At 71.6% G+C, this 51,620-nt stretch carries 35 protein-coding genes, 1 tRNA gene and 1 riboswitch; of the genes, 12 read left to right on the forward strand and 24 right to left on the reverse strand.

The window, feature by feature from the left end:
• Positions 1–828 precede the first annotated feature (828 nt).
• Entirely contained in the window at positions 829–2,007 is a 1,179-nt protein-coding gene (locus tag CcI49_RS30200) for a glycosyl hydrolase (RefSeq protein WP_198955677.1), read from the forward strand.
• A 64-nt stretch (positions 2,008–2,071) separates the two neighbouring features.
• On the opposite strand, the gene CcI49_RS30205 is transcribed toward CcI49_RS30200, so the two are convergent.
• The 5 genes from CcI49_RS30205 to CcI49_RS30225 form a co-directional block, all read right to left on the reverse strand.
• Entirely contained in the window at positions 2,072–2,755 is a 684-nt protein-coding gene (locus CcI49_RS30205) for a TIGR03085 family metal-binding protein (protein ID WP_076832146.1), read from the reverse strand.
• Between the two features lie 26 nt (positions 2,756–2,781).
• Positions 2,782–3,228, reverse strand: a complete 447-nt coding sequence (locus CcI49_RS30210; RefSeq protein WP_054568265.1) for a response regulator — start codon at positions 3,226–3,228, stop codon at positions 2,782–2,784.
• Positions 3,225–4,865, reverse strand: a complete 1,641-nt coding sequence (locus CcI49_RS30215; RefSeq protein WP_054568589.1) for a sensor histidine kinase — start codon at positions 4,863–4,865, stop codon at positions 3,225–3,227. The genes CcI49_RS30210 and CcI49_RS30215 overlap by 4 nt, the downstream gene beginning before the upstream one ends.
• Positions 4,866–4,876: 11 nt before the next feature.
• Positions 4,877–6,067 carry a SpoIIE family protein phosphatase gene (locus tag CcI49_RS30220; RefSeq protein ID WP_076832149.1) on the reverse strand — a complete coding sequence of 397 codons (1,191 nt, stop codon included), beginning with the start codon at positions 6,065–6,067 and terminating at the stop codon, positions 4,877–4,879.
• A 157-nt stretch (positions 6,068–6,224) separates the two neighbouring features.
• Positions 6,225–7,043 carry a hemerythrin domain-containing protein gene (locus CcI49_RS30225; protein WP_076832181.1) on the reverse strand — a complete coding sequence of 273 codons (819 nt, stop codon included), beginning with the start codon at positions 7,041–7,043 and terminating at the stop codon, positions 6,225–6,227.
• Between the two features lie 159 nt (positions 7,044–7,202).
• Between CcI49_RS30225 and CcI49_RS30230 the strand changes: the two genes are divergently transcribed.
• Entirely contained in the window at positions 7,203–7,718 is a 516-nt protein-coding gene (locus CcI49_RS30230) for a hypothetical protein (RefSeq protein WP_241840326.1), read from the forward strand.
• Here CcI49_RS30230 and CcI49_RS30235 read toward each other — a convergent pair.
• A complete protein-coding gene (locus CcI49_RS30235; protein WP_076832152.1) occupies positions 7,667–9,427 on the reverse strand; it encodes a DUF4139 domain-containing protein in 1,761 nt (586 codons plus the stop codon). The two genes, CcI49_RS30230 and CcI49_RS30235, sit on opposite strands and share 52 nt — an antisense overlap.
• Before the next feature lie 1,988 nt (positions 9,428–11,415).
• Here CcI49_RS30235 and CcI49_RS30240 point away from each other — a divergent pair.
• Positions 11,416–11,805, forward strand: a complete 390-nt coding sequence (locus CcI49_RS30240; RefSeq protein ID WP_006541059.1) for a hypothetical protein — start codon at positions 11,416–11,418, stop codon at positions 11,803–11,805.
• Positions 11,806–12,200: 395 nt separating this feature from the next.
• Positions 12,201–12,368, forward strand: a riboswitch (cyclic di-AMP (ydaO/yuaA leader).
• A gap of 125 nt (positions 12,369–12,493) precedes the next feature.
• Positions 12,494–13,480, forward strand: a complete 987-nt coding sequence (locus CcI49_RS30245; protein ID WP_054568267.1) for a C40 family peptidase — start codon at positions 12,494–12,496, stop codon at positions 13,478–13,480.
• 1,057 nt (positions 13,481–14,537) lie between these two features.
• On the opposite strand, the gene CcI49_RS30250 is transcribed toward CcI49_RS30245, so the two are convergent.
• From CcI49_RS30250 to CcI49_RS30260, 3 genes are all read right to left on the reverse strand, one after another.
• The gene (locus CcI49_RS30250; protein ID WP_311984147.1) at positions 14,538–15,140 is read right to left on the reverse strand and encodes a PHB depolymerase family esterase; all 603 of its coding nucleotides are present in this window, start codon (positions 15,138–15,140) and stop codon (positions 14,538–14,540) included.
• A gap of 221 nt (positions 15,141–15,361) precedes the next feature.
• Complete coding sequence (locus tag CcI49_RS30255; RefSeq protein WP_054568268.1) at positions 15,362–16,114, reverse strand: glutamine amidotransferase; 753 nt, start codon at positions 16,112–16,114, stop codon at positions 15,362–15,364.
• Complete coding sequence (locus CcI49_RS30260) at positions 16,111–17,361, reverse strand: MurT ligase domain-containing protein (RefSeq protein WP_054568269.1); 1,251 nt, start codon at positions 17,359–17,361, stop codon at positions 16,111–16,113. The genes CcI49_RS30255 and CcI49_RS30260 overlap by 4 nt, the downstream gene beginning before the upstream one ends.
• A 386-nt stretch (positions 17,362–17,747) precedes the next feature.
• On the opposite strand from CcI49_RS30260, the gene CcI49_RS30265 reads away from it, so the two are divergent.
• The 3 genes from CcI49_RS30265 to CcI49_RS30275 all read left to right on the forward strand — a co-directional run bounded on the left by CcI49_RS30265 (position 17,748) and on the right by CcI49_RS30275 (position 19,039).
• Positions 17,748–18,239 carry a tRNA adenosine deaminase-associated protein gene (locus CcI49_RS30265; RefSeq protein WP_054568270.1) on the forward strand — a complete coding sequence of 164 codons (492 nt, stop codon included), beginning with the start codon at positions 17,748–17,750 and terminating at the stop codon, positions 18,237–18,239.
• A 94-nt stretch (positions 18,240–18,333) separates the two neighbouring features.
• Positions 18,334–18,804 (forward strand): tRNA adenosine(34) deaminase TadA, encoded by a 471-nt coding sequence (gene tadA, locus CcI49_RS30270; RefSeq protein ID WP_076832184.1) that lies wholly within the window; start codon positions 18,334–18,336, stop codon positions 18,802–18,804.
• Between the two features lie 148 nt (positions 18,805–18,952).
• Positions 18,953–19,039, forward strand: a tRNA-Ser gene (locus CcI49_RS30275).
• Between the two features lie 293 nt (positions 19,040–19,332).
• Here the strand turns inward: CcI49_RS30275 and CcI49_RS30280 are convergent.
• Positions 19,333–21,567 carry an MMPL family transporter gene (locus CcI49_RS30280; protein ID WP_076832155.1) on the reverse strand — a complete coding sequence of 745 codons (2,235 nt, stop codon included), beginning with the start codon at positions 21,565–21,567 and terminating at the stop codon, positions 19,333–19,335.
• A 335-nt stretch (positions 21,568–21,902) separates the two neighbouring features.
• Between CcI49_RS30280 and CcI49_RS30285 the strand changes: the two genes are divergently transcribed.
• The gene (locus CcI49_RS30285) at positions 21,903–22,508 is read left to right on the forward strand and encodes a TetR/AcrR family transcriptional regulator (RefSeq protein ID WP_054568271.1); all 606 of its coding nucleotides are present in this window, start codon (positions 21,903–21,905) and stop codon (positions 22,506–22,508) included.
• Between the two features lie 297 nt (positions 22,509–22,805).
• Positions 22,806–23,450 (forward strand): NAD(P)H-binding protein, encoded by a 645-nt coding sequence (locus CcI49_RS30290; RefSeq protein ID WP_054568272.1) that lies wholly within the window; start codon positions 22,806–22,808, stop codon positions 23,448–23,450.
• A gap of 250 nt (positions 23,451–23,700) precedes the next feature.
• On the opposite strand, the gene CcI49_RS30295 is transcribed toward CcI49_RS30290, so the two are convergent.
• On the reverse strand, positions 23,701–25,368 hold the full coding sequence (locus tag CcI49_RS30295; RefSeq protein WP_198955678.1) for a pyridoxal-dependent decarboxylase: 1,668 nt from the start codon (positions 25,366–25,368) through the stop codon (positions 23,701–23,703).
• A 603-nt stretch (positions 25,369–25,971) separates the two neighbouring features.
• Here CcI49_RS30295 and CcI49_RS30300 point away from each other — a divergent pair.
• Complete coding sequence (locus CcI49_RS30300) at positions 25,972–27,057, forward strand: LLM class F420-dependent oxidoreductase (RefSeq protein ID WP_054568274.1); 1,086 nt, start codon at positions 25,972–25,974, stop codon at positions 27,055–27,057.
• Here CcI49_RS30300 and CcI49_RS30305 read toward each other — a convergent pair.
• The 8 genes from CcI49_RS30305 to CcI49_RS40025 all read right to left on the reverse strand — a co-directional run bounded on the left by CcI49_RS30305 (position 27,047) and on the right by CcI49_RS40025 (position 41,944).
• On the reverse strand, positions 27,047–28,234 hold the full coding sequence (locus tag CcI49_RS30305; protein ID WP_076832189.1) for a cytochrome P450: 1,188 nt from the start codon (positions 28,232–28,234) through the stop codon (positions 27,047–27,049). The two genes, CcI49_RS30300 and CcI49_RS30305, sit on opposite strands and share 11 nt — an antisense overlap.
• Positions 28,235–28,566: 332 nt before the next feature.
• Positions 28,567–28,755: a ferredoxin gene (locus CcI49_RS30310; RefSeq protein WP_054568275.1), complete on the reverse strand. Its 189-nt coding sequence runs from the start codon at positions 28,753–28,755 to the stop codon at positions 28,567–28,569.
• 183 nt (positions 28,756–28,938) lie between these two features.
• On the reverse strand, positions 28,939–30,585 hold the full coding sequence (locus tag CcI49_RS30315) for a GntR family transcriptional regulator (protein ID WP_076832158.1): 1,647 nt from the start codon (positions 30,583–30,585) through the stop codon (positions 28,939–28,941).
• Positions 30,586–30,814: 229 nt separating this feature from the next.
• Complete coding sequence (locus tag CcI49_RS30320) at positions 30,815–31,474, reverse strand: enoyl-CoA hydratase-related protein (protein WP_054568277.1); 660 nt, start codon at positions 31,472–31,474, stop codon at positions 30,815–30,817.
• Positions 31,475–31,678: 204 nt separating this feature from the next.
• Positions 31,679–38,617, reverse strand: a complete 6,939-nt coding sequence (locus CcI49_RS30325) for a type I polyketide synthase (protein ID WP_347280151.1) — start codon at positions 38,615–38,617, stop codon at positions 31,679–31,681.
• 159 nt (positions 38,618–38,776) lie between these two features.
• Positions 38,777–40,117, reverse strand: a complete 1,341-nt coding sequence (locus CcI49_RS30330; protein WP_116437544.1) for a beta-ketoacyl synthase N-terminal-like domain-containing protein — start codon at positions 40,115–40,117, stop codon at positions 38,777–38,779.
• A 51-nt stretch (positions 40,118–40,168) separates the two neighbouring features.
• Positions 40,169–40,918, reverse strand: a complete 750-nt coding sequence (locus tag CcI49_RS30335; protein WP_054568278.1) for a response regulator — start codon at positions 40,916–40,918, stop codon at positions 40,169–40,171.
• 6 nt (positions 40,919–40,924) lie between these two features.
• On the reverse strand, positions 40,925–41,944 hold the full coding sequence (locus CcI49_RS40025; protein ID WP_158230838.1) for an ATP-binding protein: 1,020 nt from the start codon (positions 41,942–41,944) through the stop codon (positions 40,925–40,927).
• A 914-nt stretch (positions 41,945–42,858) separates the two neighbouring features.
• Between CcI49_RS40025 and CcI49_RS30350 the strand changes: the two genes are divergently transcribed.
• A complete protein-coding gene (locus CcI49_RS30350; RefSeq protein ID WP_054568281.1) occupies positions 42,859–43,743 on the forward strand; it encodes a universal stress protein in 885 nt (294 codons plus the stop codon).
• Positions 43,744–43,821: 78 nt separating this feature from the next.
• Here CcI49_RS30350 and CcI49_RS30355 read toward each other — a convergent pair whose 3' ends face one another.
• The 5 genes from CcI49_RS30355 to CcI49_RS30375 all read right to left on the reverse strand — a co-directional run bounded on the left by CcI49_RS30355 (position 43,822) and on the right by CcI49_RS30375 (position 50,998).
• Positions 43,822–45,129 (reverse strand): VCBS repeat-containing protein, encoded by a 1,308-nt coding sequence (locus CcI49_RS30355; protein WP_076832170.1) that lies wholly within the window; start codon positions 45,127–45,129, stop codon positions 43,822–43,824.
• Positions 45,130–45,289: 160 nt separating this feature from the next.
• Positions 45,290–46,120 carry a polyphosphate kinase 2 gene (ppk2, locus tag CcI49_RS30360; RefSeq protein ID WP_076832173.1) on the reverse strand — a complete coding sequence of 277 codons (831 nt, stop codon included), beginning with the start codon at positions 46,118–46,120 and terminating at the stop codon, positions 45,290–45,292.
• A gap of 111 nt (positions 46,121–46,231) precedes the next feature.
• Positions 46,232–47,155, reverse strand: coding sequence for a universal stress protein (locus CcI49_RS30365; protein WP_076832176.1), 924 nt, complete (start codon positions 47,153–47,155; stop codon positions 46,232–46,234).
• 182 nt (positions 47,156–47,337) lie between these two features.
• Entirely contained in the window at positions 47,338–49,167 is a 1,830-nt protein-coding gene (locus CcI49_RS30370; protein WP_076832192.1) for a GAF domain-containing protein, read from the reverse strand.
• A gap of 199 nt (positions 49,168–49,366) precedes the next feature.
• Positions 49,367–50,998: an AAA family ATPase gene (locus CcI49_RS30375; protein ID WP_076832178.1), complete on the reverse strand. Its 1,632-nt coding sequence runs from the start codon at positions 50,996–50,998 to the stop codon at positions 49,367–49,369.
• Positions 50,999–51,337: 339 nt separating this feature from the next.
• Between CcI49_RS30375 and CcI49_RS30380 the strand changes: the two genes are divergently transcribed.
• The coding region (locus tag CcI49_RS30380) for a response regulator transcription factor (RefSeq protein ID WP_198955679.1) at positions 51,338–51,620 on the forward strand (283 nt) is incomplete at its 3' end.

Consider the following 51,620-nt stretch of genomic DNA (forward strand, 5'->3'; position numbering starts at 1 on the left):
TGCCGCTGCCGCTGCCGCTGCCGCTGCCGCTGCCGCTGCCGCTGCCGCTGCCGCTGCCGCTGCCGCTGCCGCTGCCGCTGCCGCTGCCGCTGCCGAGCAGGATACGAAGATCGGGGTTGCCAAAACGACCATAATCCTCAGATCTTCGAGCCGCAGCTACAGGTACCGAGCAAGATCTGAGGATCGGGGTCGCCGAGCCGGAGCCCGGCGGCCCGGCGGTCCGGCGGTCCGGCGGTCGTCAGACCAGGGGTCGCCGGGTCGGGGCTCGCCGCTGTTACGCGCATGCGCATCGTCACCCCACAGGCGTATGTGCGGCGACAGCGGAAACGGGGCCGGGGTGGGGGCCAGGCCCTCCGCACCTGTCCGGTTGCGGCATCACCACCACCCGACCGCGAAGCAAGTTCAATTAACAAATTGGGCGCTAAATCAACGCCGGAATCACCGCAAGGTGTCGGTCAGACGACAAGGTGCGGCCCGAAACAACCATCGCTCACGCAGAGCGACAGTCCGTGCGGGATAGCTCCCCCCGCCTACGTGGCCACCCACCTCCGTGTACGCTGCCGTCACAACTGTCTAGTCACGTCAGGGTGACCAGAAGGAGTTTCGTCAGACCAAGCCCTGTGGAGGGTCGTCCGCTCAGGAGTAGGCGGGTGGGATCGGGGGGTCCACAACGACACCGCCCGGCACGTCACGGCCGGGCACGGAGGGATGTCCGCGGTGAGACATCGTGCGGAGGGCCAGCCCAGCCCGCGCAGAAAACCGTCCGGATTGCGCCGTCGATGGCGCGGTCCGGTCAGAAATCCCGCCTGGATAGCTTCGCTGAGCATCATGGCATTCGTTGCGGTGGCGGTCGGATGGACGCTGGCCCCGGAGCGGGACAGTGATTCCTCGGCCGTCGTCGAGGCATCGGCCATCGACCCCAAGGACCTCCGGGAAGCCCGCCCGGACGTCAACACCGGCGACGGCCAGGACACGTCCCCGTCGCCGAGCCCGAGCCCGAGCCTGAGCCCCTCCCCCGTCGCGACGACGGCGGCGGCGACCACACCACCCGCGGCGACCACACCGCCGACCACCCCCGCGCGCACAGCCCTCGGCGCGGCCGGCTCCAACACCCCCTCCGGTGGTGGCGGCGGCAGGGTGCCCGGTGGCATGAGCGGCGTCTACGCGAACAACCTGACCACGGTGCGCGACTGGGAGGCGCTGCGCGGATCGGCGGTGAACGTCGTCCTGACCTTCGCCGACAGGGGAAGCTGGGAGACGATCACGCATCCGTGGGTCGGCGGCAGCACGGAGAAGTTCGCCGGCTTCGCCGGCACCTGGGTGATCTCGCAGCCCTTCTTCCCCACCGGTCAGGGCAGCATCTCCGCGTGCGCGTCCGGTGCCTACAACAGCCACTGGGCCGAGTTCGGCCGCTGGCTGGTCAGCAAGGGCCGGCCGGCGACCATCATCCGGCTGGCCTGGGAGTTCAACGGCACCTGGTTCGAATGGTCGGTGCGCGGCAATCCGAGTGCCTGGGCGAGCTGCTACCGCCAGGTCGTGTCCGCGGTCCGCTCGACGGACCCGCAGGCCCGTTTCGACTGGGCGATGAACGCGCACAGCTCCAGCCCCTGGGACGCCTACCCGGGTGACGACTACGTCGACATCATCGGCATCGACTCCTACGACCAGTGGCCCGCCAGCACCACCGCGGAGATCTTCGACAAGCAGTGCAACCAGGCGGTGGGGCTGTGTGCGGCCATCGCGTTCGCCCGGGCGCACGGCAAGCAGTTCTCCGTCCCCGAATGGGGCCTGGTCGCCAGTTCGGGCACCGAGGCGGGCCGGTCCGGGCAGGCCGGCGGCGACAACCCGGTCTACATCCAGCAGATGTACGAAACCTTCCGCGCGAACGCGGATGTGCTGGCCTATGAGACCTACTTCAAGGACTCCCGCGCCGGGAACGTGCACTCGTCGCTGATCAACCCCAACGAGAATCCCAAGAGCTCAGCCGTCTACGCCTCGCTCTGGTAGCAGCGGGCGACCGCACTGGTTCCTCCTGCCGCCGATCCGCGCGGCAGGAGGTTCAGCGGGCGGCCTACCGGCCGGCGCCAGCCGGCGTCGCGGCACCTCGTGCCGCGACGGCCGCGACGGCCTCGGGTGTGCCCCGCAGCTCGACCTGGGCCGCGGCGTACCGCCCGAACGCGAAGAGCAGGAGCTCCTCCGGCGGGCCCACGATCTCGACGACCGGCTCCCGGCGGCGCAGGGTGAGCCGCCCGGGCGCGTCGGTCCGTTCCGCGACCACACCGACCGCACTGTGCCGGAACTCGGCGAGCCCGATCAGCCGCAGCGCGGCCCAGATGGCGTCCCGATCGACAGCCGCGTCGCCCGCACCGGCCGGGACGTCCGCGGCGGCTGGGAGACGTCCGGGCGCGGCGCGGCGCAGGTCCTCGGTGTGGACGAAGAACTCGACCAGGTTGGCCGCGTCGTCCAGGGGTGCGAACCGGGTCGGATGCCACCATGGCGGGCCGGCGCGGAACATCTCGACCAGCTCGGGGTAGTTGTGCGCACGCATCGTCGCCCGCTCGGCACGTTCCGTCAGGCCGTGCAGCGCGCCGACGACCAGACCGGGGCCGGCCCACGGCACCCGCTCCCGGGTGACCAGGTGGGCGGCGAGGTCGTGCGCGGTCCAGCCCGCGCACAGCGTGGGGCTGGCCGGCCCGAGGTCACGAAGCAGGTCCGCGAGAATCTCCCGTCGCACTCCTGCGCGCCCAGCAGCCATGCGGTGACTTTAGGCAGACGAGGCGACTACTGAGTGGGAAGCCGGGCGACCGTGATGAAGAAGTCGTCGATCTGGCGGACCACCGACACGAACCTCTCGAAGTCGACCGGCTTGGTGATGTACGCGTTGGCGTGCAGGTCGTAGCTGCGCAGGATGTCCTCCTCCGCCTCGGAGGTGGTGAGCACGACAATCGGGATGCGCCGCAGCCGCTCGTCGGACTTGACCTCCGCCAGCACCTCCCGGCCGTCCCGGCGCGGGAGGTTCAGGTCGAGCAGGATGAGATCAGGCCGCGTCGCACCCGCGTACACGCCCTCGCCCCGCAGGTAGGCCAGTGCCTCGACACCGTCGCTGACCACGTTGAGGTTGTTCTTGAGCTTGTGGTCCTCGAACGCCTCACGGGTCATCAGCACATCGCCCGGGTCGTCCTCGACCAGCAGGACCTCGACCGGGACGACAGGCTCGGGCTGGGTCACGACGGACCTCCTGGTTTCGGCAGAGCGGGCGGCGAGGACTGCGCGGGTGGCGAGGACTGCGGGAGGAGCGACGCGGGCGACGGCTCCGTCGAGTTACCGTGCGGGACCAGATCGGTGGGCAACACCACGGTGCGGCGCTTCGGCAACGTCCAGCGGAAGGTGGTGCCGGACTCCACCGTATTGTCCAGCCAGATCAGCCCTCCGTGGAACTCCACGATCTTGCGGCACAGCGCGAGGCCGATCCCGGTTCCCTCGTAGGCCTCCCGCGCGTGCAGGCGCTGGAAGATGACGAAGATCTTCTCCGCGTACTCGGGCTCGATGCCGATGCCGTTGTCGGCGCAGAACAGCTCCCACTCGTCCGGGCGCTCCACCGCCCCGATCCGCACCCGCGGCGGCTGCTCGCCATGGAACTTCAACGCGTTCCCGATCAGGTTCTGGAACAGCTGGGTGAGCAGTACGGGGTCGCCGGGAACCGTCGGAAGCCCGGTCGCGGTCACCTCCCCGCCGCTGCCCTCCAGCGCGATCGACAGCGTCACCCGGGCCCGCTCGACGACGTCGGTGAGATCGACGTCCACGAAGCTCTCGGTGCTGCGGCCGACCCGGGAGAACGCGAGCAGGTCGTTGATGAGCTGCTGCATGCGCTTGGCGCCGTCCACAGCGAAGTGGATGTACTGGCTCCCCCGCTCGTCGAACTGGTCGCCGTAGCGGCGGGACAGCAGCTGGCAGAAGCTCGCCACCTTGCGCAGCGGTTCCTGCAGGTCATGCGACGCGACGTAGGCGAACTGCTCCAGGTCGCGGTTGGAGCGGCGCAGGATCTCCGCCTGCGCCTCGACGGAGGCCCTGGCCTCCCGCGCCGTCTCCAGCTCGCCGATGAGCTGCAGCCGCATCAGCTCGACGTCGCGGGCCAGCGACTCGATGTCGGGTGGGCCGGTGGGCCCGATCTGGTGCTCCAGGCTGCCGGCGGCGACCCGGCGCACATCCGCCCCGACGGTCTCCAGCGGCCGGGTCACCCACAGCCGCAGCGCACGGAAGATGAACGTCAGCAGCACGATGAGCGCCACCGCCGCGACCACAAGCGAGATCACCAGGGTGCGCACCGCGTCGCTCACGTTGTCACGGGCCTGCAGCGCCGCGGACCGCACCGCGTCGTCCAGCGCGGTGCCGGCGGCCCGGACCGCGTCGAACCGGGCCTTCCCGATTGTGGGGTCGAGACGGTTCGCGGCGTCGACGCCACCGGCGCGCACCGCGGCTATCGCCGGGTCGGCATAGGCGCTGTGCCACTCGTTGACGCGCTGCTCCAGCGTCGCCAGCCCACGTTGCAGGTCAGGGCGGCTGGCCACCCTGGCGGCGAGGCTGGCACGCAGCTCGTTCTCGGTCTCGCGCCCCTGCGTGTACGGATCGAGATACTGGTCGTCGCCCTCCAGCACGTAGCCGCGGACGCCGGTCTCCTGGTCGACCAGGCTCGAGATCAGCCGGACGGTGCCGACCTGCACCGGGGCGAGGATGTCGCTGCGGACGTGAATGGCGTCGTCCAGGCGCGCCACCGACCAGCCGATCATGCCCGCGGAGAGCAGGAGGATGACGGCCACCGCGCCGTAGACCGCGCCCAGCCGCCGGCGCAGCCGCCAGCCCCGCATCGCCGCGGCGCTCACGCGGGCGGCACCCGCTGGAGCAGCAGCAGAGCCACGTCATCGGTCAACGGGCCGCCGTTACGTTCCTCCACCCGGTCGATCAGCGCGTCGAGCAGATCGTCGGGACCGGACTCGGGCCACAGGTCGGCCACCTCCGGCAGCACCCCCTCCCAGCCGAGTGGTTCGCCGCCCGGGCCGTCGCGCCCCTCCAGCAGACCGTCCGTCGCGAGCAGCAGGGCCCACTGCTCCCCGAGCTCGACCGTCACCTCGCCGCTCACCAGCTCGTCGAGGATGCCCAGGGCGGGGCCGACCACCTCGCCCGGCAGAGCGGCGACCCGCGGGGACAGCAACGCCGGCGGCGGATGCCCGGCCAGGGTCATCCGCAGGCTGCGCCGGTCCGGCGCGATCGCCAGGGCGCAGACCGTCGCGAAGATCTCGTCGTGCTCCCGCTCGCTCACCAGCACCTCCTGCAGGAAGCCGAGGCGATCGGCGTCCGGGACGCCGGCCAGCACCAGGGTGCGCCAGGCGATGCGCAGGCTGACCCCCAGCGCGGCCTCGTCCGGGCCATGCCCGCAGACGTCGCCGAGCAGCACGTGGACGGTGCCGTCCCTGGTGGAGACCATGTCGTAGAAGTCTCCGCCGAGCAGCGCCTGCCGGTGGCCGGGCCGGTAGCGGGTCCGGTGCTCCAGCGTCGCGTCGTCCATCAGCGGCCTGGGCAGCAGGCCGCGCTCCAGCCGGGCCTTCTCGTCCGCTCGCAGCTCGGACTCACGCAGCGCCCGCGCCGCGGTGTCGGCCCGCTCACGCTCGATCGCGTAGCGCACGGCACGGACCAGGTCCCGCCCGTCCACCTGGCCTTTCACCAGATAGTCCTGCGCGCCCGCGGCGACGGCCTCGGCACCCCGGTGCTCGTCCACCAGACCGGTGAGCACGACGACGGGCGCCCCGCCGTCGATCGACAACAGCCTGTCCAGCGCGGACAGGCCCTCGCTGTCGGGCAGGCCGAGGTCCAGCAGGACGCAGGCGGTGTTCTGGGTTCGTAGAACGGCCTCCGCGACCGTCCGCACCCGGGTGACCTCGACTGGGGCGGAGACCTCGTCGAGCAGGGCCGACACCAGGAACGCGTCGCCGTCGTCGTCCTCGACGAGCAGCAGTGGCCAGCTCACGCCCGCCAGGCGTGCMGCCTCGCCCTCGGCCGCGGATGGCCGCATGGCAGGGATCTCGCTTGCCGTCACTTCTCTCCAGGCAGGGGCGACGCCACGCTGATCGGCGGGCACCAACAAATACTGACAGGTAACAAGTAATGGTTGTAGCAGCTGACTAGGAGAAGGTAGCGCCGGCCGCGCGGCGGAACGTGTGCTTACGGCCTCAATCTCCGGAAGTTCCGGTGCCCGGGTGCGCCTGGTCACCGGTCGGGCGCCCCAGCTGGTCACTGGTCGGACGCCCCAGCAGGTACCAGCCCCACAGACCGGCCGGTGCCGGCGCGCGGACCGGACGGCCCGCCACCGCCCGGGCGTCCATCGTGTCCAGCAGATGGTCCCAGTGGCCGGCCAGCCGGGCGGCGAGACGGCTCGCCAGGCCCGCCCGATGCCCAAGATGCGGGTGCGGGCGGGTCGGTGCGCGCCGCATCGCCTGCTGGACGTCCTCGCGCAGCCGCAGCAGCTGTGCACCGGCCAGCCGCTCCTCGAGATCGCTCAGCAGCCGTTCCTCCACCCGGGCGTGCGCCTGCCCGAGCTCCACCAGGTTGGCGCGGAGCTCGGACACCCCGCTGCCGGGCTGGTACCGGTCGCCCTGCACATACTGCTCTATCCCGCGCATCATGCCGGCCGCCTCGCGGGCGGTCTCGCGCAGCGCAGCGGTTCGGGCCGGCCCGTCCGGAACCGCCGTGGCGGCTGTCGGGTACACGACGCCCTCCATGACGCTCAGGTGCGCGCTGAACGCGGCGACGGCGGCGTCGATCGCATGCATGGCCAGCCGTGGATCCGCCGACGGGCTCTGGGGGCTGCCGGTGTTCTTCGCGAGCTCCTGCCTGGCCAGCTCGAAAAGATCAGCCGCATCGCGGTGCGTCTCATGCACCAGGCCCGAGAGCGTCGACACATCCGCACCACCGGCGGTGCCGCCACTGCCGGTGCCGACTCCCGCACCGGTGCCGGTGCTGGCGCTGGTCGCCTCATCCTGGTGAGCCATGACCGCCTCCCGTACGTCCAAGCTACGCCGGCCGCCCCCCGCACGCATTCACACCGGACGAACACCATGCGCACCCAACTTCGCCGGAAATGCTGGTTCTTCCCCGATCAACGCCGGAGGATGCCTACGGACCGGATGGAGTCAGCTACTGTTCAGTACATGCTTGGCAGCGTCGCACCGGCCACCCTGAACGAGGCGATAACCGTCGCCCGTTCGCGACTCGGCCACGCCCGCCGACGCCTGACCCACGGGGAGCTCCCACCGCTCGGCCATCTGATCATCAGGCACCAGCTTCCCGTGCCCGACGGGGTCGAGGCGTTGTGGGCCATCGTGTCGACCTGGCCGGATCCGCGGACGATCCACGGCCGCAGCCTCAACGACGGCGCGCACCCGGCCCTGGTCCACATCCGGATGGGCAGCCCCGTGGTCGTCCCGGCCAGCTCCGTGATCGACTGGGCGGTGATCGACGGCACCGCGGAGATCGAGGAGGGCGGGTGGACACGGGGCCTCACGGCCAGCCAGTCACCCCGAACGGCCSGCCAGCCGTCCCGAACCGCCGGTCAGCCGTCCCGAACCGCCGGTCAGACTCCTCGGACGGGCGGTCAGCCGCCCCGGGCGACCGGTCAGTCGCCCCAGCCGGTGATCTCCGCCCCGCGGGGATGCTCAAGGCGGTAGGAGAGCCCGATCTCCCGGCTCGCGCCCGGATCAAGCTCCAGGTTCCAGGTCAGCAGCCCCAGCTCGGTGTGCTCGGCCGCCGCCGGCTCGGCTGACACGTCCCGCACGGTGATGCTCTCGTGCCGCGGCACCGGCACCTGATCGCGGACCGTCACCCGGGCCCGCATGGACGCGTAGTTGGTCACCAGGATGGTGTAGGCGACGTCCGTCCGGCGGACGTTGCCTACCATGCGCCGGCCGGTGCTCCGGCGAGCCAGCCTGCGCTCGACCTTCACTCTGTCGTCCACCCCGAGCTGCAGCTCCAGCTCGCCGCCGGGCGGGATGAGGTCCAGCCTGCTGGTGCCGACGAACTCCCGCTCGTGGAAGACCGACACCCGCCCGGCCGGGAGCGTGTGCGCGGAGGTGTTCACGACCGCCGCCCGCAGATGGGCCTCCGCGGCCAGCTTCGGGACGGTCAGGTGGTCGAGAACCGCGTCGAGCTCGATCACGGCCACCGTCGCACGATGCGGGTCGCCGTCAGCGGGCACGGCCACCGGGCGCGGGGGACGGTAGGTGGACGCCGCGCCCGCCGACTCCAGCACCGCCGTGGCGGCGGCCATCGGCGGCGCCGGTACGGGCGCCCGCCGAGGCGCCGCGGCGAGTGGCATCGCGGCGCCCGCCTCGGTGGGCATGCCGCCGACCAGCACCGGGCCCCCGCCCGGCGCCGCGAGCGCCCCCCGGATGTGTACGGACTCCGGCGTACGCCGGATGTCGACGAACTGCGGGTCCAGTTCGGGAAGCCTGAATCCGCTGGCGGGACGGGCGGTCGACAGTCGAAGATCGGTCGCGGGCCAGTCCTCACCCGTGCGCTGGCTGATCATCGCGAACCAGGTCAGCGTCACCCGCTCGCCTTCCAGCCGCGCGTCGTAGCCGGACACCCACGAGGCCGACCCGACCAGGTAGGAGACCTCCATCTCCGCCATCTCCGCGGCGGTGTCGCTGTCCGCCGGCAGCTCCAGATCGGCGGGCAGCTCCAGATCGACGAGGACCGCGCGGGTGTCGGGCACCGGCTTCGCCCCGCGGGACTCGATCAGCCGGCCGATCATCGTCAGTTCCTTCTCCGCCTCCTCCCGCCGCCTGGCCAGCTCCCGCCGACGCGCGTGCACACCGGCGATCTGTGCCGCGAACGCATCGCCGACGGAGACCAGCTGGCCGGCGGCATCGACGTCCCCTGGGCCGGCCGGACGTCCGCTGCCGGCAGCCCAGCCGCGGGCCAGCGCGCCCGCCCCCACCCGCGCGGCGACGTCGAGGAAGGTGCGGCGGGCCCGCTCGGTCTCGTCCTCGTCGCCGATCTCGGCCAGCAGCGCGCGCAGCTCGTCCTGACGGGCACGCAGGTCTGCCAGGGCACCGGCATCCGTTGTCGCCCGCGCCTGGGACACCACCCGCACACCCAGTACCCGGGCCGGGCCCGTCCCGCCCACCCGCACCGAGTTCTCGTCGAGGCCGATGGGCAGGCCGCCCACGACCGCCTCGACCCGGGTCACGCCCTCCGGCAGCGCGGAAAGATCGAGTGGGCCTCGACGGGTCACCCTGGCGGCGGTGGGGTAGACGACAACAGCTGTGATCGGCGCGTCCAGCGCCACCGCGGCGGTTCCAGCAACCGCGGCGGCCTCGGTGACCGCGTCAGCCTCGTTCGGGGTGTCCGATGTGTCGTCCGCCACGGCAGCCATGCGGTCACCCTACGGGCAAAACGATCCTTGATCGCCGGTGGCCCGCAGACCCTGGCCAGCCCTGGTCGGCCCTGGCCAGCCCTGGTCGGCCCTGGACGGGTCAGGACGGGCTCGGTCGGGCCCACCCGTCGGGGCAGCCCCGTCGCCGCGCCGTGCCCCCGGTCGGGTTCGCCGGCACGGCCCCGCCGGCCGTGCCGGCTCCGCCGGGACGTCGTCGACCGCCGGGTCGGTCGACCGGCGCGCAGCGTCACCTGTCTCGATCATCGAGCCGCGAGTCGCGATTACCCTGCGACACGACGAGGGTGGCCGTACGGCCACCGGAGGCCCTCGGCCTGATCCATCCGCCGGCGGCGACCATGGGGCAGGTCGACATCACGGCCACGCGGCGCCCGTCCGGTTCCCTCCCGCCGATCTCCCGCCCGGCGGCACAATCCCCCCAACTCGACCATCTCATCGCGCGCCCAAGAACCCAACCGCCGTGGCCGGTACCGATGATCAGATCCGACACCGACCATCGCAGCACGGACAATCCGCCGGGACGGGTCTTCCGTCCGTGCCGGTGCGAAGTCGCGCGCCGAACCGCCGCGCCGAACTGCCGCAACGGGCAGGTGGACCGACCGACGAAAGCCTTACCTCCCAGCGGCGGGCCGATCTCTTTCCCCGCCGGGAAGAGCAGCGTCGAGCAGGTCACCCGACAGCCGCGGGCCGCCGTGGCGCGGGGCGGCAGCTGCCGCGCACAGCAATGCCGAGAGATCCGGGCAAACCGCCCCGGCTGTTTACCGCGCCGCCGTCGGCCAAACTGATCAGCGTTGCCCGACACACGCCGCAAGCATCTGGGCAGACGAAAACATGGCCCGGTGAGCCCGTCGCGGATCGCGCCGGGGATTTCTGACGATCGCCGCAGGTTCGCCGGTGGGATCTGGCGGTTGCCGCTGGTGGTGACAGTGCGGGGGGCGGGCGATCTCCTCGGCCACGGGGCCGCCCGCGAGCCCGGCCGTAGCTGCCGGGCAGGGTCTGAGGATTGCGGTCACGAGAACAGCCGCAATCCTCGACTCCTCGAACCGCGGCTTCGAGCTGCCACCACGCCCGCCACCACCGCCGGAGGGGACCTGAGGATTATGGTCGCGAGAACAGCCGCAGTTTTCGACTCCGCGAACCGCGGCCTCGAGCCGCCGCCGTGACCGCCACTGCCGCCGGACGAGATCTGAGATCTGAGATCTGTGGTCGCCAGGGCGCGGGTGGCAAAAATCCCGAGAAGCGGCGGATCCGGGCGAGCGAATTCGGCTGGGCAGCCCGGGCTCGTCCGCCAACGGCGATCCCAGCCAGGTCCACCCGACTAACCGGCCTTGATCGATGTTGTTGCACGACAGGATCCTATTCTTAGGAAACCGTCCAAAACCGGTTCACATACTTGCTCCACACGGCGCCATCCGGATCCACCGACACATCCACACGGATCGGCTGCACACTGATGATGACGATGACCGGGCATCAGCCACGATCGCGGCTCCCGGCCATCGCCACCCGCACCCCGCCCATGCCACGGGGCCATGACGGTCGTCGCGATCGATCACAGGCCACAAGCCACATCACTTATTGTGACGATCAGTCGGATGGCATCCAGTGGCCAGAACGGCGCAAGCCACTCGCCCGCCGCTTCGCTCCGTCACATCCGAAACCTTCCGTTGTCGACACGGAGATCTCCGATCGCTGGATCACACGGCAACCGATGATGATCCATCCAGTCGGGTGCATCCGTTGGTCGACACCCGTCTGGTGGCCTCGACGCGCGCCGTCGTCCGTTGACTATGTGCCGGATCCTGCCGACCGCACGCCTAAAATCCCATGCGTCGACTAACGTAACCAACCGTGTCGGAACTTCGGCGATGGTCGAGAGCGGGGCGATGGTGCGCCTCCAGGCTGCCTTCCGCCCAGATCACGACGCCCCTCCAGCAGGCCCGCACCGCAGGCCGCGGCCGGAGTCAGCCATGACGCACCCCCAGCCGAGGCGACACGAGCTCTCGCTCCTGCCCGGCCGCGGCGATCTGATGGCCGAGCTCGCCAGCCGCCTGGAGGCTCTGGACGCGCTGCTCAGCCGGCTGGAGGACGCGGAGCGCCAGGCCGCGGACGCCGGCGAGCACATCATTCGCACCAGGCAGTGGCAGGAGGACACGGTCCGGACGCTCCAGGAGGAGCGAGCCCGGATGCGTCAACGCCAGCAGGCTCTGGACGATCTCGCCGAGCACGCGCGCGCGGCCGTCGAGGCCATGCAGAGCAGCTACCGCACTCTTCCGCCCGAGGTGACACAGCTCGCGATCGAGCTGCAGGTGCTCCACAACTCCGGGTTCCTGAGCCGCCGGAGCGGCCGTCCGCGCTGAGCCGGCCGTCCGCGCCRAACAACCGTTCCCCTGGGCAGGCCCGTCCACGCCGAGCCGGCCCGTCCACGCCGAGCCGCCGTCCGCGCCGAGCCGCACCCCTCCGTGGCCGTGCTTCACGGCCCGCTCCGGCGTCTGTTGCGGGCCGCCAGTTCGGAACTTCTCGTCACCTAAAGTGTTTGTCCGTGATCCTCGTGTGGCCGTCCAAAAACGTGACGTGAAGCTCAGCACCCCCTCTGACCTGGGCAGATGCGCTCCCGCAAGGGGCACTTCTTTGCACACTCGGTGTAGTTGGGGGGGACTAGTGTTTACCCACACCATCCGTGTGGACTAGTCTCGCTTGCGACGTCACGACAACACCGGGCCGAACGCCGAATCCTGCCCGCGGCCCCGGTGTCCCCTCCGAGTCGTCACCTCGGGCAGGAGCGGGGGACCCACCTCCACCGACCGGCACCAAGTAGTGGTGCGGGTCTAGGGGTGAAGTCCATCGCACGAAGGTCGCGCGACGGACCGGGCAGCCCAGCCCGAACCCGACAGCTCACCTCGCAGGCGTACGGGAAGGAACGCAACGTTGTCTGCGCAAAGCGTGCAGCTTGATACCGAGAGACGCCGGCAGCAGGAAGGCCGCGGCCGCCACCGGGCACCGTCAGCCCCCACGGCGTCGAGTCGAGCAAGAGCCAGGGCCCGAGCTGTGGCCGCCGTCACCACCGGGACTGTGGCAGTCTCCGGGGTCGCGCTCGCCGGATGTGCTCCGGACACCAACGCGGACGCTGCGTTTGATGAGGCGTCGAACACCGCCCCGATGACCCTCGCGACGCAGATCGGCTCGCGACTGGCCGTCGACGGGGCCATCCAGGTTGCGTCCGTGGCCGGCAGTGGGTCCACCACCGTGCTCGACGCCACCACCGACATCTCCGCGCCGACCCTCTCCTCGAAGGTCGACGTGGGCCTGCGGGTGACCAACCCCGAGGTCACCGTCAACGCGAACGAGCCGGTCAACATCGGTTTCTCGCTCTACGACGAGCAGACCAAGGCCCCGCTGGCCGACCAGCTCATCAAGGTCCAGGTCAAGCTGCCCACCGGGTGGGCGACCTTCCTGCACCTCACCACGGACGACCGGGGCCAGGCCTCCTACACGGCCCGAGTCCTGACGACCACCAACGTCACGGCGATCTTCGATGGTACGGACTCGCTGCAGTCCGCCCACTCCGAGAACGACGCCACCCTGACGGTTCGCCCCCCCGTGCCGGCGCAGGCCTCCCGTCAGGCCGTCCGCTCGACCGTCGAGGTCGAGACGCCCGTCGTCAGCGTGAACGTCGGAGCGAACACGATCGGCGAGAAGGCCGTCTACCTGGCATCGCTCCAGGCCGGCAAGCCGTACATCTACGGCGCGGAAGGCCCGAACTCGTTCGACTGCTCCGGGCTCGTGCAGTACGTCTACAAGCAGCTCGGCAAGAGCGTGCCCCGCACGACGGACCAGCAGTACGCGGCGACCACGCACATCTCCCAGTACAACAAGGCCCCCGGCGACCTGATCTTCTTCGGCACCCCGGGCAACATCTACCACGTCGGTATCTACGCCGGCGACGGCAAGATGTGGGTCGCCCCGCACAGTGGCGATGTCGTCAAGCTGCAGACGATCTACACCACTTCGTACCTGGTCGGCCGCGTCGCCTGAGCACCGTGAGTACCGGCCGGCCCACCTTGCTTTGCCGGCTGGCTCCGGGCTCCCCCCTGTTCACCTGATAAGCCGCACGCACTGACGGGGCAGCACGGATCGCCCTGTCCTCGGAACGAGCCGCCGCGCGATCTCCCCCTCCGGTCGCGCCCGGCTCCCGCCGCCGGGTCGGCGTTGGTCGGGATTGACTCCGGCCCGGCGGTCACCAGATCCGATGTGTGGTCCCCTGCACCGGACCGCAGCCTCACCTTCCGCAGACCTGCGAGCACGCCCCGTAGCCCGCACCGCCAGGAAGTGCCTGACGCCGCGCGACTCGCGCTCGCCGCGTGACCGTCTCGACACTTCCAGCACTTAGGCCGTTGCGACATCATTCTACTTCGGCATAAGCGGTGTAGATGCGGCGCAAACCGTCCAGAATGCGACCATCGGGCATCAACACCTGCCGCATAAACAAAACAGAACCACACGCGCCACCCACCCGGATCCGCAGATCGTAGATCCTTCCGGTGGGATGGACGTCAGATCCCCCCCCATCTGACGTCCATCCGGCCGGAAGGCCTCGGACTCCGCTGGTCGCCGTTCCGATCCCCCCCCCATTGGACCGGCGGCCAGCGGACCCTCCGCCACCCGGCCTCCTTGTGGCCTGTCGACGCCGTTACCCCCCTCCCGGCGACGCCGACAGGCCACGCGGGCCCCGACCGTGACTCCTCACCGGGATCACGGTCGGGGCCCGAACAGGAAATCGGCGCCGACGGCCGGAGGCAGCACCTCCGGCGCCCCTGGAGCCAGCCGAGAGGCAAGACCGGCAGGCCTGCCGATCCAACCTTCACCGGATCCGCAAGACCCGAATTGGCCAGCGGCTCCGCGACATCCTCGGCCGCCGCCGGACATCCGAGCTAAGTGACTAGTTCTTTGCAACTAGAGCAACTCGGCTGGAGTATGACGTGGCGGCCGATGCGGGGCCGATGGAGTCAGATGCGGGGCCGACCCCGCACCCCACACCCGTCCTCGTCGCACCCACCCTCGTCCCACCCGTCTCGTCGAGCCGGACTGTCTGTCACACGGTCCGGTGCAGGTCGCGGGAGAACTTCCACAGGGCGTCCGTGACGCCCTTGTCCCACTCGGTCTCGGCGAACCGGCCATGCGGCGTGACGTTGTCGCAGGTCGGCCCGGGCTCGGTGTCGAACTGCCCCACCACGCCGACCGCGGCGTAGATGGGCGTCGCCGAGGTGCAGGCCGCGAGCAGCGCCAGCCGGGCCCCCTCGCCCATGCCCCAGAGGTACACCCGGTCCAGGTCGATGTCGGACCGCTTCTCGTCCATATAGCGCACGACGTCGCTCAGGTACTGCACGTCCGCGCCTTTCGGGTCGTCCAGTCGCCAGGTTCCGGCGACGGCCTCCGGGAAAGCGAGCGCGAGATCCTTGCGATTCGCCAGCGAGGACACCTTGCTCCCCTCTTCCAACGTCTTCGCATCCGAATTGTCATCGTGCAGGATGATTACCAACGGCAACGGGTCGCCCGGATCAGAAGGCGCCTGGACGAGCAGTTCCCGGCCGGCCGAGGGATAGCTGTCCGGGATGGTCGCCTTTTCGACCTTTGGATGGCCCCGTCCCGCGGCCAGCCACCAGACGACCACCAGCACGACGCCAATGATGATCACGTTTCTCTTGTTCTTGCCCCACCAACCGGCAAGGGGATTCGACGCCACGATGCAACCGAACCACACCCCACGCCCGGAAATCGCCTGATTCGAAGCAGCGCGTCCCGGCAGACCCGTTCAGGACGACGCCGGAAGCGCCGGACGACGCCTGGGACAACGCCCGGACGACCATCACGCCACCCCGCCGCCCCCGCGACTGCCGGCCACCGGCGCGGGTGTGCTCAGCCCTCCGCGAGCGCGTGAGCTCTGGCGTCACGCAGGATGCCCACCTCACGCGGGCCGTCCAGCGGCGCCAGCGGGCCGTGCACCCAGGTCAGCAGCAGGTCGGCCAGGGCCGGGTTCTGCGCCAGCACCGGCCCGTGCAGGTAGGTGCCGATGACCTTCCCGTCGACGACACCATCGGTGCGGGCGGGCGTCCCGTCCCCGACGCCGACCCGGACCGTGCCGAGCGGGATGCCGCGGAAGCCCGGCAGCGGGCGGGTGCGCCCGCCATGGTTCTCATAGCCGTAGAGCGTCGGCAGGCCCAGCTGGGGGCTCGGTTCCACCACGATGTCGCCGACCGCGCGCGGCGGCGGCGGGACGTCCGGTGGTTCGAAGGAACGGCGGGTCTCGACGTCGATCAGGTTGACCCCGTCGTGGATCTGGCCGTTGCCCGCCGGGAAGGTCGCGCCGATCACCTGGTAGCCCGCGCAGACGGCCAGCACGGCCGCGCCGCCGGACACGGCGCGCAGCAGCGAGCGGTTGCGGCGCATGCCGTCGGCGGCCAGCACCTGCGGCTCGTCCTCACCGCCGCCCAGCAGGTAGATGTCGCAATCGGCCGGCACCACCTCACCGGCCGGCACCTCCACGATCTCCGCCCGCAGCCCACGCCAGCGCAGCCGCTGGGCCAGCACGATCGCGTTGCCACCGTCGCCGTAGGTGCCGAGCAGCTCCGGATAGATCAGCGCGATCCGGGTCGCCGAGGGGCGGATCACCGGGTGGTCCGCACGAGCAGGTCGCGGAACGCCGTGTAGTTCGCGACGACGTCCACCACCTTGTCGTTCGCCGCCGCGGCGGCGGCCTCGGCGTCGGCATGGACGCTGTGAGGAACCTCGGCATAGGCCAGGCGCACGCTCATGTCCTCCTTGCGGCCCCCGGTGACGAGCACCTGGCGGCCGGAGAGCCGCTCGAAGGGCACATCCCAGATCCAGGACGGGTCACGCCCGTCCGCCGTCTGCGAATTGAAGTCGATCACGACCGGCCGCGGCGGCGCCGAGTTCAGCAGCTCCATCATCTCGACCCAGCCGGCCGGGTTCTTCGCCAGCAGCAGGCGGGCCTGATGGCCGTCCTGGCCCAGCGGCACCTCCTGGTAGCGGCCCTGGACGTCGCCGATACCCCGCATCGCGGCGAGCGCGTCCTCGACCTCGACGCCGAACTCGCGCGCGGCCGCGGCGGCCATCGCCGCGTTCGCGAGGTTGACCCGCCCCGGCAGGTCGATACGGGCGGGGATGCGCCGGCCGAACCACATCAGCTCACCGAGGCCGGCCACCGAGACGATCGGCTCAGGCCTGGCCAGGCCACACTCACACCACCAGCCGGCGGCGTTGCGGTGCAGCAGCCTGGCGCACTGCGGGCAGACCATCGCGTCCGCGGTCCAGTTCTGGCCGGCCGACACCCACACCTGGCGTGACCAGGTCATCGCCGCCCAGGCCACCAGCGGGTCGTCGACGTTCGCCACCACGACCGTGTCGCGCAGCTCGGCGCCCAGCTCGCGCCAGATCGCGGCGATCCGGCGGGTCTCGTTGGACCGGTCGAGCTGGTCACGCGAGATGTTGAGCAGCAGCACCACCCGCGGCAGGATCGCCCGCGCCACCTTCGGCAGCCAGATCTCGTCGACCTCCAGGGCCGCGGGAGAGTCGTACGGCGGCCTGGCCAGCGCGGTCATCACGCCGGGCGCCATGTTCGCGCCGCCGCCGTTCGACTTCACCGGGCCCAGCGTGCCCAGTGCGCGGGCCAGCAGCCTGGTGGTGGTCGTCTTGCCGTTGGTGGCCGAGACGCAGGCCGTCGGGCGGTTGGAGCCGACCTCGGCCAGCGCGCCCGGGGAGATCCGCAGGGCGATCTTTCCGCCGATCATCTCACCGGAGCCGCGGCCCAGACGGCGGGACGTACCCGACGCCAACCGCTCGGCCGCGAGCGCAAGCTGGGTACGGGCTGTGAGCCGGCGTGGCAGGGGTGTCGTCATCGCGTCTCAAGAGTGCCATGCGCCCGCGCGGGCGTGATGCGGGCCCTGCGCTCTGCCCCTGTTTCCACCGTGTCCCGCCCTGTCCCCGCCCTGTCCGCGACCGCGCACCGCGTGTCCTTCGCACGAGTTTGCCCAGGTAGGGGAATCACCTGACGTGGGTCGAGCCCGTCCACCGAGGCACATGTGAGGCCCACGCGAGGCACGTTCGCCCCGCGGCCACGCGGTCACGGTGCACTCATGAGTAGGAAGGCGCGGCCCCTGATGGATGAGTAGGGCACCCAGCGGTGAGAATCACAGAAGGGATACGGCATCACCCCGGGTCGGCAGGCCAGCGGGCCCCATGAGGGCACGCCCAGACCCGGCGGGAAGGGACGTGAGGACAGCCAGTGAGCACCAAGGGGATAGCGATCGCCCAGCACGGCGAACGGTGGACGGCACACGACCTCCACATCGCCGACATGGAGGATCTCGACTCGCTCGTCGACGCCATGCACGACCTCTCCTCCGGCACCGTCATCGCGTTCGTCGAGGAGGACGACGAGTACCTCGCCATCGTGCGGATCACCGCGCGGGATCCCGACCCGAAGGTCTTCCTTTCGGACCGCCGGGTCCTGTTGACCTCGGATCACGCCGAGCGCCTCTTCGCGGACGCGCTTCCGTCCATGGCGGGGTTCGACAGCGACGACGACTCCGACGAGGACACCCCCGTCGGCCAGGCGTCGCCCGTCGGCGACCTCGACCTCCTCGCCGATCTGGGGACGCCGGCCGAGGCGCTGCTCGAGCTGATCGCCGAGGAGGGCATGCTGCCCGCCGACGTGATCAGCGCCATCAGCGAGCGGGCCGGCGCCGGGGAGATCTTCGACGACGCCCGTGGCTGACGTCCCGGCAGGGGCGGCGAGTCCTGCGGGCGGGGCGGCCCGGGCCGCGGACGGCGGGGCGCCGCCGTCCGGGCCGGGCGTCTACCACGATCTGATGGGGCTCGCGCTGGCCGAGGCGGCGCTGGCCGAGACGGCCGGGGACGTCCCGGTCGGCGCGGTCGTCGTCGCCGCGGACGGGCGGATCCTCGGCCGCGGGCACAACGCCCGCGAGGCCGTCGGCGACCCCACCGCGCACGCCGAGGTCATCGCCCTGCGCCACGCCGCCGCCGAGCTCGGAGCCTGGCGGCTGGGCGGGACGACCCTCGTCGTGACCCTGGAGCCGTGCACCATGTGCGCGGGCGCGCTGGTACTCGCCCGAGTCGACCGCGTCGTGTACGGCGCGGTCGACCCCAAGGCCGGCGCCGTGGGCTCCTTGTGGGACGTCGTCCGCGACCGGCGGCTGAACCACCGCCCCGAGGTCATCTCCGGCGTCCGCGCGCAGGAATGCTCCGACCAGCTCGCCGCCTTCTTCGACGGCCGCCGCACCCAGCGCCGCCCCCGCGACGGGACGGACCGGCCGGGCTGAGCCCGGTCCGCGCCCCACCAACCACGCACCCCGACCACCCGCCCACAGACCCGACCGTGGCAGGCGAGCGGGACCGGACGGCGGGGCGCCCGAAGCTCCACCCACCCCGGTGAACCGAACCGGGACGACATCGCGTAAGCTAACCCGCGGTGGAGTCGCCTAGTGGCCGAGGGCGCACGCCTCGAAAGCGTGTGAGGGGGCAACCCCTCCGTGGGTTCAAATCCCACCTCCACCGCTCCGATGGCTGACGTGTGCCCACCCCCTGAGGGGTGGGCCTGGTCGGTTCGGTTATGTCTGCCGGGGGCGGGCCCCCCGAAACCCCCCGACCCGAAAAGCCCGTGGCACCGGTACCTGACGTGTGCCCACCCCCTGAGGGGTGGGCCTGGTCGGTTCGGTTATGTCTGCCGGGGGCGGGCCCCCCGAAACCCCCCGACCCGAAAAGCCCGTGGCACCGGTACCTGACGTGTGCCCACCCCTCTGGAGGGGCTCGCTCTGCGGTCGCGGATCGAGGAGCGGGTCGGGGCATGTTCAGGGAGAGTGGCTGACGGTCTGGGCGTCGGTGTGTGCAGGCTGCGGTTCCGCTGTCGTCCCAAGGGGTGTTGGCGGTGCAGGTTGTTTCCTGTGCGGGCCTTCCACGGAGAGGTTGGGGAGCAGGGCTTCGAGCCGGCGTGGCAGCCACCAGTTGGACCGGCCGAACAGGTGCATCGCGGCGGGTACCAGGATGGTCCGCAGGACGAAGGCGTCCAGTGCCACCGCGGCGGCCAGTCCGACGCCGAACTCGGAGATCACGCGTTCGCCGCCGGCGGCGAACGCAGCGAACACCGCGATCATGATCGCCGCGGCGGCGGTGATCACCCGGCCTGTGGCGGCCTGGCCGACGATGACGGCCCGCCGGTTGTCCCCTGAGCGCAGCCATTCCTCGTGCATCCGGCTGACGAGGAACACCTGGTAGTCCATCGAGAGACCGAACAGCACCGGCAGCATCAGCACCGGCAGGAACGGCTCCACCGGCCCTTCGCCGAGGCCTAGCGGCTCCGAGCCCCAGCCCCACTGGAAGATCGCCACGATGACGCCGAAGGCCGCGGCGGCGGCGACCAGGTTCATGACAGCGGCGGTCAGCGGGACGACGACGCTGCGGAACGCCAGCAGCAGGAGCAGACAGCCCAGGACGACGATGACGGCGACGAACCAGGTCAGCCGCTCGGCCAGGAGGTCGGCGAAGTCGTCGTTGATCGCCGTCTCGCCACCGACGTGGACCCGCAGGCCGGTACCTCGTTCGGCCGTCGGAACCACCTCGTCGCGCAGGTTCCTGATGAGCTGCGACGTCTGTTCGGACTGCGGCGACGTCGTCGGCGTCACCTGGATCGTCTGGACCCGCGATCCTGGCAGCCGTGGTGAGGTCGCGACCTTCGCGACCCCCGGAGTTCGCGACAGTCGTTGTGCCAGCGCGCTCAGCGCCCGCTCGTCCTCGCTGGTGGGCACCTCCGCGACGAGCAGCAGCGGGCCGTTGAACCCCGGCCCGAAGCCTGCCGCGAGCAGGTCGTAGGCCTTGCGGGTCGTTGTGCCGGCGGGAGCGTTTCCGGCGTCGGAGCTGCCGAGCCGGATCGCGAAGAACGGTATGACCAGGACTGCCAGGACGGCCACCGCGACCAGCGTGAGTGCCCGGGATCGCCGTTGGACCAGATGCGACCAGCGCGTCCAGAAACCAGCCAGGTCGGCCTCGGGCCGCGGGCCGGTGCGCTCCAGATCGCGGCGTTCCCGTCGGCCGAGGGCACGCCGCCCGACGACCGCGAGCATCGCCGGGAGCAGGGTGACCGCGGTGAGCATGGTGAACAGGACCGTGAGCGCCGCAGCGACGGCGACGCCGTTGAGGAAGCTCAGGCCGAGGACGAACATCCCGAGCATCGCGATGATCACGGTGGATCCGGCGAAGAGTACGGCGCGGCCCRCCGTGTCCATCGCGGTGACGGCCGATTCCTCCACCGACCTGCCGGCCATCAGGCCGTTGCGGTGCCTGGTGATGATGAACAACGCGTAGTCGATGCCCACGCCGAGGCCGATGAGCGCGCCGAGGGTGGGTGCGAGGTTGGCGATGCTGAACAGGTGGCTGAGCAGGCCCATGCTCAGGCTCGCCGCGCCGAGCGCCGCGACCGCGCTGATCAGCGGCACGGTCATGGACAGCACCGAACCGAAGGCGATGAAGAGCACGACCGCGGCCGCGAGAATGCCGACCAGCTCGGACAGGTGCGCCGACGGGGCCAGGGTGGTCTGCACCGCCGGTCCGCCCAGCTCGACGGCGAGGCCGTCGGTCCGGGTGCTCTCGGCGATCTCCACCACTGTTTCGATGTTGTCGGCGTCGAGGTGGCTCGCCTGCCGGGTGTAGGTGATCGTCGCGTAGGCGGTGCGGCCGTCCGCACTGATCTGGCCCGCCCCGGCTGGCGTGTACGGGGTGTCGACCGCGCCGACCTCAGGGACTTTCGCGATCTCCGCCAACGCCTGTGCCACGCGTCGGCGCGGTTGCGGGTCGTCGACGCGGCCGGACTCGACCTGCCAGACCATCGTGTCGCTCGCGCCGGAGATGTCGGGAGCAGCGCCTGCCAGCAGGTCGAGTGCCTGCTTCGACTCGGTGCCCGGCAGCGTGAGGTTGTTGTCGTAGTCGGTACCGGCCGCCCGCGACCCGAACGCCAGGCCGACGGTTGCGGCTATCCAGATCAGGACGACGAGAAGCCGGTGCCGGACGCACCACCGGGCGAGGGCGGACATGAGGAGGCCTCCTGGCTTGGGTTGTTGCGCCTGAGCTCGGACGGTCGGCTCGCGGTTTCGGCGCGGYAGGCGACAGGTCGTCGCCGGACCGAGCCCGGCGCTCGCCCCAGCAGCAACAAGTGAGAGGTTGGCTCACATTTCACGCACCTAAGATCTGCGACAGGCATCCTGTTATTGGTACCAGCGTCGATGTCGTCGACAGTAACATGAACAATATCTCATGTTAGGTCTGCGGAACACAGCTTCCTCGACCGTGGGTCACTGTTGGACCACGCGCGCGAGAACCGGCCTGATGGCCTGGTAGTACGGTGCTGCGGGGAACGGGAGGAAGGCCGATGTCGACACTCGGCGCGGGTCGCCCGCGCGCCGACGCCGTACGCAACCGCGCCAGCATCCTCAGAGCGGCCCGCGAGCAGATGGCGGTGCGAGGCGCCGACGTCGGGATGGACGACGTCGCTCGCGAGGCTGGCGTCGCTGTCGGAACCGTCTACCGGCACTTTCCGACCAAGGCCGACCTGCTGGCGGCGATCCTGGACGAACAGGCGTCGCGGATGTTCCAGGCGCTCGACGAGGCCGTCGCCCGGATCAACGCCGGGTCGAGCGCCGTCGTCGAGCTGGCCCTGCTCGCCGAGCGGATGAGCCAGGCCGCCGGACGTGACCGGGCGGTGAAGGCGGTTCTGTCCCGGCTCGGCGTCGAGGCGCCGCCCGAGATGTCACAGCGCGCCTACGGCGGACTGGAGCTGATCGTCGCCGCAGCACACGCCGAGGGTGCGCTCCGACCCGACGTCACCGCCTCCGACCTGGTCATTCTGCTGAGCGGCACGCCATCCGAGGACCTGCCGGAACCGGCTCGGCGCCGGTGGCTGACGCTGATGCTGCGAGCGATCACCAACGACCGCGGCCACGCCGCCATGCCGGACGAATCCCAAGGCCGCGAGTGAGCGGGCCCAGCAGGCTGAGCGGGTCGTAGCAGGAGGCGCTGGCTCCGCCGAGAACCGCTTCGGGGCAGCGGCGCCGACCGCCGGCGACGCGACTCGCGGCGGCCGGCGGTCGCCGCGACGGCGTCCGTCAGAGGACACGTCGGTTGGCCCGACCGCGCAAGGTGCTCGAGTTGCGTCGACTCCGGAGCGTGTCATAGTCGATGCGCAAGGTAAACAACCGTGACCATGCCGCTGTTGCACATCATCCAGCGGATCGATTTTCCACGGTGGCTCCGTAACCGAATCCGGAGGTCAGGAATGGCAAGGATCGTTGTACTCGGTGCCGGTGGTCAGGTAGGTCAGTCCATCGTCGCCGAGGCCGTCAAGCGCGGCCACGAGGTCACGGCGGTCGACCAGGACAAGAACTCGTTGAACGGAATCTCCCGGCAGGCCAACGCGGTCGCCGGGGACGTCACCTCCCGTGACGTCATTCAGAAGCAGGCGCAGAACGCGGACGTCGTCGTCGTCGCGCTGACCGGGTCCGCCCGCCCCGAGCACGCGAACGCCGCCCGCGCGATCGTCGACGTCGCCGGAAAGCTCGGCAACAAGGCTCCCGCGGTCATTCAGGTCTCCAGCGGCGGGCTGCTGGAGAACACCGACGGCGAGCGGATTCTCGACACGAAGGACTTCCCCGCCTCCGAGCGCAAGGAAGCTCTGGACCAGGCCGACGCGCTCGACGTGCTGCGCGCGGCCAAGGGCAGCGTGAAGTGGTCGAGCATCGCCCCGCCGCCGCGGAACTTCGGCCCGGGCCGCCGCCGCGACGCGTACCGCACCGCGAGCGACCGCCCGGTTGTGGACGCGCAGGGCAACATCGGAATCTCGTACGAGGACTTCGCGCTCGCCGTCATCGACGAGGTGGAGAAGCCGCGGTTCCGCAACAAGCGGTACACGGTCGGGAACTGACCTGACGGCGCAGAAAACCGCCTGAGGTAATAACCGGCGAGAAACCAGGGCCGGGCTTCCGGACATACGGTCCGGAGGCCCGGCCCGTCTGGTCGGTGACCCGGATTCACCTGTTATCGCGCCTACCCTCCCGAAGATCCAAGGATTTTCGTCATCCTGGCGACCGGATTTCTCAGATCTTGTTCGGCGGCAGGCGGCTGCCTGAAGCTCGGGATCGGCCACACGTGCGGGAGCCACCGACCGGTGGCTTTCATCGGCCGTCGGACATCGTCGCGAGAATCCGGTCGATGTCGTCCGGCGTCGTGCGGGGATTGACGATCGCGAAGCGGGTCACGGTCTCCTCGTTGTGGACGGTGGGGGTGACGAAGCCCAGCCCGCTGCCGAGCAGCCACGTCGTCCAGCGGTGGTAGTCCTCCGCGGACCATCCCAGCCGGCGCAGCACGACGACCGAAAGCTCCGGCTCGCGCACCAGCTCCACATAGGGCAGCTCCCGGATGCGGTCCGCCGCCGCCCGGGCGGTCGCGAGGCAGCCCTCCACGGCCCGGCTGTAGGCACGGGTGCCGTAGGCGGCCAGGGAGAACCAGAACGGCAGGCCGCGTACCCGCCGGGAGAGCCCGATCTGGTAGTCGGACGGGTTCCACGGGCTGTCGCGGTCGAGGACCTCCAGGTAGCCCGCCTGTTGGGCGTGGGCGGCCCGCGCCGCGGCCGGGTCGCGGTAGACCAGCGCGCACGCGTCGAACGGAGCGAACAGCCATTTGTGCGGGTCGACGATGAACGAGTCGGCGTCGCCGACGCCGTCGAAGAGATGGCGGGTCGAGGGGGCGGCGACGCCCGCGAGGCCGTAGGCGCCGTCCACATGCACCCACAGGTCGTGTGGACGGGCAGCGTCGACGATTCCGCGGATGTCGTCGACGACGCCGAACTGGGTGCTGCCCGCGGTGGCGACGACGGCGAACACCCCGGAGTCGCCGCCGGTCCCGGTTGCTGCGCCCCGGCTGCCAGGCGGGCCCGGGCCCCGGGTGCCCAGGGCACCGAGGGCCGCCGCGACCGCCTGGCCGGTCAGCCGTCCGTCGTCGTCGGCCGCGACGAAGACCGCGTCGACATCCATCACCTCGGCGGCCTGCCGCAGGGACGAGTGCGCCTCGGATCCGCACAGGAAGCTCCAGCGGGCCGGCGCGGGCAGGCCCCGGGCGGCGCGCCGGGCCCGCGCCGCGTGCCGCGCGGCCACCAGCGCCGAGAGGTTGCCGATGGTGCCGCCCTGCACGAACGCGCCGCCCGCCTCCGCCGGAAATCCGACCAGTTCGGACAGCCAGCGCAGCGCCTCGTTCTCGGCGTGGACCGCTCCGGCGCCTTCCAGCCAGCTCCCGCCGTAGATGGACGAGGCGCCGACCACCAGATCGAACAGAATCGACCAGCGGGCCGGCGCGGGCAGGCCCCGGGCGGCGCGCCGGGCCCGCGCCGCGTGCCGCGCGGCCACCAGCGCCGAGAGGTTGCCGATGGTGCCGCCCTGCACGAACGCGCCGCCCGCCTCCGCCGGAAATCCGACCAGTTCGGACAGCCAGCGCAGCGCCTCGTTCTCGGCGTGGACCGCTCCGGCGCCTTCCAGCCAGCTCCCGCCGTAGATGGACGAGGCGCCGACCACCAGATCGAACAGAATCGAAGCGCGCGTCGGCGCGGCGGGGATGAAGGCGAGATTGCGCGGATGGTCAGCCGAAATGCAGGCCCGGGACAAAACCTCGTCAAACACCCGCAGCGCCGCCAGCCCGCCGATGCCGTCCGGGGTAACCGTCGGCCCGGCCCGTTCCGCCAGTTCGGTGGGTGTGGCGCTCCCGTCCAGGGGTACCGGGTCGAGGCTCATCCGCGTCCGCGCGAGATCCACAACCGCCTGTTCGAGGCCAGGAGTGAGTGCTTCGAACATCGGGGAAGAGGAATCGGGCTGGCGCACCCGGCGGAGTCTAGGTGCCGCCCGCGTCATGCCGAAGAGATCAAGCGGTGGGCCCGGCGCGAGTCCCCGCCGGCGGGCGTTTACCTGCCGCGCTGGCGCCGCACCAGGAATCCGCCACCGACAAGGGCGAGGATCGCGACGATCAGACCTGCGCGCTTCATGCGAAACCTCCACGATGAGGGCTTGGTGATCGCCGGCTCCGAGCCGGCTCCCACCGCGTTCAGCCGCCAACATACCGAACACGGAGGCCACCCTCGACACGCCGCGCGGAAGTGAAGAAGTGTTGTCCCGGAACGGGCTTTGTTGCGTGGCCCTGCACCGTTCCACGATGAGATCTCCACTCCGACGACCACAGGTCGACGGCCGCCGCAACCGAAGCCGTCGGTGACCGGTTCACGAACCCCGCGCGCTGGGCCGGTCGGATGCCCCGGGCTGGGCCGGCTGTTACGTTTTCTCCACCGTCTTCTCCACCGTCGGCTCCGGGCGACCGCCAGGCACCGACGGGCCGCCGGATGCTCTGACCTGCGTCGGCGGCAGGTTGAGGATGTGTCGTGGCGGCGTTGAAGGGGGCGGCGAGTGAAGGTCGACGGCACTCTCGGTGGGCTGGCGGACGCCGTGGCGCGGGCCGGCTCCGCCGAGGACGCGGGCTATGACGGAATCTGGGCCGGCGAGGTCAACCAGGACCCTTTTCTGCCGCTCACCCTCGCCGCCCAGACGACGTCCAGGGTGGAGCTGGGAACGTCGATCACGGTCGCCCTGGCGCGTTCTCCAATGTCACTCGCCTATACCGCGAACGATCTGCACCGCTTTTCCGGCGGGCGGCTGCGGCTTGGCCTCGGCTCGCAGGTGCGGGCGCACATCACCCGGCGCTTCTCCATGCCCTGGGGGCGGCCCGCGCCGCAGATGCGGGAATTCGTCCTGGCTATGCGGGCGATCTGGTCGAGCTGGGCCGACGGCACTCCGCTCAGGTTCGAAGGTGAGTACTACCGGCACACGCTGATGCCGCCGGCCTTCGTGTCACCGGCGCACCCGTTCGGGCCGCCGCCGGTTTTCCTGGCCGGGGTCGGGGATGCCATGACCCAGGTCGCCGGTGAAGTGGCGGACGGATTTCTGTGCCACTGGTTCACCAGCCCGCGGTGGATCCGCGAGCACACGATTCCGGCGCTGGAGCGGGGCCGCCAGCTCACCGGCCGCACACTCGACGGGTTCGAGATCGTCGCGGGCGGCTTCGTGGCGACCGGAACCGACCAGGAGATAACCGAGGGCGTGCAGAGAATGCGCTCCCAGATCGCCTTCTACGGGTCGACGCCGGCCTACCGGCCGTTGCTGGAGCTGCACGGCTGGGGTGACCTCGGTACCGAGCTCACCGTGCTTTCGAAGCAGAACCGATGGGTGGAGATGGCCGGGCTGATCGACGACCAGGTCGTCGACGCGTTCGGCCTGGTGACCACGCCCGAGGAGCTTCCCCGCCGGCTGGCCGAACGTCTGGGCGGCCTGGTGACCAGGGTGGCCTTCACGCCACCGGCATCCTTCGGCCCGGAGCGGGTGCGGGAGACGCTCCACGCGATCCGCGCCGTCACGCCCTACTCCCCCGCACCCGGCCCGGCGCCCGAAGCCGCAGCCGAGCCCGAAGCCGCCCGCGAGGCGGCGGTCAGACGATGACGGGCAGCTTCTCGTAGCCGCGCACCGTGCTGGTGTGCAGGCGCACCGCGCGGTCCCGGTCGACCTCCCAGTTCGGGAAGCGGCGCAGCGTCTCCTCCAGCGCGATCCGCCCCTCCATCCGGGCCAGCGCGGCGCCCAGGCAGAAGTGCGGACCGTGGCCGAACGAGACATGGCTGTCGAAGCGGCGCCGGACGTCGTAGCGGTCGGCGTCGGGGTACTTGCGTTCGTCCCGGCCCGCCGAGGCGGTGAGGAGCAGGATCCGCGACCGGGCCGGAATCTCGATGCCGTGCAGGACGACGTCCCGGGTGGTTGTGCGGCCCTGCACCGGCGACGGTGCCTCGTAGCGCAGCGTCTCCTCCACGGCGTTCGCCAGTCCGGACGGGTCGGCGGCGAGGTCGGCGCGCTGGTCGGGATGCGACTCCAGCAGGTCGCAGGCCCAGCCGAGCAGCCGGGCGACGGTCTCCGTCCCGGCGGCGACGAGGAGGTTGGTGAAGTCGGTCGCCTCCGCGGTGGTCAGCCGACGGGTCCCCTCCGCCGTGGTGATCTCGGCCTGGGCGAGGCCGGTCATCATGTCGTCGCGCGGCTCGCGGCGCCGGGCCTCGATCTGCTCGGAGAAGTAGGTGTGCAGCTTGATCTGGGCGGCGAAGGAGATGTCGTTGATCATCCCCTTGCCGTCCTCGATGTGGAAGGTCTGGTCGATGGTCCGCCGGATCTCCTCCCGGTCCTCCGGGTTGACCCCGATCAGCTGGGAGATCACCATTGAAGGCAGCTGTGCGGCGAAGTCCTGCACGTAGTCGAACCCACCGCCGCCGACCTGCCGGTCGAGAAGCTCCGCACAGAGCTGGCGAATGTGGCTTTCCAGGGCAGCGACCCGCCGTGGGGTGAACGCACGGGAGACCAGCGCGCGCAGCAGGGTGTGCGCTGGCGGGTCCATGAAGATGATCTGTCCGGTGCTCAGCGGCTCCGGCCCCATGAGCTCGAGGACCGTGCCGTGCGCCGAGCTGTAGGTCGCGGGATCGACGTGGGCCTCGTCGACGTCGKAGTGCCGCGAGAGGGCGTAGAAGTCCAGCTTGTCGTTGCGGTAGACCGGGGCCTCGTCCCGCATCCGCCGCCACACGGGGTAGGGGTCGACATCGACGATCTTGTCAAACGGGTCMCAGTACAGGTCGTCCGTCACGGTCAGCCCTTCCCTCGCCATGCCCGCGCCTTCCAGCCCGAGCGGACAGCCAGTCCGGTCGCTGCGTCAGCCACTCCCGCACCCGTCGGATGCGGACATGCGCCTGCGCGCTGATTCGTCAACCTCTCCTAGCAGATTGACGCGTACACCACTCGACGAGCAACCAAATGCGACCGCCGGTCGCCTGATTGGGCATCTGGGCCAGCCAGCCGGCGCAACACCGGCCTGACCGGCCTGACCGGCCGCCGGGCGGTCCGGGGTGACCGGCCGCCGGGCGGTCCGGGATACAGGAGTCACCCGGCGCCGCCCGGCAGAGAAGTCAGCTGAGACGGTCAGCTGACCGTGATCGCGCGCTCCGGGCAGTTCTCCGCAGCCTCGCGAGCCTTGGCCTCATGAGCCGGGGGAACCTCCGGCACCGCCACTAAGCCGTGGCCCTGCTCGTCAAGCTCGAACACCTCGGGGCAGATATCCCAACAGCGGGCGTGCCCCTGGCAGAGGTCGTGATCGATCGACACCTTCATGGCTGTATCTCCCATCTCGTTATGTCGTTACCCAGCCGGCCCATGGCGTGGGCCGGCACACCGCGTGGGTCAGTCGAACCAACTGAGCTTCTCCATCTCACAGTGCACTGTCACGCGACACCACCGGTCGGAGCCGCCGACGGGAAGGGCTCAACCGAGCCCGCTGCGTCTCACGCCGCACGGTCACCGGACGACGCCAGTCGCAGCCGGCGACGGAAAGGGCTCGCTGGTCATCCGGCGCCGCGCCAGCTCGGACGATTCGATGAACGGCGCGTTGGTCTCCAGACACGCGGCCCAGGCCGCGCGGCTCCGGGCCGGGTCGCCCGCCACCAGCGCCGCGACCACCTCCTCGAACAGCCGGACGTTGTCCTGCGCGGTSGCCACCCAGACCTCGTCAACCCCGGTGGTGAGCGCCGCCCCGGTGCCGAGGCGCACCCACTGGAGGATCTCCGCGATCACGGTGAGCGCGGGATTGCCGGTCGCGGTGAAGGCGAGCGCGCTGCCCCGGCCCCAGATGTCGGCGAACCGGGGCATGTCCCGGGTGCAGCTGCCCAGCTCGTCCCGCAGGGTGCACAGCGTGGCCAGTGACTCCTGGTCGATCCTCGACGCGGCGAGCTCCATCATCGCCGGCTCGATGACCGTCATCGCGCGGAAGAAGTCGGCGAGCGTCGTCTGCCGGGCCTCCAGCGCCGTTCCCGCCAGCTGGGCCGCGACCTTCGTCGAGGGATGGCGGATCCGCGGGCCGGAACGGTCCCCCGTCCGCAGCTCGATCAGGCACTCGGTCTCCAGGATGCGCAACGCCTCCCGCAGCGTGGGACGGGAGATGCCGAACTCCTTGGCGAGGTCGGCCAGCGAGGACAGCCGGGCACCGTCGGCGAGACGGCCCTCGGCGATCCGCGCCCTGATCTCGGTCGCGACGGCCATGGCCATCCGCTGCGGTGGCCCGCTGCCCACCGAGCCGCCGCTGCCCACCGAGCCGCCGCTGCTCGCCGAGCCGCCGCTGCCCACCGAGCCGCTTTGGGCCCGCCACAGCGGGACGACGTCGATCACCTGCCGGCTGCGGCTGCGGCTCACCTGGAGTCTGCTGGTGCTGACCAGATAGTCGCTCCAGGCCTGGCTGGCGCGGGCACCGTCGCGAGCACGCACGGCCCGCAGCAGCTCGCCCTGGCTGGCGACGACGCGGCGGGCCGCCCGCTCGGCCGACGCCAGGTCGGGGGTACCGACCACGGCGTAGACCTGACCTGCGTAGATGTCGCGCAGCACGCCGGTGAACACCGCGATCGAACGGTTGCCCGCCAGGTCGGTGACGGCCTGGTCGAACGCCGCGACCGCGGTGGCGAAGGCGAGTGGATCGCCTTCGGCCGCTCGGGTGTTCTCGTGCAGCGCCGCGACGTGGTCGAGCCCTTCCTGCCCGCAGCGCAGCGCCAGCTGCTCGGCGGCGTGCGGCTCGATGACCAGGCGGGCCTCTTCAAGGTGGGCCAGCGTCGTGCGCCGCAGCTGCAGCAGGAGCGCCACGTACCGGCTGACCGCGGCCAGGCCGGGCCGGCGGATGACCGCGCCACCACCCCGCCCGCGCCGGACCTCCAGCAGCGACTGCGACTCCAGGATCCGCAGTGCTTCGCGCAGCGTCTCCCGGGACACCTCGAAGGCCGCGGTGAGCTCGGCCTCGCGCGGTAGCTGCTGGTCCACGACGAGCTCGCCGCCGAGGATCTGGCGACGCAGGTCCGCCGCGAGGATCTGCGCGATCTTGAGGGGTGGCCGACGGGCCGACACCCGGAAAACGGCTGCTCGCTCGTCGTGGCCGCTGGCCACGCCCGCTTCGTCCGTCAAGAACGCTCGCCGCCCGTCAGCGACGCTGAAACCAAGACCAGCATCCGTTTCTCCTAAGCCTCCCGCATCCTCCCACGCCCCGTGACGCGCTGCGGAAGCTTGGAACCATGCCCGCCGGCAAGCGGTTCCCGGCCAGCGCCAAGCCCCGGACCGGCGCTGGGACCTGGACCGGGGCTGGACTCTGGGCCGGGGCTGGACTCTGGGCCGGCGTTCAGCCGCGGACCGGCACTCAGCCGTGGCCATGCAGCGCGGCCACCACGGCCGCGTACATGCGGGCCTTGATCGTGCCCAGGGTGTCCCCGGCCTTGCCGGCCTGTGCCTCGGCGATCTCGACGGCCGTCGACCGCACCGCGTCCTCGTCCACTGCCTGGTCGACGATGCCGGCCGTGGCCGCGGCCGTCCCGCCGTAGCGGCGGGCGGTGACCATCGCCTCGTGCGCCGTCTGCGGCGTCAGCCGGGACTGGATGAGCGCGGACATGCCCTCGGTGAACGGAATGTGGATGTCGGCCTCGGGCAGGCACCAGAAGCCACGGTCGGCGCGCATCACCCGGAAGTCGTGCGCCAGCGAGAACATCGCGCCGGCGGCGAACACGTGGCCCTGCAGCGCGGCGACCGTGACCAGGGGCAGGGTCAGCATCCGCGCGAGGAGCCGGTGCACGGAGTCGACGTAGTCCTGGTGTTGCTCGGCGTGCGCGAACAGCCAGTCCAGATCAAGGCCGTTCGAGTAGAACCGGCCCGTCGCGGTGGTCACGAGCGCCCGGGGCCCGTCGGCCTTCTCCAGCTCGTCCAGGGCGGCGTTGACGGAGCTGATCCAGTCGGGATGGAACCGGTTCTCCCCATCGCCGAGATCGAGAACGGCGACGTCGCCGTGGCGCTCCAGAGTGGGCATGTGCGGTCCTCGGCCTTCCGTGCGGGGAGATCGTCAGAGCGGCGGAGCCAGGCCGAGACACCCCCCAGCCCGTTCGGCCCCACAGTGCCGTTGCACAAGAGTGCTGGATAGTGCCGCTCACGAGCACCCGGCCACGCTCGGCCATACCTGGCGACGCCGCTGCCCGCGGCCTCCGTTCCGGCGCCGCCCGCCGCCAGCCTCCCGTCAGCCGGCCCCGTCGAGCGGCAGGTCCGCGTGCTCGGCGAGGCCCGCGGCCAGCGTCGCCAGCGTGTTGTACTTCCAGATGAAGTTCCCCGGCAGGGTGATGCCCAGGTCCGGTTCGAGGCGGGAGCGCAGCTCGAGCGCGAGCAGCGAGTCGAACCCGAGCGAGCGCAGCGGGACGTCCGGGTCGAGGATCTTCGAACCCAGCCGCAGCACGGCCCGGATGTGATCGGTGAGGTAGGTCTCGAACGCCCCGCGCCGCGGGGCACCGGGTGGGGTCGTGCGCAGCTCACCCAGGACGTCCCGCGGCCCGGCCGGCGTGTTCCCCGGTGCCGACGCCGACGCGGGCGCTCCGGGCGGTGCGCCGACCAGGCGGCTGAACAGCGGCAGGGAGCGCCCCGCGGACGGCACCCAGCTTCCGGGGGCCCCGGGGAGCACACCGGTGTGCCGTCGGCCGTGGACCAGCACGGTCCGCAGCGCGGCGAGCCCGGTCGCGGTCGGGATCGTGGCGTAGCCGCGGCCGGCGAAGTCCGTCGCGGCCCCGACCTCGTCCCAGGGCCCCCAGTTGACCGCGTGCGTCGGCAGCCCCTGGGCGTTGCGCCAGTCCGCGAAGCTGTCCAGCCAGGAGTTCGCCGCGGCGTACACCGCCTGGCCGGGATTGCCGAGCAGCGACGACATCGACGAGTACAGGACGAACCAGTCGAGGCGTTCCCCACCGGTCGCCTCGTGCAGGCGCCAGGCGCCGCTCACCTTCGGACGCCAGACGCGGCGTAGCTGGTCGGCGGTCGCCGTGGTCAGCGCCGCGTCGTCGAGCACCATCGCGGCGTGCACGACTCCGCGCAGCCGCCCGCCGTCCGCGGTGGCGGCGGCGACGAGCCGCTCGGCGACTCCGGGGCCGGCGACGTCGCCGAGCACCACCCGCACCGCGTCGTCCCACGGTGCCAGCCGCCCCAGATGCTCCAGGCGGCCGGCGACCTGCTTCGTCGGGGCGGACCGCCCGTTGAGGATGACCCGGCGGGCGCCCTGGGCCACCAGCCAGGCCGCGGTCTCCAGACCGACACCGCCGAGCCCGCCGGTGACGATGTAGGAGCCGTCGGCGCGGACCGGCGACGGCGGGCCGCCCGGAAGGGCGACCGTGGTCTGCCCGCTGGCGGGCACCGCGAAAACGATCTTGCCGATGTGGCCCGCGCCGGCCATGAGCCGGAAGCCGTCCGTCGCCGCCTCCAGCGGGAAGGTCGTGACCGGCAGCGGGTGCAGGGCACCGGCGGCCAGGGCCGCGCCGACCGCCTGAACCAGCCGGGTGAAACGCTCCGGCTGGTGCCGGCACAGCTCCATCATGTTCACGCTGGCGAAGGTGATGTTCCGCCGGAACGGCAGCAGGCCCAGCGGGGCGTCCGCGAGGATGTCGCGCAGCCCGAGCTCCACGAAGCGGCCGTGCGGCGCCAGGCAGTCCAGGCCCGCCCGGATCGCCGGCCCGGCCAGGGAGTTGAGGACGACGTCCACGCCCCGGCCGCCGGTCGCCGCCCGGGTCTGCTCGGCGAACTCGACCGAACGTGAGTCCATGACCTGGCGGATCCCCATTCCGCGCAGGTAGGCACGCTTCTCCGGCGTGCCGGCGGTGGCGAGTACCTCGGCCCCGATGCCACGGGCGACCGCGATGGCGGCGAGGCCCGTGCCGCCGGTGCCGGCATGGATCAGGACGCTCTCACCGCGCCGCAGCCGCGCTACGTCGTGCAGCGCGTGCCAGGCCGTGAGGTAGGCGATGGGCATCCCCGCGGCGGTCGGCGGGTCGTACCCGTCCGGGATGGGGATGGTGTGGGCGGCCTGGGTGGTCAGGAACGAGCCGAACGCGCCCCCACCGTCGAGGTTGACCGCCATCACGGTGTCGCCGGGGCGCGGCTGGTCGACGCCGGGCCCGACCGCGGTGACCACACCCGCGCATTCGAAGCCGACCGCAGTGGCGGGCAGCGCGCCCAGGGCGATGAGCACATCCCTGAAGTTCAGGCCGGCGGCCTGGACCCGGATCTCCACCTGGCCCGGTCCGGGGGGCGCCGGCTCGGAGCGGACGATCCGCAGCTGGTCCAGATCTCCGTTGCCCGGCGGGCGCAGCACGAACCGGTCCCGGCCGTACGTCGCCACCCGGTGGCCGGCGGCCCGCCGTTCGACGTCGGTCACCGGAGCGGGAACCACGCGGGCGACGAAGCGGACACCGGCCCGCAGCGCGACCTCGTCATCCGGGCTGTCCGCGAGCAGCTCCCGGACGATCGTCGCCGTGTCCGCGGCCTGGGCGGGCCCGGCGCCCCGGGGGGACCGTGCCCCGGGATCGGCGTCGATGTGGACGACCCGCAGTTCGGGGTGCTCGAGGGCGATCACGCGGATCAGCCCGTGCACACCGCCGTGATCGAGGTCCGGTGCGGTGTCCGCGGCCGGGGCGTGCGCGCCGCGGGTCAGCACGTAGAGCCTCGGCGCCGGACCGGTCCGCGCCGTCAGGGACTGGACGACCTGCAGCAGCACGCCGGTGACCCGCTCGGCCTCGGCCGGCCCGGCGACCGTGATCGAGCCCTGGCGCGGGATACCGAGCGCGGCGTCCCGCGTACCGACCGGCCCGGACGTCGCCGGGGAGCCCGCGGGCACCACATCGTCGAGGACGACGAGCACCCGGGCGTGGTGCTCGTCGTCCGGGTGCTCGTCGGCAGGGTGCTCGCGGGCGGCCTCGTCCCGGCCTCCGCTGCCCCGGCTCCCACTGTCCCGGCCCTCACTGTCCCGGCTCCCGAAGTTGTCGGCACCTGTCAGGCCCGGGAGACCAGGCCCCGCGGGCGGAACCGGCAGGTCCTCGAGGTCCACCTGAGCACCAGCCGCCAGCAGGGCGTCATGCAGGGCGGCGGCGGAGCTCGCGACGCTGCCCAGGAGCCCCCACCGCCCGGCCGGTGCCGGTACGGGCGCGGGAGCTGGAGCTGAAGCAGCAGCTGGAGCCGCTGCCGCTGGCGACGGCGGCGGTGCCGACGCCAGCGGCCCGGGCAGCGCTGCCGGCCCAGAAGGCAGCGCTGCCGGCACGGACGGCTCCCAGGCCAGCGTGTACAGCCATTCCCCGGCTTCGGTTTCCGCTTCCGTTTCGGCCGAGGCCGAGGCCGAGGCAGAGGCCGCCGAGGTGCCGCCACCGGGAACGACCTGCTCCAGGAAGCGGATCCCCGTCGCGGACACGACCGGCGCACCTGTCGCGTCGAGAACGCGCAGCCCGCCGACGAAGGACTCGGCGGTGGCCTGCTCGATCCATCCGTGGCAGTACCGGGCTGCCGCCGGATCCCCGAGAACCCGCAGGCTCGCCACCCGCACCGGGAGAATGAGCCGCCTGGCCCCCGTCCCGTCGAGGAGCCCGGGCACGCAGCCCGTCAGCGCCTGCAGCGCGGCGTCGAGCAGGACGGGGTGGATCCGCAGGCCGTGATCGGCGGCGTCCGCCATCGGCGGCATCGCGATCGCGCCCCAGACACTCCGGTTGTCCGGGGCGACGTGGAGTTCGGTGAGCGCCGTGAAGGCGTCGCCGTACTCGATGCCCCGCTCGCGGAGCCGGTCGTACAGGCGGGTGGGCCCGACGGGCTTCGGGTGCGCGGTCGCGAGCGCCGCCAGCGGGGAATCGGTCGGCGGCGGGCCCGGCGCACGGCCGTGACGCAGGTTGGCGGTCATGTGGCGGGTCCAGGCGCCGCCGGGTCCCCGTGAGTGGATCTCACAGGATGTCTGGCCGGACCCGGTGGCGGCGGTGGTGGTGATCTCCGTGTGGCTGTCGAGATCAAGCAGCTGCAGGAAGGTGACGTCGGTGATCTCGACGTCGGCGGGGCCGGCTTCGAACAGATCGCAGGCCGCCGTCAGCGCGAGCGCGCAGAAGGCGGCCCCGGGCAGCACCGCGCGCCGGTGTACGCGGTGGTCGGCCAGCCACGGAAGGGCCGCGGTCCCGGCGACTCCTCGCCACAGGTGACGCGGCTGCCCCCCGGGGAGCTCCAGCCGGGTACCCGGAAGCGGAACACCGTCTGTCGTGGGCACAGCGCCCGCCCCCGGCTCCCGCCCCGCGCCACCACCCACACCGGCACCGGAGGCGGAGTGAGAACCGACGCCGGCACCAGCACCGACGCCAGCGCCCAGATCTTCGTCCGGCCTGCCTTCCACCCAGTGCGGCGCACGGTCGAAGGTGAGCGGCGGGACGTCCACCAGCTCCCCATCCGGGTAGAGCGACGACCAGTCGACGGGCACCCCCACGCAGTACGCCGCGGCCAGCTGCGTGCGGAACACGAGCTGGCCGTCCTCGTCCCGCCGCAGCGTCGGCAGCACGGTCGGTTCGCGGGAGCCGCCGGACAGGATGTCACCGACCGACCGCGCGACCACCGGATGCGGGGAGATCTCGACGAACACCCGGTGACCGTCCGCCGCGGCGGCGGCGACCGCGTCCCGCAGCCGCACGGTCCGGCGCAGGTTGTCGCACCAGTAGGCGGCGTCGAACGCCGGAACCTCGCGCGGGTCGTCCAGCACCGTCGTGTAGAAGACCACCCGTGGCACGGCCGGGCGCACCTCGCTCAGGGCCGCCCCGAGGTCCCCGAGCAGCGGGTCGACCTGCGGCGAGTGGGAGGCGACGTCCACCGCGATCGGATGCGCCGGGATGCCGCGGGCGTTCCAGGCCGCGACCAGATCCCCGATCGCCGCCGTCGCGCCGGAGACCACGGTGGATCCGGGGGCCGCCAGCACCGCGACGTCGACGTCGCCACCGGCGCCGGCCGCCACGATCTCCGCCTCGGCCTGTTCCCGGTCAAGGCCGACGGTGGCCATCGCCCCGCTGCCCGCGACCCGGGTGAGCAGCTGGGAGCGCCGGCAGATGACCTGGACGCCCTCGGCGAGGGCCAGCGCGCCCGCGACGACCGCGGCCGCCACCTCGCCCATCGAGTGGCCGATGACCGCGGCGGGCTCGACACCGTGGGCACGCCACAGCGCGGCGAGCCCGACCTGCATCGCGAAGAGAACCGGCTGTATCCGGCCACAGCCGGTGAGTGGCTCCGCGCGGCGTAGCGCCGCCAGCACGGAGAACCCGGCCTCGGCGGCGATCAGGGGCTCGACCTCGGCAAGGGCCGCGGCGAACGCCGGTTCGGTGTCGAGCAGGTCGGCGCCCATGCCCGCCCACTGCGAGCCCTGACCGGAGAACACCCAGACGGTCTGCCTGCGCACCCCGGCGCCGACGGCACCGGACACGACGGATGGTGACACTCCTCCGGCCGCCCAGGCGCGCAGATCGCGGATCAGCTCCGCACGGTCACCGGTGACCACCGCGAGCCTGCCGTGCCCGCGCGAGCGTCGACGGGCCAGCGTGTAGGCGACGTCGTGCAGGTCGTCGAATCCGCCGGTCACGCTGTGGTCGCCGGTCACGCTGTAGTCACCTGTCACGCTGTAGACACCGGTCACACGGTGCCCGCCGGTCACGCCGCGGTCGCCGGTCGCACTGCGGTCACCGGCCACGCTGTGGTCGCCGTCCGCCAGCCAGGACGCGAGCCGGGTCGCGGCCGCGGGCAGCGCCGCCACCGACCCGGCGCCGACCAGGACGACCTCGGGTCCGGAGGAACGTCCGAGCCTGGCGGAACTACCGCGCCTGGCAGGACTGCCGAGGCTGGAGGAACTGCCGGGCGCGCCCGTCCCGAGGGCGGTCCCGAGGTCGGGCTCAGGTGCCTGTTCGAGCACCACATGCGCGTTCGTGCCGGAGAAGCCGAACGATGACACCGCGGCCAGCCGCCTGGGCGCCGTGTTCGGCCAGGCGGCGAGCTCGGTCGGGACGAAGAACCGCGACCGGGTCGCGTCGATCGCCGGGTTCCACCGGGTGAAGTGCAGGTTGGGTGGAATATGCCCGTGCTGCAGGCACAGCACCGCCTTGATGAGCCCGGCGACACCGGCCGCGGGCTCCAGATGGCCGAGGTTCGTCTTGACCGAGCCGAGGGCACACGGCTGGCCGGCGGCGCCGTACGCCCGCGCGAGCGCCGAGAACTCGATGGGGTCGCCGACCGGAGTTCCCGTCCCGTGGGCCTCCACGTAGCCGACGTCGGCGGGCTCGACCCCGGCGCGGCGCAGGGCCGCGTTGGCGACCTCGTACTGGGCCTCGGCGGACGGAGCGGTCAGGCCGTCGGTCCGGCCGTCCTGGTTGACCGCGGAGCCACGGATCACGGCCAGCACCCGGTCACCGTCACGGCGCGCGTCGGCCAGCCGCCGCAGGACCACGAGTCCGCAGCCCTCGCCCCGGACGAACCCGTCGGCGGCGGCGTCGAAGGTGTGGCAGCGGGCGGTCGGCGACAGCATTCCCATCCGGACGAAGGACTTCGTGACCCGGGGCCAGAGCATCAGGGCCACGCCGCCGGCGAGCGCGACGTCGCACTCCTCGGATCGCAGGCTCTGGCAGGCGAGGTGCACCGCGACCAGCGACGACGAGCAGGCCGTGTCGATCGAGATGTTGGGACCGCGCAGCCCCAGCAGGTAGGAGATCCGGCCGCCCGCGACGGAGATCCCGTTCGTGAGCACGGATCCCTCCAGTTCCCGCGGATGTCCGGCGAGGTGGTCCATGTAGTCGGTGTAGCTGAGGCCGGTGAACACGCCGGTCGGGCTCGAGCCGAGGGTGTCCGCGGGCCGGCCCGCGTGGTCGAGGGCTTCCCAGGCGACCTCCAGCAGCAGCCGGTGCTGTGGGTCCAGGACGGCCGCCTCCCGCTCGGAGACGCCGAAGAAGCCGGCATCGAAGCCGGCGACGTCGTCGAGATAGCCGCCCTGGCGGGGTACCTTCCTGCCCGCCGCGGTCAGGACCGGGTCGGCGAAGGCGTGGCGCGCCCACCGGTCCGCGGGCGGCTCACCGACGGCGTCGCGCCCCTGCGCCAGCAGCCGCCACAACGCCGCCGGGGAATCCGCCCCGCCCGGCAGCCGGCACCCCATTCCGATCACCGCGATGGCGGTCCGGTCGCTGTCCAGGCCGCTGGCCCGGTCGGTGTCCAGGCCACCGGCCCGGTCGGTGTCCAGGCCACCGGCGCGGTCGGTGTCCGGCATGTACTCCCGGTGGTTCCGCACAGTTGTCGTCATCGCTGCCACCCCCCGTCAGCAGGCGTCGGCGGAACTCATCAGGACGACGCTCTTCAGGCCGCCTATCTGATAGGTGAAGCTGAGCGCGTGGTCGAAGTCCAGCGGGCGGGGCCGGGTGCCCGGAATCGGGTCGAAGCTCAGGAAGTCGACGGGCTGCTCACAGTTGGCCGTGGGGCATACCTGGCTCTTCTCCATCATGAGCAGGGTCAGCGCCAGGCCCAGGTTTCCCGACTGCGCCCCGCTGTGCCCGAAACACGCCTCCTGGGAACTCAGCAGAACGGCGGGAACCGCCGGTCCGTACAGCTCCCGGATGGCATTCGACTCGGTCATGGTGACGTTCATGTCGCCGTCGCTGCCCCCGTTGACGTACGGAATCTGGTCGACGCTCCAGCGGTCCCCCAGGCAGCTGCGCACCGCGGCGACCAGGGCGGCGCCGGAGTCGTCCAGGGACAGCGGGCTGGCCAGGCCGTCCCGGGTCGTCGCCTGCGCGAGCAGTTGCCCGTAGATGTGGGCGCCGCGCTGCTCGGCATGCTGACGGCTTTCCAGCACCACCGTCACCGAGCCCTCACCGAAGTTGACGCAGTCGGCCCGGACGTCGTAAGGCCGCATCGGTCGGTCCATCGACGGCAGGGTCTCGGGCAGCGTGTCCGCACCTGGTTGTGGCCCGCCGCGCTTCGCCGCGAAAAGGAGGCGCTGCGCGTTGCGCATGATGTCCATGCTGAAGGCGTCGACGCCGGTCACCACGGCGACGTCCACCTCACCGGTCGCAATCATGCGAAGTGCGATCCCCAGCTGGACTGTGGAGGACGAGCAGCCGCAGGAGACGGTGAAGCTCGGCCCGGTGGAACGCGCCAGTGACGCCTGCAGCAAGGTCACGTCATACGACGTGATCCCGAGCTGAGCACGGATGAACAGCGCCGTCGCCGCCGTCGCCGCCATCTGTTCGGGTTCGGCGTCCCGCAGGGCGATATAGGGATCGATATTGTCGTCGAGCCCTCCCCGGCCGACGAGCACCGCAGCCTCGGTCAGGTCACCGGCCCGGAAGTCGAGTTTTCCGTCCGCACACGCCTCGGCAAAGGAGACCAGCCCGAACCGGTGGGCGCGGGTCAGCCCGGACGTGTAGAGCGAGGGAAGCTCCGGAAACCGTTCGTCGAACATCGCCTCGGTCAGATCGACCCGGCCATGATAGATGCCGCCGCTCACGATGCAGGAGCGTCCGTTCGCGGCGACATCCCAGATCTCCTCCGCAGTGAACAGCGGCGCCGCCGCCGTTCCTCCGGGGAGGCAGAAACCCATTCCGGTGACCAGGACGTCCCGCGCACCGCGTTCTGGACGTCGCACACCTGCTTCAGCCATTCGAACCATCCACATCGCGCCGTGGCTCTCGTCTCGGCCACCTTTCCGTGGTCACCGGAATCTGTCGCGGTTTAGGTCATACTGGTCACCGACGGGATGACGGGTGCGCCCCCGCCACTGATAGAGGTGTTCCGGCCGCCCGGGCCGGCCATATCGCTGGGTGCGAACAACCATCCGCTGCCCGGCCAGCCATTCCAGGTAACGGCGTGCCGTGACGCGGGACAGCCCGAGCAGCCCGGCGGCCTGGTCGGCCGAGACCGGTGCCGCCGCCTCCCCGAGATAGTCGACGACCGTGTTCAGGGTCGTCACGGAGAGGCCTTTGGGCAGTTCCGCACCGGGGGTGCTGTGGGACCGGAGCACGGCCAGCGCGGTGTCCACCTCGTGCTGGCTCAGGCGTGCGGTGGCGGCGGCATCGAAGTGGCTCCGGAAAGCCGCGTACCGTTCGAGCCGGGCTCGGAACGCGGCGAAGCCGAACGGCTTGACGAGGTAAAGCAGAACGCCGAGTGACACCGCCGCGCGGACGGTCGCGACGTCCCGGGCCGCGGTGACCGCGATGATGTCGGGGTTCGCGCCACGCGAGCGCAGGACCCGGCACACCTCCAGACCGCTGATGTCGGGAAGGCTCAGGTCGAGCAGGACGAGGTCATGCCGACCACCGGTCGCCTCCCACAGCGAGCCCGCACCGGTGTGCGCCACACCGCTCACCACGAAACCCCGGATCCTCCCGATGTAGGCGCTGTAGGCACCCGCGACGAGCGGATCGTCCTCGACGATCAGCGTGCGGATAGGCGGCCGCGCCATCGCCGTCTACCCGCCCGGCGGGGCAGGCGCACCACCGGGCGCGGCCAGGCTCACCGTGAAGACGGCGCCCCGTTCCCGGCCGACGTGTACCTGGCCGCCGTGTCTGGTCACGATCTGCCGGACCAGCGCGAGCCCGAGCCCACGGCGCAGCGCCCCGACGGCTCGGGCCGGCTTGGTCGTCCAGCCCGCACCGAAGGCGTCGGCGACGGTGTCGGGATCAAGGCCCGGGCCGCTGTCCGCCACCCGGATCAGCAGGCCGGTGGCATCCGCGCGGATGGTGAGGTCGACCTGCCGCGACGCTGCCGGTTCCCCGACGGCATGGCCCGTGCCCAGCACGGCGTCCATCGCGTTGTCCACGAGGTTCCCCACCAGGGTCACCAGGTCGACCGGGTCGATGTCGAACGCCTCGTAGCGGGTGTCCTCGGTGATGCGCAGGTCGACTCCCCGGTCACGGGCCTCGGCCAGTTTGCTCACCAGCAGGGCCGAGAGCACGGGTTCGTCGATCGCCAGCACCACCCGCTCGGCCTCCCGCTGGACGACCACACTGCCGGCCGCGGCGAACGCGAGATCGACAGCCTGCACGTATCGCTCGAGCTGCACGAGAGTGACGACCGTGTGCAGCCTGTTCGCCGCCTCATGCAGCTGCGCGCGCAGCTCCGCCACCAGCCCCAGGGCGACGTCCAGCCGGCAGGAAAGCGTGTGCGTGTCAGTGACGTCCCGCAGCGTGGCGACCCTGAGCCCCTCGCCGCCCGGGTGGAGTGTTCCCGCCGGTCTCTCGCCGAGGCACCCTGGCGCGCTCAGACGCCACTCGACTGCCAGAAGGCGACCCCCGACCGGCATTACCTCCGCACCCAGCCGGTGCCGGAAACCGAGCACCCGTGCGACTTCAGGGTCAGGTTCCAGCTCGTCGACCTGGCGGCCCTCGATGTTCGGCGGTAGACCGAGCAGACGACCTGCTTCATTATTTATCACGGCTATATGATCCACCCCATCGACGATCAGAATCCCGTCCGGGGCGATACTCACGACCGCATCTCGGAATTCACACCATCGACTCGCCTCGGCTCTCGGCAGGCCACCGCTCAGCCCGCACCAGCGCCTGTTCTCAAGCATTTGCCTCCCCCAACAGCACATGGTGGACGACGGCAGACACCGGAGCAGCCGCGGCACCATCACCCGTCGACGGCCGGCCGAGCAGCCCGGGAAGACGCGTGAGGATCTGGACCGATAGCCGCGAGTGAACGTGGGCGCCACCGGCCAACCACGGCCAGCGCCATTTCCCCAAGGTGACAGGGTCCGAACCAAAATCCGACCAGGGCGCCCCGGAAAACCTGATCCACAACCACAGAAACGACCGGGAAATGATCACAAACGCAGCTCCGGACCCGGTCGCGACACGGCCACGCACCGACGATCACAAGGAAAACCGCCGTAGCCGACCACCGCCGCCACACACATCTACCGACAACCGCCCCGGCAGTCAATCCTTGGCGCGAGGTAGCCGTCGAGAGAACACAGCCGCGCCGTCACGAGAGGTCCGATTAGCCGCGAATCCGAAGAAGGCGCGGCAGTACGTACGCCTCCGTACACCACAGGCCCGACAGCCCGGACTCGTCACGCACGGGCGCTCACCATGAATGCACACGCATCCCGCACGGTCCACCGCCCCGCACGACACCGAAAAAACGCCACCGACAAAGCGGCAAGGCCGGTTTATCGCAGCGCAGCCAGGGCCGTCAGCCCCGTAGGCCGAAGGACTGGGCGCGGGGGCCGAAGGACCGCCGCCGCGATCACCCTTCGTCGGTTTCCCCAGCACGCCCCCAGGTCGCAGGCTGGCACCAGCACCTTCCGGCCCACCCGGACAGGTGCGCAGCGCACGCCGGATAGGGCAGGCACGCCGGATGGGGCAGCGCCCGCAGGATGGATGGAGGAGGACCACGGTGAGCACCGAACACCGCCGCGAGATCCTGGTCGGCATCGACGGCTCCGATGGTTCGGCGGCCGCACTGCGCTGGGCCTACGAGACGGCCCAGATCGAGAAGCGGCCGGTCACCGCACTGCTGGGGTGGACCGCCGACGGTCTGCCCCGGTCTGTCTACGAGGCCGCGGTCGCGGCGAACCACCAAGCTCTCACCGAGGCGGCCGCCGAGCAGCTCGAGCGGACGATCGCCCGGATACCCGCCCCGGTCCCCCCGGTCGAGGTGCGAAAGCTCGTCGTGAACCAGGACCCGGTGGAAGCCCTCGTCTCGGCGGCCAAGAACGCCGAGATGACCGTGGTCGGGCAGCGCGGCGCCGGGCTGGTCCACCGCATCCTGGCCGGCTCCGTCGCCCACCGGCTCCTGCATCATTCGTCCGGCCCCGTCGTCGTGGTCCGCGGCACACCGCCGGACACCGGTAACGCACCCGACCGCAGGCCGATCATCGTCGGCGTCGACGGCTCCGAGCCGTCCCAGGCGGCGGTGCGCTGGGCCGCCGCGCGGGCGCAGGAGCGGGGTGTCGCCCTGCACCTCGTGAACGGCTACCGCATCGACGTCACGACCTTCGGCGTGCCCGTGCCCGATTTCTACCCATCGCTGCGCACCGGGTCCGAGCAGCTGCTCAAAGACGTGGCGACGGCCGATCTCGATGACGAGAGCGCCGTCCAGGTCAGCCTGGAGGCCGTCGACGACTCCGCGTCACACGCGCTCCTGCAGGCCGCCGAGCAGGCCCAGCTGCTGGTCGTCGGTACGCGGGGGCGCGGCGGGTTCGCCGAGCTGGTACTCGGCTCCACCGCGCACCAGTGCGTGCTGCACGCGGCCTGCCCGGTGGCGGTCATCCACGCCTGAGACGGGCGGAGGCGCCCTGTCCGAGGCGCCCCCGGCCGGATGCACACCATGCCGGATGCACACCCTGCCGGTGACGCCCTAACAGGAGTCCCGGGCGTCGCCGGCAGCTCCGCCTCCGCCCCCACCCCCGCCGCCCGCGGTGCCTGCGGCCACGGTCCCCAGCAGCACCGTCACCGTGCTGCCACGCCCGTTGGCGACGATCACATCGGAATGGCCGTCACCGCGAAGGTCGTCCACCTCCACCGTGGACGGGCCCGGGCCGGCGAGGTGGAGCAGCGGTGGTCCGAGGGTGCCGTCGCCGTTGCCGAGCAGGATCGACAGCGTCGAGTCCGAGGCGTTGCCGACCGCCACATCGGCGATGCCGTCGCCCGAGAAGTCACCCGTGTCCACCGCCGACGGCCCCGGGCCGGACAGGTACGGCCGCGCCGGCTGGAACGTACCGTCACCGTTTCCCAGCAGCACCGACACCGTGCCGTCACCGGCATTGGCGACGATCAGATCCAGGTTGCCGGCGTCGCCGCCGCTGACCTTGCCTCTGCCTGCGCCGCCCCTGCCCTCGTCGTCGCCCTGGTCGTCGCCCGCGTCACGCAGGACGGCCGCCGCCAGGTCCGTCGGGCCCGGGCCGGTGAGGTACGGCCGCGGTGGCTGCAAGGTGCCGTCACCGTTGCCCAGCAGCACTGACACGGCGGCGTCGCCGAGGTTCACGACGGCGATGTCGATGATCCCATCCCCGTTGAAGTCACCGGAATCCAACGACGACGGCGCCGACCCGGCCAGCTGCGGCACCGGTGGGCCGAAGGTCCCGTCGCCCCGGCCCAGCAGCACCGACACCGTGCCGCTGTACTGGTCCGCGACGGCCACGTCAGGAACGCTGTCGCCGTTGAAATCGTCCACCGACAGCGAGGACGGGCCGGGCCCGGCCGGGTAGGGCACCGGCAGGCCGAGGGTTCCGTCCCCGTTTCCCAGCAGCACCGACACCAGGCCGCTGGACGAATCAGCGACGATCACATCGAGAACGCCGATGCCCCGCAGATCCTCGATCGACACATCGGACGGACCCGACCCGGCCGGGTAGGGCACCGGCGGGCCGAAGGTCCCGTCCCCACGGCCCAGCAGCACCGACACCGTGCCGTCGGCGATGTTGACGGCGGCGAGGCTCTGCCGGCCGTCACCGGTGAGGTCCCCCGCGGCGACCGACACCGGCCCGTGCCCGCTGAGGTAGTACTCCGGCAGCGCGAACAGCCCGCTGTGCGGCGCGCCTCCGGAAGGCGCGGACGGGGCAGCCGGGGCTGCCTGGGCCGGCGGGGCGGCACCGACCGGCGCCGCGAGCGTCGCCGTCATGACCAGCCCGGCGGCGGATCGCCGGCCCGCGGACCACAGTCTCATCCGTCCCCGCATCCCTACCTGTGCCGGCGGGCCCCAGACAGCCCCAGGGATGCCACCCTTCGCATCCACTGATGCGCAGATAGTGACCGATGGCGTCGCCGAACAACCGCAGCGACACCCCGACGCCGCACATGCCCCCTCGACGGCGGCTATCAGGGGATCAGTCGACGACGTAGCGGCGCGGGACCCAGGTCTGGCTGTCGATCGGCGGGCGCTTGTAGGCACGCTGCTGGCGGTGCGGCAGCTTCACCTCGGGGTAGTGGACCGGCTCGTACGGGACCATCGACAGCAGATGGCTGATGAGGTTCAGCCGCGCGCTGCGCTTGTCGTCCGCGTCGACCACGTACCAGGGCGCCTGCCGGATGTCCGTGTACGCGAACATCTCGTCCTTGGCCTCGGCGTAGTCGACCCAGTGGGCGCGGGCCTGCAGGTCGAGATCGGAGAGTTTCCACCGCTTCTCCGGATTCCGGATCCGGTCGGTGAAGCGGCGCTCCTGCTCCTCGTCGCTCAACGACAGCCAGTACTTGACCAGGGTGATTCCCGAACGGACCAACGCGCGTTCAAGCTGCGGGCAGGTCCGCAGGAACTCGTCGTATTCCTCGTCCGTACAGAAACCCATGACCCGTTCCACCCCGGCCCGGTTGTACCAGCTTCGATCGAAGAAGACGATCTCGCCGGCCGACGGCAGATGGGTGATGTATCGCTGGAAGTACCACTGGGACCGTTCCCRCTCGGTCGGCGTGCCCAGGGCGACCACCCGGTAGTGCCGTGGGTTGAGCCGCTCGGTCAGCCGCTTGATGGTCCCGCCCTTGCCGGAGGTGTCCCGGCCCTCCATCACGACCACGAGGCGGCCGCCGGTGACGACGAGCCACTCCTGCATCCGCACCAGCTCGGTCTGCAGCCGGACGAGCTCCTTCTCGTACGCGGCCTTGGACAGCCGAGCAGGTGCGGTGTCGACGGCCTCCGGGGCCGCCTCCGGCCGGTCAGGCACAGTGCGCCTCCAGTTTCGGTGGACGTCCGAGGTCAGTGAGCCCTTTCGGCTAGCGAAAAGATCACACAAGGCGACCAAGACTTCCACCTGACGGGGCTCAGGGTCCAGCGCTCAGCCTCCTGCGGCCTCGTCGTGGACGACGGCCACCGGGCACGCCGCGTGCAGCAGGCACTGATGACTGACCGAGCCGAGCAGCAGATCGGCGAAGCCGCCGTGGCCGCGGCTCCCGACGACGAGCAGCTGCGCCAGCTCCGCCTCGTGCAGCAGGGCGACGCTGGGCGCGTCCGGGGCGACGACGGTGTCGACCGCCACCTCGGCGGCGCTGGCGAGCCCCTTGCCGACCGTCTCGTCCAGCATCGCCTGGGCCCGGCGCAGCAGGTCCACCTGCCCGCTGATCATCAGCTCCGGGTACAGCGGATCCGTGCGGCCCAGCGCGAACACGACCCGCAGGGGCGCCCGCCGCAGGGCCGCCGCCTGGGCGGCCCAGCGCAGCGCGCCCACGGAGTTCCCCGAACCGTCGACGCCGACCACGACCGGCCTGCGCTGGCTGTCGGGCCGGTCGGCGTCAGGGCGCTGGCCGTTCGGACGCTGGCCGTCGGGGCGCTGCGTGGTTCGTCCCCTGACGACGACCACGGGGACCTGGACGTGATTGACGACGGTCTGCGCCACCGAGCCCGCCAGGACCCGGGTGATGGGCCCATGGCCGTGCGATCCGACGACGATCATCTCGGCGCCGGGTGCGTTCTCCTCCAGCGCGACCGCGGGTGCCGCCTCGACCAGCATCGGGTGCACCTCGACGCCCTTGGCGTCGGCGCGTTCGATGGCCTGGTCCAGCGCCGCGACGGCCGAGGCCTCGAGTTCGGCGTGGTCGGCCCGGCCGGCCCGGCGGTGCAGCTCCCGTGGTAATCCGTCCGTGCCCCAGGCCAGCAGTGCGGTCACCGGCCGCCGGCGCAGCCGCGCCTCACGGAAAGCCCAGCGCAGAGCTTCTTCGGAGCCGGTGGATCCGTCCACACCGACAAGAATTGTTCTGTCCATTTCCGGCCACCTTTTTGTTGCTGAGGCGAAATTGACAGTTCAAATTTCGCATCATGGCCGGAACGGCGCATCTGTCGTCGGACTGCCCGTGTGCGGTTCGTCGGACATGCCGGTAGCGGGACCATGGTCCCGCCCGTCACGGGCGCCGGCCCGGCACTGGTCAGTGCCGGTACCGGTACCGGCTAAAGCGGGGCCGTCCAGTGCAGATGGGTTCCACCGGTGGGCGGTGTCGTCACGGCGAAGGTGCCACCCAGGTTCTCAGCCCGGGCCCGCAGGTTGTCCAGACCGCTGCGGCGGACGGTGTCACCGATGCCGACCCCGTCATCGACGGCGTCGAGGGTGACGTTCCCCCCGTCCACGGCGAGCCGCAGCTGCACCCTGGTCGCGTGGGCGTGGCGCGCCACGTTGGTGAGGGCCTCCCGCGCCACGGCGAGCAGCTGGTCGGTGAGCTGGTCGTCGACGACGGTGTCCAGCGGGCCGGCGAGGGCCACGGTCGGCGCGAACCCGAGCGCCGGCCGGACATCCTCCGCGATCTTGTCAAGAGCGGCCTGAAGGCGGCCGCGCCGGACGGCACTCCTGCCTCGCAGCTCGAAAATGGTGCGACGGATGTCCTTGATGGTGGCGTCGATGTCCTCGACGTATCCGTTGATCCGTTTCGCGTTCGACGGATTCTCGTACTGGGCGAGATCCTGCATTCCGAGCGCGACGGCGAACATGCGCTGGATGACGTGGTCGTGCAGGTCCCGGGCGATTCGGCCGCGGTCGGCGAGAACGCGAAGATGCTCCTGATCCATCTTGGCGCGGGCCAGTTCGAGCGCGACGGCGACGTGCCCGGCGAAACTGGAGGCCATGTCCAGGTCGCTGTCCGTGAATCCGTGGTCTCCGCGGTCGCGGCCGATGAGCAGCGCCCCGCCGCACTGGTCGGTGCCGGCGACGAGCGGGACGACCATGAGCGGCCCGGTGCTCGCGGCGCGCTCCTCGGGAAGCGCGTCGAGCTCAGCGTCGTCGACCCGCAGCGCCTGCCGCTCGGCGATGACACGGCCGGTCAGGGTCCGTCCCAGCGGGACGAGGTGACCGACCTTCGCGCCCTGCGCCGCGCCCGCGCCCGCGGAATCCGGGGGCACGGAATCCGAGACCCCGGAGCCTGAGATCACCGAGCCCGAGACCAGGGCGGCGACCCGGGCGTAGCCGGCCACGCCCTCCTCGCGATCACTCTCACCTCTTTGACGGGTTTCGCCCTGATCGCCGCGCCGACCCTGGTCATCCCGGTCGTCCTGGTCGTCGGCATCGGCATCGGCGTGCAGCACGAGCGCGACGAAGGTGGCGTCGGCGACGACCTGCACCCGGGCGGCGAGCGCGGTGAGCGCGTCGTCGGCGCCGGCCATCAGCAGGCGCGTGACCTCCGCGGAGGCGGCCATCCAGCGGTGCCGCTGCTGCGACTCGTGGTAGAGCCGGGCGTTCGCGATCGCCACACCGGCGTTCGCGGCGAGCGCGAGCGCGAGCTCCTCGTCCTCAGCGGTGAACGGAACACCGTCATGTTTGTCGGTCAGGTACAGATTGCCGAAGACCTCCCCTCGCACCATGATCGGCACGCCGAGGAAGGACCTCATCGGTGGATGGCCCGGCGGAAAGCCCTGCGAGCCCGGGTCCCGGGAGATGTCTGCGACGCGCCGCGGGCGCGGGTCGTCGATGAGCAGGCCCAGCAGGCCGTGCCCGGAGGGCAGGTCCCCGATCGTGCGCACATCGGACTCGTCCAGGCCGACGTGGACGAACTCCTCCAGCGTGCGGTCCGGCGCGACGACGCCCAGGGCACCGTAGCGGGCGCCGAGCAGGACGGTGGCGGCCTCGACGATGCTGCGCAGCAGCACAGGCAGCCGCAGGTCGGTGACGATGGCCCGGTTGGCCTGGAGCAGCCCACGCAGCCGGCTCTGGGTGGCCAGCACATCCTGGGCACGTTCGACGAGCTGGCTGAGCAGGTCGTCGAGCTCCAGCCTGGCCACCGTGGGGAACATCAGCCCGTCGCCCGGCGGCGTCGCCGGCTGTGCGGCCACGGGCTGCGCGCCTGGGGCGGCCACGGGCCGCGCGCCGGCGGGCCCTGGAGCCGAGGGGTGCGCGCCCGGGGGCTGGGAGGTCGAGGACTGGGATCTCGCCGCCACGCGAGGAAGATACGCGAGACCACGCCCGGATGATGCCGATTCCCCGGCCACCGGCTCATCCGGCGGCACGCCGCGCCGCTCGCAGCAGGGCGTCGGGCCCGGCGCCCTGGGGCAGGGTCGTCGCCTCCGGCCAGGGATCCGGATGTTCCGAGCTGGCCGCGGCCATCCTGCGCACCGGTCCGGACGTCCGCTCCCACCGCAGGCCACCCCCCGCGGAGCTGCCGGGCCCGCCGCGCGCCGTTCTGAGCTGGACGAGGTCGGCGGCGGTCACCCGCGCGAGCTCGGCAGCGCGGTCACGGTCGGCGCGGCGCTCCCAGGCCGCGTCGATGACCACGCTCTCACCGCGTTCGAGCGCGACGCGGGCCCGCCGAAACAGCTCGTCGTAGCCGGCCTCCACATCGGTCGGGTCACCGTCGGTGGCGTCACCGTCGGCGGCGTCACCGTCGGCGGCGTCACGGCCGGCGGCGTCACGGCCGGCGGCCTCGGTGCCGGTGGGGTCAGTGCCGGTGGGGTCGTCGGCGGCCCCGTCGACCAGACCGATGTCCTCCGCACGCAGCAGCGTCCATTCCTCGGCGTCGGCGAGGCCGGCGGCCAGCGCACCGCGGCCCGACCCGGGCGCGCCGCCGACCAGGACGAGCCGCACCCGCCCCTGACGCAGATGTGACAGGGCCAGCGCGGCCAGTGCCCGCGCCTCGGCGGCGGCGGACTCCACGCCCTGCGCGTACCTGGTGCAGGCGACCTTGCAACGGACGAACGCCCGGTAGGCGATGTAGAGGTCGGCCAGCGAGCGGGGATGGCTCTCGGCCGCGTACTGGCGATAGTGCGCCAGGAGGAAGGCGGCGAGATCGGGGCGGCCGAGACTCTCCAGATCCATCGCCAGGAACCCGATGTCACCGAGGACGTCACCGACGCGCAGCCGCTGGTCGAACTCCAGGCAGTCCAGGATGCGGGGGCCGTCCTCAAGGCAGTAGATGTCACCGGCGAGCAGGTCACCGTGCCCGTCGCGGACCAGCCCGAGGCGCTGCCGTTCCCGCAGCAGGGGCTCCCGGCCGGCCAGGAAACGGGCGGCCAGCCGACCGATGGCGTCGATGGTGGCGCCGTCGAGGACGGTGCCCAGGTAGGGCTCGACGCCCCGCAGGCCCTCCTCCCACAGCCCGCCCAGCGTGGCGGACGAACCGGCGTCCGCGATCTCGGCGGAGGTCTCGCAACGGGTGTGGAACGCCGCGAGCAGGCGGGCTGTCGCCCGCAGCTCATCAGTGACGTCGACACCGGCGGTGACGAGCGTGGACAGCCGCCGGTCGGCGGGCAGGCGCCGCATGACGACCATGTGGTCGCAGAGGGCGCCGTCCGGGCCCTGGACGTCGGCGACGCCGAGGTAGACATCCGGAGCAAGGCGGCGGTTGAGGTCCACCTCGGCCTGACAGGCAGCCAGGCGTGCCTGGCGCGTGCGGAAGTCGAGGAACCCGAGATCGGCTGACTTCTTGACCTTGTAGACCCGGTCCCCGAGAAAGATCAGGATGGATGTGTGCGTCTCGACCAGCGCGGCCGGCGCGGCCACTGCTCCCGGCATGCCCGGCGCGGTCGGGGCGGTCGGTGTGCCCGGCGCGGTCGGGGCGTCGCGGGCGGGGCGCGAGCTCTCCGCGCTCACCGGAAGGCCGGCCGTGAGGGTCGCTGTCGCCACATCCATACGTCCACCCTGACGGCAGCACCCTCGCCGCGCAGGTTGCCGGAGTCGGGCGGGCTGCGTTCGAAGGTCCCGCGACCGGCGGGACCAACGGGCCCACCGGCCGTTTCCCGGACCTGCCGCCCGCCGCGCCACTGGCCGCGGCCGGACGTTCCGGCGCCCCCGTCCGGGTGACGTTGCGCCGACCACCGCCCGCCAAAGGTCCCTTTGCCGTCCCTTTGCCCGGCTACCCCGCAGGACGTACGCTTCGCGGCGCGGGCGGGTGCGGAAACCGCCGGCATCACCCGTTCAGGCGATCCRGGTCGATTGGCGAGGCGGTCCGGAGACCGTATCGTCGCGGTCATGGAGAAGATCCGGGTGTTCGTTCTCGATGACCACGAGATCGTGCGGAATGGTCTGCGTCAGACGCTCGCCCGGCATGACGATATCGAGGTCGTCGGTGAGGCCGGGCTGGCGGCGGAGGCGCTGCGGCGTATTCCGGCGTTGCATCCGCATGTGGCGGTGCTGGACGGGCGGTTGCCTGATGGCAGTGGCATCGACGTGTGTCGGGAGATCCGGTCGGCGTTGCCGGGGGTGGCGTGTCTGATTCTGACGTCGTATGACGATGACGAGGCGCTGTTCTCGG

The sequence above is a fragment of the Frankia sp. CcI49 genome (assembly GCF_001983215.1).
In the GTDB taxonomy this organism is placed as follows: Bacteria; Actinomycetota; Actinomycetes; order Frankiales; family Frankiaceae; genus Parafrankia; species Parafrankia irregularis.

Bases quoted from the DNA above. Each gene is read 5' to 3' on its own strand.
- CcI49_RS30200 (WP_198955677.1), top strand. From the start codon at position 829: ATGGCATTCGTTGCGGTGGCGGTCGGATGGACGCTGGCCCCGGAGCGG.
- CcI49_RS30205 (WP_076832146.1), bottom strand. From the start codon at position 2,755: ATGGCTGCTGGGCGCGCAGGAGTGCGACGGGAGATTCTCGCGGACCTG.
- CcI49_RS30215 (WP_054568589.1), bottom strand. From the start codon at position 4,865: ATGCGGGGCTGGCGGCTGCGCCGGCGGCTGGGCGCGGTCTACGGCGCG.
- CcI49_RS30225 (WP_076832181.1), bottom strand. From the start codon at position 7,043: ATGGCTCACCAGGATGAGGCGACCAGCGCCAGCACCGGCACCGGTGCG.
- CcI49_RS30235 (WP_076832152.1), bottom strand. From the start codon at position 9,427: ATGGCTGCCGTGGCGGACGACACATCGGACACCCCGAACGAGGCTGAC.
- CcI49_RS30240 (WP_006541059.1), top strand. From the start codon at position 11,416: ATGACGCACCCCCAGCCGAGGCGACACGAGCTCTCGCTCCTGCCCGGC.
- CcI49_RS30260 (WP_054568269.1), bottom strand. From the start codon at position 17,361: ATGACGACACCCCTGCCACGCCGGCTCACAGCCCGTACCCAGCTTGCG.
- tadA (WP_076832184.1), top strand. From the start codon at position 18,334: ATGGGGCTCGCGCTGGCCGAGGCGGCGCTGGCCGAGACGGCCGGGGAC.
- CcI49_RS30285 (WP_054568271.1), top strand. From the start codon at position 21,903: ATGTCGACACTCGGCGCGGGTCGCCCGCGCGCCGACGCCGTACGCAAC.
- CcI49_RS30290 (WP_054568272.1), top strand. From the start codon at position 22,806: ATGGCAAGGATCGTTGTACTCGGTGCCGGTGGTCAGGTAGGTCAGTCC.
- CcI49_RS30295 (WP_198955678.1), bottom strand. From the start codon at position 25,368: ATGTTCGAAGCACTCACTCCTGGCCTCGAACAGGCGGTTGTGGATCTC.
- CcI49_RS30310 (WP_054568275.1), bottom strand. From the start codon at position 28,755: ATGAAGGTGTCGATCGATCACGACCTCTGCCAGGGGCACGCCCGCTGT.
- CcI49_RS30320 (WP_054568277.1), bottom strand. From the start codon at position 31,474: ATGCCCACTCTGGAGCGCCACGGCGACGTCGCCGTTCTCGATCTCGGC.
- CcI49_RS30325 (WP_347280151.1), bottom strand. From the start codon at position 38,617: ATGGGGTGCCGGCTGCCGGGCGGGGCGGATTCCCCGGCGGCGTTGTGG.
- CcI49_RS30330 (WP_116437544.1), bottom strand. From the start codon at position 40,117: ATGGCTGAAGCAGGTGTGCGACGTCCAGAACGCGGTGCGCGGGACGTC.
- CcI49_RS30335 (WP_054568278.1), bottom strand. From the start codon at position 40,918: ATGGCGCGGCCGCCTATCCGCACGCTGATCGTCGAGGACGATCCGCTC.
- CcI49_RS30355 (WP_076832170.1), bottom strand. From the start codon at position 45,129: ATGAGACTGTGGTCCGCGGGCCGGCGATCCGCCGCCGGGCTGGTCATG.
- CcI49_RS30365 (WP_076832176.1), bottom strand. From the start codon at position 47,155: ATGGACAGAACAATTCTTGTCGGTGTGGACGGATCCACCGGCTCCGAA.
- CcI49_RS30370 (WP_076832192.1), bottom strand. From the start codon at position 49,167: ATGTTCCCCACGGTGGCCAGGCTGGAGCTCGACGACCTGCTCAGCCAG.
- CcI49_RS30375 (WP_076832178.1), bottom strand. From the start codon at position 50,998: ATGGATGTGGCGACAGCGACCCTCACGGCCGGCCTTCCGGTGAGCGCG.